This window comes from Thiomicrospira pelophila DSM 1534, from assembly GCF_000711195.1.
Lineage (GTDB): Bacteria > Pseudomonadota > Gammaproteobacteria > Thiomicrospirales > Thiomicrospiraceae > Thiomicrospira > Thiomicrospira pelophila.
In genome coordinates this window covers 57,672-115,342 of the sequence record NZ_JOMR01000001.1, presented here as the reverse complement: position 1 = coordinate 115,342, position 57,671 = coordinate 57,672, and the positions used below count along the sequence as shown (strand labels likewise).

General features: G+C 45.0%; 53 protein-coding genes. 36 read left to right on the top strand and 17 right to left on the bottom strand.

Features of this window, described 5'->3' with window-relative positions:
* Positions 1-52: 52 nt before the first annotated feature.
* From N746_RS0100560 to N746_RS0100535, 6 genes are all read right to left on the bottom strand, one after another.
* Positions 53-409 (bottom strand): hypothetical protein, encoded by a 357-nt coding sequence (locus N746_RS0100560; RefSeq protein WP_051678421.1) that lies wholly within the window; start codon positions 407-409, stop codon positions 53-55.
* 132 nt (positions 410-541) lie between these two features.
* Positions 542-1,060 carry an adenine phosphoribosyltransferase gene (locus N746_RS0100555; RefSeq protein WP_029933413.1) on the bottom strand — a complete coding sequence of 173 codons (519 nt, stop codon included), beginning with the start codon at positions 1,058-1,060 and terminating at the stop codon, positions 542-544.
* Positions 1,061-1,082: 22 nt separating this feature from the next.
* Complete coding sequence (locus tag N746_RS10525; RefSeq protein ID WP_051678420.1) at positions 1,083-3,827, bottom strand: EAL domain-containing protein; 2,745 nt, start codon at positions 3,825-3,827, stop codon at positions 1,083-1,085.
* Positions 3,824-4,810 (bottom strand): ABC transporter substrate-binding protein, encoded by a 987-nt coding sequence (locus N746_RS0100545; protein ID WP_038125795.1) that lies wholly within the window; start codon positions 4,808-4,810, stop codon positions 3,824-3,826. Before N746_RS0100545 ends, N746_RS10525 begins: the two co-directional genes overlap by 4 nt.
* Positions 4,811-4,884: 74 nt before the next feature.
* Positions 4,885-7,470 (bottom strand): putative bifunctional diguanylate cyclase/phosphodiesterase, encoded by a 2,586-nt coding sequence (locus tag N746_RS0100540; RefSeq protein ID WP_038125794.1) that lies wholly within the window; start codon positions 7,468-7,470, stop codon positions 4,885-4,887.
* A gap of 297 nt (positions 7,471-7,767) precedes the next feature.
* The gene (locus N746_RS0100535; protein WP_029933409.1) at positions 7,768-9,360 is read right to left on the bottom strand and encodes an ABC-F family ATPase; all 1,593 of its coding nucleotides are present in this window, start codon (positions 9,358-9,360) and stop codon (positions 7,768-7,770) included.
* A gap of 154 nt (positions 9,361-9,514) precedes the next feature.
* On the opposite strand from N746_RS0100535, the gene N746_RS0100530 reads away from it, so the two are divergent.
* On the top strand, positions 9,515-11,551 hold the full coding sequence (locus N746_RS0100530) for a M3 family metallopeptidase (RefSeq protein ID WP_029933408.1): 2,037 nt from the start codon (positions 9,515-9,517) through the stop codon (positions 11,549-11,551).
* A 119-nt stretch (positions 11,552-11,670) separates the two neighbouring features.
* Here N746_RS0100530 and traF read toward each other — a convergent pair whose 3' ends face one another.
* Entirely contained in the window at positions 11,671-12,972 is a 1,302-nt protein-coding gene (traF, locus tag N746_RS0100525) for a conjugal transfer protein TraF (protein ID WP_029933407.1), read from the bottom strand.
* A 248-nt stretch (positions 12,973-13,220) separates the two neighbouring features.
* On the opposite strand from traF, the gene greB reads away from it, so the two are divergent.
* The 5 genes from greB to N746_RS0100500 all read left to right on the top strand — a co-directional run bounded on the left by greB (position 13,221) and on the right by N746_RS0100500 (position 19,442).
* Complete coding sequence (greB, locus tag N746_RS0100520) at positions 13,221-13,724, top strand: transcription elongation factor GreB (protein WP_029933406.1); 504 nt, start codon at positions 13,221-13,223, stop codon at positions 13,722-13,724.
* 27 nt (positions 13,725-13,751) lie between these two features.
* Complete coding sequence (locus N746_RS0100515) at positions 13,752-15,026, top strand: MFS transporter (RefSeq protein WP_029933405.1); 1,275 nt, start codon at positions 13,752-13,754, stop codon at positions 15,024-15,026.
* 42 nt (positions 15,027-15,068) lie between these two features.
* Entirely contained in the window at positions 15,069-17,216 is a 2,148-nt protein-coding gene (locus N746_RS0100510; protein WP_029933404.1) for an AMP-binding protein, read from the top strand.
* A 66-nt stretch (positions 17,217-17,282) separates the two neighbouring features.
* Positions 17,283-19,079 (top strand): Na/Pi cotransporter family protein, encoded by a 1,797-nt coding sequence (locus tag N746_RS0100505; RefSeq protein ID WP_029933403.1) that lies wholly within the window; start codon positions 17,283-17,285, stop codon positions 19,077-19,079.
* A gap of 78 nt (positions 19,080-19,157) precedes the next feature.
* Entirely contained in the window at positions 19,158-19,442 is a 285-nt protein-coding gene (locus N746_RS0100500; protein ID WP_051678419.1) for a hypothetical protein, read from the top strand.
* A gap of 9 nt (positions 19,443-19,451) precedes the next feature.
* Here the strand turns inward: N746_RS0100500 and N746_RS0100495 are convergent, their stop codons facing one another.
* Entirely contained in the window at positions 19,452-21,134 is a 1,683-nt protein-coding gene (locus N746_RS0100495; RefSeq protein WP_051678418.1) for a BCCT family transporter, read from the bottom strand.
* A 205-nt stretch (positions 21,135-21,339) separates the two neighbouring features.
* Here N746_RS0100495 and N746_RS10520 point away from each other — a divergent pair, with 205 nt between their 5' ends.
* Both N746_RS10520 and N746_RS0100485 read left to right on the top strand, forming a co-directional pair.
* A complete protein-coding gene (locus N746_RS10520) occupies positions 21,340-24,045 on the top strand; it encodes a bifunctional diguanylate cyclase/phosphodiesterase (protein ID WP_051678417.1) in 2,706 nt (901 codons plus the stop codon).
* Positions 24,046-24,222: 177 nt separating this feature from the next.
* Positions 24,223-25,245 carry a porin gene (locus N746_RS0100485; protein WP_029933399.1) on the top strand — a complete coding sequence of 341 codons (1,023 nt, stop codon included), beginning with the start codon at positions 24,223-24,225 and terminating at the stop codon, positions 25,243-25,245.
* 234 nt (positions 25,246-25,479) lie between these two features.
* Here N746_RS0100485 and argH read toward each other — a convergent pair whose 3' ends face one another.
* Together argH and N746_RS0100475 are read right to left on the bottom strand one after the other, a co-directional pair.
* Positions 25,480-26,871: an argininosuccinate lyase gene (argH, locus tag N746_RS0100480; protein WP_029933398.1), complete on the bottom strand. Its 1,392-nt coding sequence runs from the start codon at positions 26,869-26,871 to the stop codon at positions 25,480-25,482.
* 18 nt (positions 26,872-26,889) lie between these two features.
* Positions 26,890-27,432, bottom strand: a complete 543-nt coding sequence (locus N746_RS0100475; RefSeq protein WP_029933397.1) for a thioredoxin family protein — start codon at positions 27,430-27,432, stop codon at positions 26,890-26,892.
* A 96-nt stretch (positions 27,433-27,528) separates the two neighbouring features.
* Between N746_RS0100475 and hemC the strand changes: the two genes are divergently transcribed.
* The 9 genes from hemC (at position 27,529) to N746_RS0100430 (ending at position 35,806) form a co-directional block, all read left to right on the top strand.
* Complete coding sequence (gene hemC / locus N746_RS0100470; RefSeq protein ID WP_029933396.1) at positions 27,529-28,461, top strand: hydroxymethylbilane synthase; 933 nt, start codon at positions 27,529-27,531, stop codon at positions 28,459-28,461.
* A 45-nt stretch (positions 28,462-28,506) separates the two neighbouring features.
* On the top strand, positions 28,507-29,271 hold the full coding sequence (locus N746_RS10515; RefSeq protein ID WP_051678416.1) for a uroporphyrinogen-III synthase: 765 nt from the start codon (positions 28,507-28,509) through the stop codon (positions 29,269-29,271).
* Positions 29,264-30,166 (top strand): hypothetical protein, encoded by a 903-nt coding sequence (locus N746_RS10290; RefSeq protein ID WP_038125789.1) that lies wholly within the window; start codon positions 29,264-29,266, stop codon positions 30,164-30,166. Before N746_RS10515 ends, N746_RS10290 begins: the two co-directional genes overlap by 8 nt.
* Positions 30,163-31,344: a heme biosynthesis HemY N-terminal domain-containing protein gene (locus N746_RS0100455; protein WP_029933394.1), complete on the top strand. Its 1,182-nt coding sequence runs from the start codon at positions 30,163-30,165 to the stop codon at positions 31,342-31,344. Before N746_RS10290 ends, N746_RS0100455 begins: the two co-directional genes overlap by 4 nt.
* Positions 31,345-31,581: 237 nt before the next feature.
* Complete coding sequence (hemP, locus tag N746_RS10750) at positions 31,582-31,755, top strand: hemin uptake protein HemP (RefSeq protein ID WP_081835949.1); 174 nt, start codon at positions 31,582-31,584, stop codon at positions 31,753-31,755.
* 6 nt (positions 31,756-31,761) lie between these two features.
* Positions 31,762-32,031 (top strand): hypothetical protein, encoded by a 270-nt coding sequence (locus N746_RS0100445; protein WP_038125787.1) that lies wholly within the window; start codon positions 31,762-31,764, stop codon positions 32,029-32,031.
* Positions 32,032-32,110: 79 nt separating this feature from the next.
* The gene (locus N746_RS0100440; protein ID WP_029933392.1) at positions 32,111-34,141 is read left to right on the top strand and encodes a TonB-dependent receptor family protein; all 2,031 of its coding nucleotides are present in this window, start codon (positions 32,111-32,113) and stop codon (positions 34,139-34,141) included.
* Between the two features lie 114 nt (positions 34,142-34,255).
* Positions 34,256-34,768: a ferritin gene (locus tag N746_RS0100435; RefSeq protein WP_029933391.1), complete on the top strand. Its 513-nt coding sequence runs from the start codon at positions 34,256-34,258 to the stop codon at positions 34,766-34,768.
* A gap of 177 nt (positions 34,769-34,945) precedes the next feature.
* Complete coding sequence (locus N746_RS0100430) at positions 34,946-35,806, top strand: hypothetical protein (RefSeq protein ID WP_029933390.1); 861 nt, start codon at positions 34,946-34,948, stop codon at positions 35,804-35,806.
* A gap of 7 nt (positions 35,807-35,813) precedes the next feature.
* Here N746_RS0100430 and N746_RS0100425 read toward each other — a convergent pair whose 3' ends face one another.
* Positions 35,814-36,026 carry a hypothetical protein gene (locus N746_RS0100425; protein ID WP_245603306.1) on the bottom strand — a complete coding sequence of 71 codons (213 nt, stop codon included), beginning with the start codon at positions 36,024-36,026 and terminating at the stop codon, positions 35,814-35,816.
* A gap of 103 nt (positions 36,027-36,129) precedes the next feature.
* Between N746_RS0100425 and queF the strand changes: the two genes are divergently transcribed.
* A complete protein-coding gene (gene queF / locus N746_RS0100420; protein WP_029933388.1) occupies positions 36,130-36,954 on the top strand; it encodes an NADPH-dependent 7-cyano-7-deazaguanine reductase QueF in 825 nt (274 codons plus the stop codon).
* A gap of 168 nt (positions 36,955-37,122) precedes the next feature.
* On the opposite strand, the gene N746_RS0100415 is transcribed toward queF, so the two are convergent.
* The gene (locus N746_RS0100415) at positions 37,123-37,614 is read right to left on the bottom strand and encodes an outer membrane beta-barrel protein (RefSeq protein WP_029933387.1); all 492 of its coding nucleotides are present in this window, start codon (positions 37,612-37,614) and stop codon (positions 37,123-37,125) included.
* Positions 37,615-37,921: 307 nt separating this feature from the next.
* Here N746_RS0100415 and hrpB point away from each other — a divergent pair, with 307 nt between their 5' ends.
* Positions 37,922-40,444, top strand: a complete 2,523-nt coding sequence (gene hrpB, locus N746_RS0100410; protein ID WP_029933386.1) for an ATP-dependent helicase HrpB — start codon at positions 37,922-37,924, stop codon at positions 40,442-40,444.
* A gap of 12 nt (positions 40,445-40,456) precedes the next feature.
* Here the strand turns inward: hrpB and N746_RS0100405 are convergent, their stop codons facing one another.
* Positions 40,457-40,891, bottom strand: a complete 435-nt coding sequence (locus tag N746_RS0100405; RefSeq protein ID WP_029933385.1) for a DUF3010 family protein — start codon at positions 40,889-40,891, stop codon at positions 40,457-40,459.
* Between the two features lie 61 nt (positions 40,892-40,952).
* Complete coding sequence (locus N746_RS0100400) at positions 40,953-41,525, bottom strand: hypothetical protein (RefSeq protein ID WP_029933384.1); 573 nt, start codon at positions 41,523-41,525, stop codon at positions 40,953-40,955.
* A gap of 114 nt (positions 41,526-41,639) precedes the next feature.
* Here N746_RS0100400 and mnmG point away from each other — a divergent pair, with 114 nt between their 5' ends.
* The 17 genes from mnmG (at position 41,640) to ubiA (ending at position 55,887) form a co-directional block, all read left to right on the top strand.
* On the top strand, positions 41,640-43,547 hold the full coding sequence (mnmG, locus tag N746_RS0100395; protein ID WP_029933383.1) for a tRNA uridine-5-carboxymethylaminomethyl(34) synthesis enzyme MnmG: 1,908 nt from the start codon (positions 41,640-41,642) through the stop codon (positions 43,545-43,547).
* Positions 43,544-44,188, top strand: coding sequence for a 16S rRNA (guanine(527)-N(7))-methyltransferase RsmG (rsmG, locus tag N746_RS0100390; RefSeq protein ID WP_029933382.1), 645 nt, complete (start codon positions 43,544-43,546; stop codon positions 44,186-44,188). The genes mnmG and rsmG overlap by 4 nt, the downstream gene beginning before the upstream one ends.
* Positions 44,181-44,948: a ParA family protein gene (locus N746_RS0100385; RefSeq protein ID WP_029933381.1), complete on the top strand. Its 768-nt coding sequence runs from the start codon at positions 44,181-44,183 to the stop codon at positions 44,946-44,948. Before rsmG ends, N746_RS0100385 begins: the two co-directional genes overlap by 8 nt.
* Positions 44,949-44,960: 12 nt before the next feature.
* Positions 44,961-45,830 (top strand): ParB/RepB/Spo0J family partition protein, encoded by an 870-nt coding sequence (locus N746_RS0100380; RefSeq protein ID WP_029933380.1) that lies wholly within the window; start codon positions 44,961-44,963, stop codon positions 45,828-45,830.
* A gap of 200 nt (positions 45,831-46,030) precedes the next feature.
* A complete protein-coding gene (locus N746_RS0100375) occupies positions 46,031-46,339 on the top strand; it encodes an AtpZ/AtpI family protein (protein ID WP_245603304.1) in 309 nt (102 codons plus the stop codon).
* Positions 46,329-46,691, top strand: coding sequence for an ATP synthase subunit I (locus tag N746_RS0100370; protein ID WP_029933378.1), 363 nt, complete (start codon positions 46,329-46,331; stop codon positions 46,689-46,691). Before N746_RS0100375 ends, N746_RS0100370 begins: the two co-directional genes overlap by 11 nt.
* A gap of 11 nt (positions 46,692-46,702) precedes the next feature.
* Positions 46,703-47,518: a F0F1 ATP synthase subunit A gene (gene atpB, locus N746_RS0100365; RefSeq protein WP_029933377.1), complete on the top strand. Its 816-nt coding sequence runs from the start codon at positions 46,703-46,705 to the stop codon at positions 47,516-47,518.
* Between the two features lie 120 nt (positions 47,519-47,638).
* Entirely contained in the window at positions 47,639-47,929 is a 291-nt protein-coding gene (gene atpE / locus N746_RS0100360) for a F0F1 ATP synthase subunit C (RefSeq protein ID WP_029933376.1), read from the top strand.
* Between the two features lie 50 nt (positions 47,930-47,979).
* Positions 47,980-48,450, top strand: coding sequence for a F0F1 ATP synthase subunit B (locus N746_RS0100355; protein WP_029933375.1), 471 nt, complete (start codon positions 47,980-47,982; stop codon positions 48,448-48,450).
* Positions 48,451-48,460: 10 nt separating this feature from the next.
* Positions 48,461-48,997 (top strand): F0F1 ATP synthase subunit delta, encoded by a 537-nt coding sequence (locus N746_RS0100350; protein ID WP_029933374.1) that lies wholly within the window; start codon positions 48,461-48,463, stop codon positions 48,995-48,997.
* Between the two features lie 15 nt (positions 48,998-49,012).
* Positions 49,013-50,554, top strand: coding sequence for a F0F1 ATP synthase subunit alpha (gene atpA / locus N746_RS0100345; protein ID WP_029933373.1), 1,542 nt, complete (start codon positions 49,013-49,015; stop codon positions 50,552-50,554).
* 12 nt (positions 50,555-50,566) lie between these two features.
* Positions 50,567-51,430 carry a F0F1 ATP synthase subunit gamma gene (atpG, locus tag N746_RS0100340; RefSeq protein WP_029933372.1) on the top strand — a complete coding sequence of 288 codons (864 nt, stop codon included), beginning with the start codon at positions 50,567-50,569 and terminating at the stop codon, positions 51,428-51,430.
* Positions 51,431-51,457: 27 nt separating this feature from the next.
* Positions 51,458-52,840, top strand: a complete 1,383-nt coding sequence (gene atpD, locus N746_RS0100335; RefSeq protein WP_211245128.1) for a F0F1 ATP synthase subunit beta — start codon at positions 51,458-51,460, stop codon at positions 52,838-52,840.
* 6 nt (positions 52,841-52,846) lie between these two features.
* On the top strand, positions 52,847-53,281 hold the full coding sequence (locus tag N746_RS0100330; protein ID WP_029933370.1) for a F0F1 ATP synthase subunit epsilon: 435 nt from the start codon (positions 52,847-52,849) through the stop codon (positions 53,279-53,281).
* A gap of 137 nt (positions 53,282-53,418) precedes the next feature.
* Complete coding sequence (glmU, locus tag N746_RS0100325; protein ID WP_029933369.1) at positions 53,419-54,783, top strand: bifunctional UDP-N-acetylglucosamine diphosphorylase/glucosamine-1-phosphate N-acetyltransferase GlmU; 1,365 nt, start codon at positions 53,419-53,421, stop codon at positions 54,781-54,783.
* Positions 54,784-54,785: 2 nt separating this feature from the next.
* Positions 54,786-55,037, top strand: a complete 252-nt coding sequence (locus tag N746_RS0100320; RefSeq protein ID WP_245603302.1) for a hypothetical protein — start codon at positions 54,786-54,788, stop codon at positions 55,035-55,037.
* The gene (gene ubiA / locus N746_RS0100315) at positions 55,021-55,887 is read left to right on the top strand and encodes a 4-hydroxybenzoate octaprenyltransferase (RefSeq protein WP_029933367.1); all 867 of its coding nucleotides are present in this window, start codon (positions 55,021-55,023) and stop codon (positions 55,885-55,887) included. Before N746_RS0100320 ends, ubiA begins: the two co-directional genes overlap by 17 nt.
* Here ubiA and N746_RS0100310 read toward each other — a convergent pair.
* The 3 genes from N746_RS0100310 to N746_RS0100300 form a co-directional block, all read right to left on the bottom strand.
* Entirely contained in the window at positions 55,879-56,367 is a 489-nt protein-coding gene (locus N746_RS0100310; protein WP_156018221.1) for a hypothetical protein, read from the bottom strand. The two genes, ubiA and N746_RS0100310, sit on opposite strands and share 9 nt — an antisense overlap.
* A 107-nt stretch (positions 56,368-56,474) precedes the next feature.
* Positions 56,475-57,056 carry a YceI family protein gene (locus N746_RS0100305; protein WP_029933365.1) on the bottom strand — a complete coding sequence of 194 codons (582 nt, stop codon included), beginning with the start codon at positions 57,054-57,056 and terminating at the stop codon, positions 56,475-56,477.
* A gap of 26 nt (positions 57,057-57,082) precedes the next feature.
* Complete coding sequence (locus tag N746_RS0100300; RefSeq protein ID WP_029933364.1) at positions 57,083-57,622, bottom strand: cytochrome b; 540 nt, start codon at positions 57,620-57,622, stop codon at positions 57,083-57,085.
* Positions 57,623-57,671: the final 49 nt, after the last annotated feature.

The window sequence follows — 57,671 nt, the reverse complement described above, 5'->3', positions numbered from 1 at the left end:
ATAGTTAGGAGGAAAGCTCAACACGGAAAACCGTGTTGAGTTAGCGGCTAGATTAAGCTTGGTCTCTTGGCGCTTCAGCCGAATCCGCTTGGCTTAATTGCTGCGCATTATAATTAGCCTGTGCTTGCAAGGTAGAAGCGTAGGTTAAACCGTTGCTGGTATCATTAGCATTGGTATTTTGGTCCTGAACCGGATTGTTCTGATTCACAGTTTGGCTAGCGGCCAAATCCATATAATCATTTCCCGCCGCTTGACCCTGGCTAGACAAGGTAACGGTTGTATTACCACCGCTGCTAATTTCACTACTCGCTCGATCAGACACTCGATTTTCAGCTTGTTGTGTTGAGTTCTGCTGAGGCATCACACTCATGGCAACGGATTGCATAGCTGGGTTAATTGTATTACTCATCATCAACTCCTTATTTTGGTTGTGATAACGACTTTATTATCACACTCTCAAATAGTGAATTGCAAGCTTAACTGTGCATATAGTATGAATTAAGTGGTTGATTTATATAGTTGCCTACTCAGCTAAAGGGCATTAATCATCATATTGAATTACTGAGCGTACTTTCATTCCCGCATACTCAAAGCTGTTTAATGCCGCTAAGTCCACTAAACAAGCCAAGCCGACCACTTGATAACCTACCTTGTCACAAAGTTCGCAAGCCGCTTGCATAGAACCACCGGTGGCAATTAAATCATCCAGCAAAACAATGCGCGAACCATCGCCCTGTTGCATTTCAAGCTTATCGCGTCCGTATTCTAAACCGTATTCGATGGAGGCGTGTACATTAGGTAGCTTGCCGGGCTTGCGTACTTTAATAAAGCCTTTGTTATGTTTGTAGGCCAGAGCCGAGGCAAAAATAAATCCGCGCGATTCAATGCCAGCAACATGGTCTATGTTGGCCCATTCTTGCTCGCTGAATAACTCACTCATGGCATCAATGGTGGCGTGCAAATGGTTTTTGAGCAAAGGAGAAATATCGCGAAACAAAATACCTGGCTTGGGAAAGTCCGGTACATTCGACATATATTGGCTTAAAGGATGTGGATTCATTCAATTACCTTAACAAATGGGTTTATTTAAAAGTTTTAAGTTCATCTGAAACAAACTCGGCAGAAGGGCGGCCATATAAATAACCTTGCAAGAGATCACAGCCTAAATCATGTAAGATTCGCGCTTGTGCAGCTTCTTCAACGCCTTCCGCCACAACTGACAACTGTAATTCTTTGGCTAGTGTAATAATGGTTTTAACAATCGCAGCATCATTCTCGTCCACCAACATATCACGCACAAAAGATTGATCGACTTTTAAAGAACCTAACGGCAATGTTTTTAAGTAATTCAAAGACGAATAACCGGTGCCAAAGTCGTCTAATGCAAAATTAATACCGAGCGCTTTCAAGGCTTGCATTTTATCTGCAGTATCCTGGATATCATTCATCAACATGCTTTCAGTAATCTCAAGCTCAAGCTTACTGGCATCAATTTTATAATGGATTAAGGCTGCTTGGATATCATCAACAAATTCCGCTTGATGGAATTGGCGTGGGCTAATATTGATCGCTAGGCCTAGATGTTTTTTATCATCTTGGTCTTGCCAGGCCTGCAAAGTTTGGCAAGCCTGGTTAAGAATCCATCCCCCCATCGGAATAATCAAACCGGTTTCTTCGGCCACGCCAATAAACTCAAACGGTGGCACCAAGCCTTTTTGTGGGTGCTGCCAGCGAATTAAGGCTTCATAACCATGTAATTGCCCAGAAAAACAATATTTTGGTTGGTAGTAGAGTACAAACTCCTTTTCTTCTATTGCACGCCTCAGCTCAGTTTCAATTTCGCTACGCTTAGAAGCCGCTTCCTGCATAGATGGGTCAAAGAAACAAATCGCATTTCGCCCCTGAGCTTTAGCTTGATACATGGCCAAGTCCGAACGTTTCATAATTTCATCGGCATTTTCGTAATGGTCAATAAACAAGTTAATTCCAATGCTCGCCGTTAAAACATATTGGCTTTCTGATAATTGATAGGGCTCATTAAAGCGCGAGAGGATCTTTTCGGCTACTAGCTTCGCATTATTTGCCGCCTCTTCCTGCTTATAGCCAATATCTTGCAATAAAATAATAAACTCATCACCACCAGGTCGGGCAACGGTATCGCCTTCACGTACACAAGATTTTAGACGTTCGGCGACCTGTTTTAAAAGCTCATCTCCTAGCTTGTGGCCAAGTGTATCGTTAAGATTTTTAAAATGGTCTAGATCGATAAAAAGCAGAGCGCAATAATGTAAGTTTCGTGAACTGGCAGACATGGCTTGAGCAATATGGTCCTCTAGTAAGCGTCTATTGGCCAAACCAGTAAGAGGGTCATAAAATGCTAAATTGTGGATGCGTTCTTCATTGAGTTTACGAAGGGTGATGTCACTAAAGGTCGATAAGTAGTGTGTGACTTGTCCTTTAGCATTTTTGATGGCGGTAATCACTTGGTGTTCAGGATAAATTTCGCCATCTTTACGACGGTTCCATATTTCACCCCGCCAGCCGCCCGTTTCGATAATGTCGCCCCACATTTCTTGATAGAACTCAGTGTCATGCACGCCGGACTTAAGAATGCGCGGAGTTTGGCCAATTGCCTCTTTGGCGCTGAAGCCAGTTATATCAGTAAAGGCTTTATTGACACGGATAATGGTTTGATCCGCATCGGTAATTAAAATCGCTTCTTGGGTTTCAAATGCTACCGATGAGATGCGCAGGGTTTCTTCGTTACGTTTGACCTGAATTAAGCTATTCGATAAACGTTTGTTATAAATGATTAATAAAAAGCCTAATAACAAGATGATTGCCAGTGCTATCCAAGCGGTCATCACTTCGATTTTACGTGCTTGCCAAATATCACGCCAACTAATCTCGGGCAACACGTTATAAGGTCGTATTTTTAAGCTACGCATCAGCTCTCGAATGGGTTCGTAGTCGGCCGGGATACTAAAACCGTAAATATTGGCTTCTCGCAACAACGTACTTTTATAAGGCAGTGCTAAAAATGCGCCAGTTAACTGCCCAGCATGCTCCATTTTGACATGTGGCATAGCCGCCAGCGGCCATTCTGGATAAATTTGAGTAGAAATAAGGAATGGGAACCCAGCTAAGCTTTGTGAGTTAAGTACACGAAGGTCGGACAATTTAATTAACCCCCGATCATGCATGTCTTCTAACACACCAGTGCGAACAAATGCGGCATCCGCCGAACCATCAAGTACGGCGTTAACTGCTCGATCATGCGGCATTTCAGTTTCAAATATTTGGTAACTCTCAGGTTCAACGCCCGCTTTTTTGATTTCAAAAGCTTGCATCATGTAGCCACCAAAAGACCCTTTTTTTGGTGAGGCGATGCGCTGTCCTTTCAAATCAATTATATCCAAAATATCGGTGCGACTATTTTTTACCACAATGACTCCGCCAAAGCCGCGTAAAGGGGTGTCATCGTGCAGCTTCATTAAACTAACTAGAGGACTCGATAGGCCTTGTGAATGCGCGAGCTCAATATAATAGGCAGAATTGGTGAATACAAAATCCAGCTCACGTCGGGCGACGGCAAGATTTAATTCGTTGTAATTTAACGGCCTAATCAGCAGCTCAATATCCGTTAGATTTTGATTAAGGTGATCAATGATCGGTTGCCAGCGTGCCTCAACCTGTGGCTTGGGTTGAAACGCAAGAATGCCCAGCACAAAGGTCTCTTTGGCTTTAAGTGTGGAAGTGTAAAATACAAGCATCAACCCAAGCAAATACAGCCAGCCAATGGGCTGATTAGAGCGTCGGGCGATCATAAACGTTCCTTGGGAATAAATTCGTTGGTAAAGATGGTGCGCAAGTCGCAATCGTCGACAATAATGCCGGCATCGTGCATTACTTTAACCAGATGAGAGGCCGCTTGAATCATACGCAAATCTTGATTGGATAGATAAGCATAGTTGGCTAAGGCATCAGGGATTAAAAGGCCACGGTAAACCTGTCTCAAGTCTTCCGTGGATATGTCCATGCGTTTAGCAATGCGATGGGCCGAGTCCATAGGGTTGGTGCGGAAGTGATGGAGCGCTTTGAAATGAATGTCGATTATGTCGTGTAACACCACTTTATGGCGTTGAGCGGCATCGGCTGTCACCACTAATAAATCAAAGATTTTGTCAGGAATTTGTTTGCTGTCAAACAAACGCTGTCCACCGGATTTAAGTAACTTGGTAGCATTGGGTTCATAAGTGATCAGTGCATCCACTTCACCATTTAACCAGGCCTGGTTGTGCTGATCATGTGGTAAATCAATCAAGTTTACCTCACTGCGATCCAAAATGCTGTGGCTAAGAAACTCGTGCAACATCAAAGCCCCTAATGCAGAGGCTTCATAGCCAATCGTTTTGCCGACTAAATCTTGAGCATGGTTGATGCCCGGTTTAGTAATGACCACATCGGCACCCACTGAAATATCAAAAATCATCGCCACGCGTAAATCAAAACCTTCACTGCATAAGCGGATCATTTCATCCAGGGTAAGCATCGCCGCTTGCGCACGCCCATCACGAATAGCTTGCATACTTTCGGAGGCATTCGCGTTATCCAAGCATTGCATACCTTGGATGGGGAGCCAGCCTAAATCACGTGCCATAAAAAAGATTTCGTAACCAGGCCAAGGGTGTCCAGCGACAACCAATGGTTCTTTTGGCCCACACCCCTGTAGAAGCGGTGCCAGCAAGGAAGCGCCGGAGAGTTGCAGCAGTTGACGCCGACTCAAAGATGGGAGGTGTTGCGAAATCATGGTTAGCCCCAGCCAAATCAAAAAGGTTTAAACTGATTTTATACGTTTTTGTAATTATCGTGTCGGTTTTTCGACTATTTTACATGCTCAGGAACCTGTTGCATAAACTCAGCAGCTGGGAAGCCGACAAAATAACCTTGTGCATAATGAATGCCGAGCTTTTTAACCGCATCCAGTGTTTCACGATCTTCCACAAATTCGGCCACGGTTTCAATCCCAATTGACTGGGCAAGGGCGACCGCACTTTCAACAAACGCGTGGTCAATCCGATCGTGCAGCATATTGCTAATAAATTCGCCTTCAATTTTTAAATAATCGATTGGGAAATGTTTTAAATAATGGAAAGATGAAAAGCCGGAACCAAAATCATCAATCGCAAAACGGAAACCTTCAAACTTGAGATCGCGCACAAACTTTTCTAGCAAGCTTATATTGCGCACCGTTTCGCGTTCGGTCAGCTCAAACACAATGCAATCTGGCGAAATATTAAATTCCTGTGCCAGGGTTTTAACCTGATTAATAAACTCATTTAAGATCATCGCCTTGGGCGATAAATTAATAAACAACAGACCTTTATAGTTGGCGTCACGCATTTTCTTAAAGGCTTGTTTAATTAAAATATAATCGAGTTTATGCACAATGCCCATGTTTTCAGCCACATCAATAAACTCATTCGCGGTGACTAAGCGGCCTTTGTGTCGAATGCGCATCAGCAGTTCATGCACGCCCACTTTTGGCTGCTCGTTCGCGATGCTTAAAATCGGCTGGAAGTGGGCTTCGATTGAGGATTCATTTTCTAATACGTCCAACAAAAACGAGGTTTTTTCGGTATTGCGGTGATACAAATCGTGCAATTCATCATCGGTTGGTATCGAAATTTGATCTTTACCCGTTTGTTTACTTTTGTACATCATATTGTCGGCTACTACAAACAGCTCTTTGGTGGAGTCGGCGTGTTCCGGGTAACTCGCCAACCCGATTGAGCAGGCCATATGCACGCGTTGGTTGTTATACGCGGTTTCTTCTATTTTATGCACCTGATCCAATACGCGTTGCGCCACATCATAGGCTTGGTTTAAATTGGTTTCAGGTAATAACACCACAAATTCATCGCCACCATAGCGTCCAAACACATCGCCAGGGCGCAAAATATCGTGCACCTGGGTCGCAAAGCTTTGTAACATTAAATCGCCAAACGCATGCCCAAATCGATCATTGATGTTTTTAAAGTTATCAAAGTCCAACACCAATAAAGAAAAATCATAATTTTTACGATCTGCGCGTCCTTGTTCGTATTCAAGCATCTCATTAAACACGCGCTGGTTAAAGAGGTTAGTTAATGGATCGCGGGTGGCGTAATATTCCAAATCGTGGGTGTATTTGTTAATCGCTTTAATCGAACCGACCACGTTAATTAGTGTGGTCAAAATACTTTCAATCACCATCGCACGCGTCAAGTCTTGGCCAACCAACGATTGCACACCAATCCCCACCACACCACCAATCTTGGGCGTGTCGAGCATTAAGCTTTTGGTTTGCAGTTCGATGTCGAGCGCATTTTCTCGTAATGAGCGACTTTCATCGGCAATCGAATGATGAATATCGATGGTTGGGTCATGACGCAGTATGGGATGATTTTTAATTTGTTCACAAGCCGAGTCTTCAAACATCTGTTTCATTGAATCGGTTGGCACGCCTGCCCAAAAAATTTCCATTGCAAAGCGTTCTTCATCATCGGTGCGGAAAACCACAAACAAGGCATACATCGGCAGAATTTTGGTCATCTCAATAATCAGATGATTGATATGTTCTTTCCAATCTTTGACCACTTCGGAGGTGATAATAAATTTATCCAACAGTTGAATTTCAAACTCCAAAATATCGCGGTCTACCGCCACGGTTTGAAGTTTTTCAGCCAGGCCTTGGAACTGCTCGCCCAGTTGTTGAAACTCGCTGTATTCGGAAAAGAGGGCATTTGGTTCAATGTCTTTCAGGTCGCGGACCTTTTGAATACTTTGCACTTGATTGTGAAGGGTAGAGATGGCTTTGTTTAATACCGAAGTAAGCTTCAAACCAATGAAATAAGCCATCAATAAAGGCAAGGGCAACAGCATCAAGAAAAACCAGAAAAACTGGGTTTTAGCCTCTTTTATCTCCGAGCCTAAATCTTGTGAGATATGCATAATCCCCAATACTTCACCTTCTTGAGCATTCGCGTGGCAGCTCAAACAGCGCGCCTCAGCTTTTAATGGCAACAAACTTAAACGCACATCGCCTTTGGCGTGCACGGCCGCTTCACCATTTCGAAACACTGGGCTAATCCATTGCTTAACGTCTTTGTTCATGTCTTGTTTGAGTTCGCCGTATAAGCTCGAAACTAATTCACTGCGGTAAATATCGATTTCAATATCCGAGCGTTGATAAGCTTGCTGAGTTTCTTCTAAAAACTGGTTGAGTTGGTCGCGGCTCCAGCCTTGGCTCATCACTTCATACATCTTGTCGAAAGTGAGCTGTGATAGCGTTACCGCGCCTTTTTGAGCGTTTTGAGTCAGTACGCGTTCAAATATGTTTGAGGCGACTAAATAGGACAAGCCAAACAGCGCAATCGAGGCGACAAAAGCGCCCATTAAAATCAATTTTTTGATGCTAGTGGGTTTCATTAGATGCGTTTCAAATTCGAATAAGACGTGCAGTATAGTGAAGCCTAGCCAGGCCTGCTAATAAAAAACCGTTATAACCCAATACAGTTGTATAAAAAATTGATGTCAAATAATTTTAGACCACCAGGCCTGGTGATGAATAAGTTCAGCGCTTTCAATGGCTTGACAAAATAATCGCTTAAAATTGGGAGATTATTTCTTATAAGATGGGCTATAAATATGACTAAAACTATCGAAAAAAATATTTGAATTATTTGCTTAGAAGGCCGGGTGCGAGTGCCCCGACCTAAAATTTAGCTACACAAATCCTTTGTGGGTTAAGTAAGCATCATAGTTATCGTTAAAGTCCTCAATGTCTTCTGGTGACATCACCCACAAGCGTTGCGCGAGTGAAGATACGAATTCACGGTCGTGGCTAACAAACACCACGGTTCCTGGATAATCCACCAAGGCTTGGTTTAAGGATTCAATCGATTCCATATCCATATGGTTCGTGGGTTCGTCCATTAACAGTACGTTTGGTTTTTCCAGCATTAGCTTGCCAAACATCATGCGACCTTTTTCACCGCCCGATAACACCTTGACCGATTTATCTATGTCTTTTTGTGTAAACAATAAACGACCCAAAATGGCGCGAATCGCTTGTTCGTCATCGGTAGGTTGTTTCCATTGACTCATCCAGTCGAATAAGGTCATATCAATTGCAAATTCGTGCGCGTGATCCTGCGCGTAATAGCCAATACTGGCGTTTTCAGCCCATTTAACTTTGCCGGAATCTAACTCGATATCACCTACTAATGCGCGTAACAACGTGGTTTTACCAATGCCGTTCGGGCCGATGATCGCCACTTTTTCACCGGCTTCGACCATGCTGCTAAAACGGTTTAACACTGGCGTGGTGTCAAAGGTTTTGCTGACGTTGTCGCATTCAACCGCCAAACGGAACAGTTTTTTGTCCTGCTCAAAACGAATAAATGGGTTCATGCGGCTAGAAGGTTTGACTTCCGCTAGTTCAATTTTGTCGATCTGCTTAGCGCGTGAGGTCGCTTGTTTCGCTTTCGACGCGTTGGCCGAAAAACGGCTCACAAACGTTTTTAACTCGGCAATTTGAGCTTTTTTCTTCGCATTGTCAGACAATAATTGTTCGCGCACTTGAGTAGAGGCCATCATATAGTCGTCATAATTACCCGGATACACACGCAATTCGCCATAATCCAAATCGGCCATGTGGGTACAGACACTGTTTAAAAAGTGGCGATCGTGCGAAATGATAACCATGGTGCTGTTGCGCGAGTTTAAAATAGTTTCCAACCAACGAATCGTGTTGATATCCAAGTTGTTGGTCGGCTCGTCAAGCAACAAAATATCTGGGTCAGAAAACAACGCCTGCGCCAATAACACACGCAGTTTCCAGCCGGGGGCGACTTCTGACATTGGGCCATAATGCATTTCAACTGGAATCTCTAGCCCCAATAACAATTCGCCAGCGCGAGCATCCGCGGTATAACCGTCCATTTCGCCAAACTCCACTTCCAATTCGGCGACTTTTAAACCGTCTTCTTCCGACATTTCGGCCAGGCCATAAATGCGGTCACGTTCCTTTTTTACTTCCCACAGTTCGCTGTGGCCCATAATTACGGTATCGATTACGCTAAAGCTTTCGTACGCAAACTGATCCTGACGTAATTTACCCAAACGTTCGTTCGGGTCGAGCATCACCTGGCCAGCGGTCGATTCTAAATCGCCCCCTAAAATTTTCATAAAGGTGGACTTGCCGCAGCCATTTGCGCCAATTAAACCATAGCGGTTACCGCCGCCAAATTTAATCGAGATGTTTTCAAATAGCGGCTTTTCGCCGAATTGCATGGTGATATTCGCGGTAGAGATCAAAGCATTATTTCCTGTTAAATCAAAGGTGAGCGCGCATTCTACTCGTTTTAACACAATATAGCGAATGGGCAACCCGATTAACCAAGCACCAGGCCTGGTGGTTAGTGAGACTTGCGTTATAATCTATCCACATTTTTAATAGTGAGAAAACGCAATGCAAACATCAAGCTTAATTGAATTACTGCCTGATTTTAATGCCCTGCAAGCCGATCAAATCGAAGCGAAAGTAGATCAGTTGCTGGCCGACAGCCGTCAAAAACTCGCGCAAATTGTCGCCTGTGACGAACCACCGAGCTGGCAAAATCTGGTCGAACCGATGGAGCAAATCGAGCATGGTTTTGAATCCATTTGGGAGCCGATCGGGCATTTAGATGCGGTGCGTAACGCGGATGATTGGCACGCGGCCTACGACGCGTGTTTGCAAAAAGTTACCGAATACCATACCGAAGTTGGCCAAAACCAAGCGCTGTTTGCGCGTTTTGAAGCGCTGGCGAAAAGTTCCGCTTATGCAACCTTAAATATTGCGCAGAAAAAAGTGGTGGATAATGCGTTGCGTGATTTCCGTTTATCCGGCATCGCGCTTGCACCAGCGCAACAAGCGGAATATAAGCAAATCAGCCAGCGTTTATCGCAGCTTTCTAGCCAGTTTGGCAATCAGGTTTTAAAAGCTACCCAGGCCTGGTCAAAACATATTACGGATGCAGCCGAGTTAGCCGGATTGCCCGAATCCGCGATGGGTTTATTGCAACAATACGCCCAGCAGAAACAGTTGGATGGCTGGCGCGTCACCTTAGACTTTCCCAGCTATTTAGCCGTCATGACGCACGCCGACAATCGCGCTTTGCGTGAAGAAGTTTATCGTGCTTTTTCAACACGCGCTTCCGACCAAGCGGATAATCCAGAGCTAGATAACAGCGCCAATATTGACGAGATTCGTCAACTGCGTCACCAGCTGGCCTTATTGCTTGGGTTTAACAACTATGCCGAGCGTTCGCTCGCCACCAAAATGGTGGAGTCGACCGATCAAGTAATTGGATTCTTGCGCGATTTAGCACGCCAAGCCAAACCGCAAGCGCAACAAGACCTAAAAAATCTGCGTGAGTTTGCCCAAACGCAACTGGGTTTAAATGACTTACAGCCTTGGGATATCACCTACGTCAGCGATAAACTCAAACAACAACGTCTTAGTTTGTCGCAAGAAATATTAAAGCCCTATTTCCCCGTTGAACAAACCTTAAGCGGCTTGTTTACAATTGTCGAACGTCTGTTTGGTGTGCAAGCCGTGCAAGTCAGTGGCGTGTCGGTTTGGCATGACGATGTACGGTTTTACGAACTAAGAGATGAACAAAACCAATTAGTGGCCGGGTTTTATTTAGATTTATACGCGCGCGAAAACAAACGCGGCGGCGCGTGGATGGATACGGTGCAAACTCGTTGGCGTCACCCGAATGGCGACGTGCAAGTGCCGGTCGCACACTTAATTTGTAACTTCACACCGCCAATTGGTTCAAAGCCAGCGTGTTTAACGCACGACGAAGTCACCACTTTATTCCATGAATTTGGTCACGGCTTACATCACATGTTGACTGAAATGGAACACATGGATATTTCCGGTATTAACGGCGTACCTTGGGATGCGGTCGAGTTGCCATCGCAGTTTATGGAAAACTTTTGTTGGGAGCGCGAAGGGCTGGATTTAATCTCCGGCCATGTCGATAGTGGCGAACCTTTACCGGATGATTTATTTGAATCGCTCAAACAAAGTCGGCATTTCCAATCCGCGATGATGATGGTGCGCCAGTTGGAGTTTTCCTTATTCGACTTTTTACTGCATGCCGAATACAACCCGCAAGCCGTTGAGCCGGTGCAAGCAGTGATTCAGCGAGTGCGTGATGAAGTCGCCGTGATTCAACCACCGAGTTACAACCGGTTTGCGAATAGTTTTAGCCATATTTTTGCCGGTGGTTATGCGGCGGGTTACTTTAGCTACAAATGGGCGGAAGTCTTATCAGCGGATGCGTTTAGCTTGTTTGAAGAACAAGGCATTTTAGATGTGGATACCGGGCGCAAATTTAAAAACACCATTTTAGCCGCCGGTGGTTCGGTTGATCCGATGGTGTTATTTAAAGCCTTCCGCGGTCGCGAACCGGATATTGCCGCCTTGTTAAGACATTCGGGCATTGCGGCTTAAAACGTTGGACATGCTTTTAATTCCTTACCACCAGTCCTGGTGATGAAGCATTGATTGATTTTCAGGCACAAAAAACCCCGCGATAGCGGGGTTTTTTGTTTGTAGCTTTGCTCTTAGCTTTAGAATTTGAATTCTACGGCTACGTTAGCGGCAATAGAGTTGTCTTCAAACTCCTCAAAGTTTGTAGAGTTTAGAGCAAGGTCTAAGCTGATTGGCCCAACCGTTAAGCCACCGTGAATACGAGACATTGCGTTGCCTGCGCTTTCATTGGTGTAACCAACACGTAAATCGGGTGCAAACCAAATATTAGAAGCGTAAGAAGCTGATACGCCAGCTTTTTGAGTTTCTAAACCTGAAATTGCCATGGTTTTGTTTAAGTCATAAAAACCAGCCAAGGTCCAGCGACGGTTTTGAGAGAAATACGCACCTTCTACACGGCCTTTTGCATCAAGGGTAATGTCTTTGGCTAGATAACCAGAGTCCATTAAGGTTTGCGCTGCGTTATTGGTGCCAACAGCTGTATAGTCAAAACTTGGCGAATTGATGTTTTCCAGTGTGACACCTAACATATAGTTTTTAGCATTGTATTGTAGGCCTAGGTCAACCGCCATCGCTGAGCTCGTGTTGTCAAACGTCATCGAATCTTCAATACCGTCAGACAAATCATCGCCAAAATCCGCCTGTGAGTCATTGATAATGCCGTCTAATTCAAACGCATAGTGGTTAAAACCGGCGGTAAGCATTTTAAAACGAACACCAGCATTCATGCTGCCATTACCAATTTTAAAGTAGCGATCTAAATCCATGCCGTAGCCTAGGGTTAGTTCGGTCATTTGGTAACCCGTTACGGTAAAGCCAGCATTAGTTGTGGCCGTTGCTTGTTCTGAGCCTGGAGTTGAAGTGTCAACTGTTACAGAAGCCGGTGCGACTTGAACAAAGCCTGTTGACGAACCAGAAGTAACCGAGGCAGCTAGCATAAAGCCACCCCAGTTAGTGGTTTGAACCACTAAAGGTACGGATACACCAGCTTGAACATTCATGCCTAGAGCACGGAATTGATCGAGATAATTATCTACTGATTGGCCAAGCGCGGCTTCAGCTTCAGCTTGATCAGCATAAACATTATTAAAAAAATCAATTGCGACATTATCAAAATCATTTTGTAGGCTTTCAGTATCCCCATCAATGCCCGCCATGCCAGTGTATTCAATTTCAATACTACCACTGGCCCCTAAACCCCATAGACGTTTAGACGTATCGCCGCCCAGAGAAGCTGGGTTTTGGAAATTGTTAAACAGCGTGTGGGTGTTGCCGGCATCGCCATAACCCAAGATTGAACCTGCGTTGTGAAAGGTTGATGCCATCGCGCTGCTGGATAAAGCGCCGGTAACGGCGACGGCTAAAAGTTTGCGTTTGATCATTATGAATATCCTTATTTAGTGAATCTTTTGTGGCTTAACCACCAGGCCTGGTGTCGGTGTTGGCAAGTGAAACTAGCCAGCCTGGTTTTAAACCCCTTGGGTAAATTAAATCATAAATTACACAAACTTTGCTTATTTTTTAACACCTTTTGTAAGGTCTTTGACGCCTAGCGATGCTAATACGGCTTCCTTTCTTAGCTCGGCTTTACTAGACTAAGCGCAGAGTAAACGCATGCAAAAGGATGCCCATGAGTTATATCACGCCAGAAGGTTATCAACGTTTAAGTTCGGAAATGGTGTTCTTGTGGAAAAAGAAACGCCCTGAAATCGTGCGCGCGTTAGCCGATGCCGCCGCCGAAGGCGATCGGTCGGAAAACGCCGAGTATATTTATCGTAAAAAAGAACTGCGCGAAACCGATCGGCGTTTGCGCTATTTGGAGCGCCATTTAAAAGACATTAAAGTGGTGCGCGATCGTCCCGCGAATGAGTCCAAAATTTATTTTGGGGCCTGGGTGACGCTAGAAGATCTGGATGGCGAGTTGCATACGTATCGGATTGTCGGTGGGCTCGAGGCCGGTTATACGCCGGGTGATATTTCGCTTTTTTCGCCAGTCGCGAAAGCCTTGTTGGGTAAGTCGGTTGAGGATGAAGTCACGGTGGATTTGCCGGAGAATAAACGCGCCGTGTATTATGTGGTATCGATTCAATATGATTCGCCCGAAACGAGTACCAGCCAGCCAATGGCTCAATAAGCCAACTCAGCTAAAAAGGAATCGCCCATGATCAGCGCCGCTAATTTAATTCGTCAGCCTCAGTTTTTTGCCTTATTTGTGGTGCAATTTTTGGGGGCGTTTAACGATAACTTGTTTAAAAACGCCTTGGTGATTTTGATTACCTATCGTTTATTGCACGATTCCAATTCGGCGCTCACGATTACGCTGGCGGCGGGGTTATTTATTTTGCCGTTTTTTTTGTTTTCGCCCTGGGGTGGTCAGTTGGCCGATCGTTGGGATAAGGTTTGGCTGATGCGCAAAATCAAGCTCGCCGAAATTTTAATTATGTTGCTGGGTTCGTTGGCGTTTTTTAGTGGCGATATTGGTTTTATGTTGGCGGTGTTGTTTTTATTGGGGGTGCAGTCGGCGTTTTTTGGGCCGATTAAATATTCGATTTTGCCCGAACAGGTGGATGCTGAACGCTTAATGCAAGCGAACGCTTGGTTTAGCGGCTCGACTTTTGCGGCGATTTTATTGGGCACTTTATTAGGCGGCTTTTTAATATTGGGCGATCAAGGCTTGCTTTGGGTCAGCGCCATCATGATTAGTTTTGCCTTGATCGGTTATGCCGCCAGTCGCCAAGTCGATTCAGCTCCGCATCCAGAGGCCGTGACATTAAACCAGGCCTGGTGGTCGCCTTATCGGGAGGTATTTAAAGGTTTTGGAGATGGGCGCGGTTTTATTGTGGTGTCGATTTCGTTTTTTTGGTTTATTGGCGCCTCGTTACTCAGCCAGTTTCCGGTTTGGGTAAAGGACTATTTATACGCGGACGAACAGGTCGCGGTCTTGTTTATGGCGTTATTTGCGCTTGGGTTCGGTTTGGGCGCGTGGTTAATTAACTGGCATTTAGCCGGTCGCACGCGTTTGCGTTATCAACCGTATTTGTTGGCTTTAATGGCCTTGGCCTTGGCGGATGCATTATGGGCGACCAGCGCGGTGAATGTGCCTGAGCAGTTACTAAACTGGCGCGAATACTTAAGTCAATGGCCGGGCAACCGGGTGGTGTTTGATTTATTATGGCTGGCGATTTTAGGCGGCGCTTATTGTGTGCCTTTGTATACCCAGCTACAGCGTCAAGTACCGGAAACGCAACGCGCACGCGCGTTTGCGTTAAATAATGTGATGAACGCCTTGTTTATGGTGTTGTCCGCCTTGGCGATTATGGCAGGGTATATGTTGGGCGGCGATTGGTTACAGCTGGGTGCGGGCTTGATTTTGATTATGTTAGCTTTTGCCTTTTGGGAAAAGCGTTGGCGCGGGCGCGTGAACTTATTGGGCTGATAATAGGCAGAAAGGCTGATTGAACAAAGCAAAAGGTGAATTATGAAATGGGTGTTTAAGTGGCTGTTTAAAATTCTATATCGCATTGAGGTGCGTGGATTAGAACATTATGAGGCGGTTGATCAGTCGACTCAGCCTTTGCTGATTGTGGCGAATCACCAGTCTCTCATAGATGGTCCTTTAATCGATTTGTTTATTCCCGGGCGCACCCACTTTATGATTCACGCCAGCCACACCGGCGGTTGGAAACGCTGGATTTTGAAAATGGCGTCGTTTATCGAAGTCGATATGCACAGTCCGTTGGCGGCCAAACATATGATTCAGGCGCTTAAAGCCGGCAAGCAAGGCATGATTTTCCCCGAAGGGCGTATCACCACCACTGGCGGTTTAATGAAGGTTTACGAAGGCACCGCTTTGGTCGCCAGTAAAACCAATGCGGCGATTTTGCCAGTACAGATTGATGGCGCCCAATTTAGCAAGTTGTCTTATTTAGATGGTCGTGTGCGCTGGACTTGGCGGCGCTGGTTTCCCAAAATCCGGATCACGGTGTTACCTGCACAAAGCCTGGCAGTTCCGGCTGATCTTAAAGCGCACGAACGTCATGCTTTATTAAAACATGCGCTTTATAAAATCATGCGTGACTCGCAGTTTTATGCGCGTTATCAGCCTAAGAGCTTATGGCAAGCCTTACTGGAGGCACAAAAAACCTATCCTCAAACTCAGTATTCGGTGGCGGATGCGCAGGGCACGGAATTGAGTTTGAGCAAGTTAGTTCTGGCCGGGCGGGTGCTGGGTTTGGCTTTATCGGAACGTTGCGCGTCACAAACCCATATTGGTGTGTTATTGCCGAATGTCGCGGGCATGGCGGCGACCTTTTTTGCTTTGCAGGCTTATGGCAAAGTGCCGGCGTTATTAAACTTTACCGCTGGAGAACGCGCGATTAAATCCGCTTGCCAGACGGCTCAACTGCAAACGGTTTTAACCTCGCGCAAGTTTATTGAGTTAGCGGGTTTAGAGGAGCTGGCCGAGTCTTTAGCAGAACAAGTTGAGCTGGTGTATTTAGAAGATATTCGCGAACAGATCGGTTTGGGCACCAAATTACGCGCGTTAATGCGTTCAAAACACCGACTACCAGGCCTGGTGGCGGCCGATAAAGCCGCAGTGATTTTGTTTACCTCGGGTTCGGAAGGCGCACCCAAAGCGGTGGTGTTATCCCACCAAAATTTAATCAGCAATGTGGAGCAAATTAGCGCCATGTTTGCATTATTACCCAACGATGGTGTGTTTAATGCCTTGCCGACTTTTCACAGTTTTGGCCTGACAGCAGGTTTGTTGTGGCCATTACTAAATGGCGCGCGGGTTGAGTTGCATCCGACACCTTTGCATTACCATGTGATTCCAGAGCGCATTTACCAGACGAATGCGCGCTTGTTTTTTGCGACCGATACGTTTTATAACGGTTACGCGCGCCAAGCTGATGCGTATGACTTTTACAGTATTGATGCCCTGGTAGCGGGGGCGGAAAAACTCAGATCCGACACGCGACGTTTATATGCGGATAAATTCCATAAACCTATTTTTGAAGGTTACGGGGTTACCGAAACCGCGCCGGTGTTGGCGGTGAATATTCCACAAATGTGTCAGCACGGTAGTGTGGGTCAGTTTGTGCCGGGTGTGGAGTACCGCTTAGAGTCGATACCAGGCCTGGAGGAAGGCCAGCGTTTGTGGGTAAAAGGCCCAAATATTATGTTGGGTTACTTTATGGCGGATGAGCCCGGTGTGCTGGTGCCGCCACCCGATGGCTGGCACGATACCGGTGATATCGTAGAGATTGACGAGTTTGGTTTTGTGACGATTTTAGGGCGCGCCAAACGCTTTGCCAAAATTGGCGGCGAAATGGTGTCGCTGGCGGCGATTGAAAGCGCGATAGCTTCCTATTGTCAGCAAGGTCAAGCGGTGGCGGTGCGTTTGCCCGACCCACATAAAGGCGAACGCATTGCTTTGGTGACGGATGATTCAAGCTTGAGCAAACAACAGGTGGTACAAGCGTTGCGAGAAGCGGGCTTAACCGAATTGGCAACGCCGAAAACCATTTTAGTGGTGGATCAGATTCCATTATTAGGCACCGGTAAAATTGATTATCCGGCCGTGGATCGCTTAGTTCAGCCTGCCACCAAATTAGCAGAATAAAGTGGGCGACCTGGCTTTCAGGACAGCCTTTTGGGCATTCATTAACGCTTTTATTGAGAACACATCATGCTAAAACGCTTTTTATTTCCGGTAATTTTAGTTTTGTTGGCTTATGGCTTTTGGATTAGTCCGGATTTTAAAGAAATCGCCGCCGGCATTGCGTTGTTTTTATTCGGCATGGTTTGTTTAGAAGAAGGTTTTAAGGCGTTTACCGGTGGTACGCTAGAAAGTTTGTTACGCGTATCGACCAGTCGATCTTGGAAAAGTGTCACCTTTGGCATGACCGCCACCACCTTAATGCAGTCCAGTTCGCTAGTCTCCTTAATTACCCTATCGTTTGTCAGCGCCGAAATGATTACCTTGGCGGCGGGTATCGGCATTATTATGGGGGCCAATATTGGCACGACTACGGGCGCTTGGCTGATTGCCGGTTTTGGTCTAAAAGTGGATATTGGTGCTTATGCCATGCCCGCGATTGTGTTTGGTGTGATCTTGTTTATGCAAAAAAGCAAAACACTGAAAGGCTTGGGTTATGTGTTGCTGGGGATTGGCTTTTTGTTCCTGGGTATTCACTACATGAAATCTGGTTTTGAGGTGTTTCAGTCGGGCGTGAACTTGGCGCAATACGCGCTACCAGGCCTGGTGGGTGTGTTGCTGTTTACCTTAATCGGCATGGTGGTGACGGTGATCATGCAGTCGAGTCATGCGACTTTATTGGTGATTATTGCGGCCCTAGCAACCGGGCAGGTGAGTTACGAAAATGCCTTGGCGCTCGCAATTGGTGCCAATTTAGGCACGACGATCACTACAGTAATGGGCGGTTTGGCGGCGAATTTAAGCGGCAAGCGTTTAGCGGTCGCGCATGTGGTGTTTAATGTGATCACGGCGGTGGTCGCGATTAGTTTTATCAATCAATTTATCTGGTTGGTTGATCATATGGCGGCTTGGATGGGCATTAATGACGATAACTATTTATTAAAACTCGCGTTATTTCATACCTTATTTAACTTGCTCGGCGTGCTGTTATTGTGGCCGTTTCTATACAAGTTAGAGGCCGCGTTGATTCGCTATATTAATTTTGTGCCAGCCGGTTCAGAGCAACCCTTGTACTTGTATCCAGATGCACTTGAGACTCCGTCAACTTCAGTCGGCGCGGTGCGTAAAGAAGTGCAACACCTGTTTGATAATGCCTATGGTTTATTGGCGCACGGCATCAGTTTGCGCCGCGCGGTGATTGATTCAGATGAGTCGTTGGCTGATGCGGTTAAGTACACGCGTCGTATTATGCCGCTGGACTTGGATGATGCCTATGAAAACAAAATCAAAAGTTTGCACAGCGCAATCGTGGCCTTTATTGGCGAGGCGCAAACAAGAGAGTTGACGCGTGAAGCAACCGAAGAGCTTTATGTGTTGCGCCAAGCCAGTCGAAGTATTGTTGAAGCCACCAAAGCCATGAAACACATGCATAAAAACTTGTCGCGTTATGGCGTGTCGAGTCAGTTAGCGGTGCGTGAGCAATATGATACGATGCGTTTGCAAATTGCTAAGTTATTGCGCGAATTACGCGATATTTTGAAACATCCTGAAAATGTCACCTCGTTATCATTGGATGCGCTTACACTGGCTCAAGAAAAATCCAGTCAGCAACTTATGGATAGTTTGGACGAATTGATTCGCAGCCGTCATATTCAAGCTCAGGTTGCCACCTCGGTCATGAACGACGAGAGTTATGTCATGGAGTTAGCTAAGCATTTAATTAAAGCGGCGCGTGCTTTATTGATCGATCCCGATATGCGCAGTTCACAAACCCTCGCGCTCGACAGTCAAGAAATTGAAAGTTTGGCAAAAGCACAAAATGGTTAGGCTGAGGTTTGTATTCGAGGTTACCGGTTGTTGAATTAAATACCCTGTTCAATTCGCGCCAAACCCAAGGAGACGGTGATGAAACTTAAGAAAATGCTCAAAAAGTTGATGGATTTTTTTAATGCTGATCTGAAACAACAGCGCCAAGACTTGAAATCACTACGAAAAATCTTAAAACAATTGAAGCAGAAAGAACAAGAGTTGATTGCGCAACTAGAGGTCACCGATGTCGCTGAGGCACGTGAAAATCTGCAAAACAAACTGGATGTTGTGCGGGCACAACGTGCCAAAGGCAAACAACATTTGCTTGTACTGCGCGCTGGGCGCGAAACCAGTTCAAATGACGGTTCTACATCAGATTAAAGGTCTGGTTTAAGATTTTTTATCTTCTTCTGGCCCAGTTTCATCAGATTCAGTGCGAGTGCCTAAACGCTCATGTGCGGCTTTAACTTTTTCAAATACACGAGCCTCATCGTCGGTGATTTCGCTGATAGCCCATGGTTCGGCCGGCGATATACTGCGACCACCCGTGCGTGCAGCGAATTTCTCTTGTTTCAGCGCTTGTAATAGGCTGGCAATCATCGCCAATACGATCAACGAAAATGGCATGGCGGCCGCGATGACGGCGGATTGTAAAATCGATAATCCACCAGCGACAAGCAACACGGCCGTTAATAACGCTAAAAATACCCCCCACATAAAACGATGCAAAACCGGCGGATTGATATCCCCGCCCGATAAAATGGTGTTAATCACTAGAGTGCCAGCATTGGCCGAGGTGATTAAATAGGTACCAATTAATAAGAGCAATAGGCCTGATACCCAAGGCGCAATGGCGCCGAGCTGCATGCCATTAATCATCACGAATAAGGCGGTCGATACATCTTGTTCGACCGCGGCAATCACGCCACCCATGCCAAATAATTCCTGGTATAAGGCCGTACCGCCAAATAAGCCAATCCAAATAATCGTGATCCCGGTGGGTACAAGTAAGACACCCGCGACGAATTCACGAAAGGTTCGGCCGCGAGAAATACGTGCGATAAACATGCCCACAAAGGGCGACCAAGCTAGCCACCAACCCCAAAAAAACACGGTCCAATCAGCCTGCCAGCTGCTGCCATAGGTGACGTTCGTGTGGAATGTCATGCGGATAATGTTTTGAATATAATCGCCGGTGGCTTCGAGTGTTAAGCCGATTAAGTATTGGGTCGGGCCCCACAACAACATAAAACTTACGGCCAATAAGCTCAGCCAGAAGTTCAGTTCAGACAATAAGCGCACACCGCGATTAACGCCGGATAAAACCGAGAAGGTCGCAATCCCCATAACCACAGCGATAACAGTGAGTTGAAGTTGTAAGGAGTCGGTTAAACCAAATACTTGGTTCAGGCCGGCATTCATTTGTTGGATACCTAAGCCCAAGGTGGTGGCAATCCCAAACACTGTGGCAAATACAGCTAGCAAATCGACCATATCACCAATTGGTCCACGTACACGTTCGCCTAGCAACGGATAAAGAGTGGAGCGAACCGTTAGGGGTAAGTTGTGCCGAAATGCAAAATAGGCCATTACCAAGGCAACAAACGAAAAAATGGCCCAGCCATTTATGCCCCAATGGAAGAATGATAAGCGCATCGCGATCACGGCGGCTTCGGGCGTCATACCATGATCCATAAAGGGATTGGTTTGAAATTGCATAATCGGTTGCGCGACCGACCAGAACAAAATGCCGATACCGGTTCCGGCCGCAAATAACATGCTAATCCAAGAGAAAAAGCTAAATTCAGGTTGTTCGTCGTCATTGCCTAAACGTACATTTTTAAAACGACCCACGCCCAGCCAAATCATAAAGAACAACATAAACGCCACCAGCGCGACGTAATACCATTCTAAAAACGGATTTAAAAAATCGCGCAAGCCATAAATCACGTCCGCACTTTGCTGGGTGTAAAATCCGACAAATACTAATGCCAAGCCAATCATCACAAAGGATGAAACGGTTAAAAGAGGGTTCATGCCCTTCAGCACACCGGTTCTGGCTTGGTTATACATAAACTTGCCTTTAAATAAGAATAGAGAGGGTTTTTTATAGTAAGGCTTATATAAGTGAAAGGTCAAATATAGGGTTTAATTCAGCCTGCTATAATCCTTTTTCATACAATGTTAGATTGTATAATTGGTTAACAGATTGACTCATAAGAAGAATTTAAGTCTTAATTATCGATAGGGGCGGCTATTTTGGTGAATTGGAGTAAGTGTGTCGACTAAACGTTTGGCCATCTTAATTGGCCTATTGCTGATCACGGTTTGGAGCTTAGGTGTCTATTACTTTACTTATCGGGTGGATGTAGAGCAGCACAACTATACCCAGCGCCAAATTGCTGATCTAAACGTGACCTGGTCAGCTGTTCAGCAGTTGCAGCAACGCGGCAAAGATGCGTATTTTCAAACCTATATTATGCAGCCGGCTATTCTCGACCTTTTGAAAAAAGCGCAAATCCCGTCCAAACGAGATCAAGCACGCTCGGCTTTGTTTGAGCAACTAAAACCGATTTACGATCAACTTTCGCAGCAAGGCGTGCATCAGTTTCAGTTTACGCTGCCGAATAATGTCAGCTTATTGCGCATGCACTCGCCGCTAGAATATGGGGATGATTTAACCAGTTTGCGTGAATCGTTTCGTTTGTCCAATACCCATTTAAATCCAACATCGGGTTTTGAGCTGGGGCGAGTTTTACCGGGTTTTCGCAGTATTTATCCGATTATTCATAATGGTCAGCATTTAGGTTCGGTCGAGTTTAGTAATGCGTTTGAAACCTTACGCAAAGACATTGCATTGTTGGATAGTTCTCGCGAATACGCGCTGGTACTGAACTGGCGTGTACAGGCGGCGGTGTTTGAAGCTTATAAATCCTATTATGTGCCTAGCTTCTTCAACCAGGCCTGGTTGCAAGAAAATCCAAAGCAAAAGTTGCCGAATGCCTCGACCGATTTAACCGATTATGCGCATCAAGCTGGCAAAAAGTTACAAACTAATACCTATGTATTGCGCAATATGGAGCTCGGGCAAAGTTTTGCTTTGCCTTTCCGGTTAAACGGTCAATATCAAGTCGCAAGTTTTTTGGCAATCAACGATATTGAAGGACATAACGCCGCCTATTTAGTTGCCTTGTCGCCCGCGCCCTTATTGGACGGGCTGAATCAAGATTTGGTGAATAATGTCTCGGTCACCACCATTTTAATTGTTCTACTTGGTTGGACGTTGTTTTCGGTATTACGTAACCGTGAAGAATTGCGCATTGCCGCGACCGCGTTTGATGTGCAAGAGGGCATTACCATCACCAGCCCGGAAGGCAAGATTCTAAAGGTTAATAAAGCCTTTACCCGTCTAACTGGTTACGAACCTGAAGAAGTGATAGGTCAAACACCAGCTATCTTAAGTTCCGGTCGTCAATCCAAAGAGTTTTACCAAAAGATGTGGCAAAGCCTTAAAACCAACGGCAGTTGGAAAGGTGAAATTTGGAACCGCCGCAAAGATGGAGAACTCTATGCTGAATGGTTGACGATTACTGCGGTATACGATCAGAAAGGCAGTGTGACACATTATGTGGGTGCATTTTTGGATATCACCCAGCGTAAAGAAGACGAAGAGCAAATACGTAAACTGGCGTTTTATGATCCGCTTACCGAGTTACCCAATCGCCGATTACTGGTGGAAAGAATAGAGCACGCACAAGCGATCAGCGCACGCACACGTCACTACGGCGCCTTGCTGTTTATTGATTTGGATAACTTTAAAACCCTCAACGATACTAAAGGCCACGATGTTGGCGATATGCTGTTATTGGAAGTAGCGGCACGCTTGAGTACACAGGCTCGTGAATCTGATACGGTTGCGCGTTTAGGGGGGGATGAATTCGTGATTCTGTATGAAGAATTAAGTCGAGATGAGCAAAAAGCTTCGCTTGAAATGGAGCATTTAGCGGAAGGAATTCGCGATTGTTTAAATAAGCCCTATTACTTGAAAGATTATGAACATTTCAGCAGCCCGAGCATTGGAGTGGCGTTGTTCCGCGGTCATCAAATTAGCTTGGATGAATTGTTAAAAAATGCTGACAGCGCCATGTATCAAGCTAAACATGCGGGTCGTAATACGATTCGTTTATTTGATCCTGAGATGCAAGAAGCGTTAGAGCACCGTCTGGGGTTAGAAGAAGATTTGCGTTATGCGATTGAGCATAAACAGCTTGAACTGTATTATCAGCCCCAGCTGAACGATCAAAACCAAATCAGTGGTGCGGAAGTCTTGATACGCTGGCGTCATCCTCAACAAGGGCTTATTTCTCCGGCGCAATTTATTCCTATCGCTGAAGACAGTGGCTTAATTATTGAGATAGGTGATTGGGTGCTGGAGCAAGCTTGTCGTCGTTTAAGTGAGTGGAAAAATCAACCTTCTCTTACTCATTTAACCTTGTCGGCGAATATCAGCGTACGTCAGTTGCGCCAAGCCGATTTTGTTAAGAAGGTCAGCTATTGGCTGGATCACTTCCAACTTCAGCCTGGTCAGTTAAAGTTGGAAATTACTGAAAGTATGGTAATGGACGACTTGGAAGACACGATTGCAAAAATGCAGCAGCTTAAAACGCGCGGCGTCCTGTTTTCGATGGATGACTTTGGTACCGGGTATTCTTCGCTATCAAGCATTAAACGATTACCGCTAGATCAACTCAAAATCGATCAAAGTTTTGTGCATGATATTGGACAGGAAGCCAGCAGCTTAGTGCTAACCGACACCATTATCGCAATGGGTAAAGCCTTAGGTTTGCATGTGTTAGCAGAAGGTGTTGAAACTGAAGAACAGCGACAGACTCTTATTTCGCAAGGTTGTTATGATTTTCAGGGTTATTACTTTGCGCGCCCCTTGCCTTATCACGACTTTATTATTTATCTAAACAGTCAGTAAACTTTTTTAGCGTCCTAACCTCTCAGCATAAGCACCAGGCCTGGTGCTTATGCGTAGCTTTTCAAAAAACCGTCACCTTAGTTCACAAAACCTTAACAAGCGACCTTGTTGCAATGCGTAAAGTTATCGCGTGTTTCAAATTAACGCGTTTAATTTTTATTGAATAAGGAAAAACTCATGAAGAAAAATATTCTTGCTCTAGCGATCACCTCTGTTATCACGGCACCTGTTGTTATGGCTGAAGAAGCTAAATCGGGTCCAGACGTATACGGTCAAATCAACGCCGCCATTAACAGCACCACGGATAAAGGCATGAAAACAACTGATCGTGATTCACGTATTGGTGTTAAGGGTTCACACGACCTAGGTAACGGCCTTAAGGGTATCTACAAAATGGAATTCGGCGTCGATGTGGCCGAAGGTTTTTCAGGGTTGTCTGGTCGTAATGCTTATGTTGGTTTAGCCGGTGATTTCGGTACAGTATTGGTTGGCCGTCACGATACGCCATTCAAAAAGTCACAGCCAAAAGATTTATTTGGGGATGCGACTTATGGTGACATGGGTAAAAAGTCTATGGCGGGCGGTTTAGGTAAAAAAGCTGGCGAAATGCGTTCAGATAACGTATTGATGTATACCTCACCAGAAATGAGTGGTGTTAAATTGATGATTGCGGGTATGAGTGATCTTGCAGTTGATGATACAACGACCCTTGCAGAAAATGAGTCAGAAACAGAATCATCGTTAACAAATGCTTTGTCTACCGCCGTAACTTATGGTTCAACCAAAAAAGGCATTTATGCTGCTTTGGCTTATAACACTTGGGGTGCCGAAACCCAAACTAACAACGAAGCTTACACAGAAATGCGTTTGTCAGCTCAGTATGCAGAATCAGGTATGATTGCGAACGTTGTTTACCAAACATTTGATGATGGCGCAGATGCTGATGCGGCCACTGAAGGTTCAAACATGCAGTTTGGCGTGGCTTATAAAATGGGCAAATTTATGCCTAAAGCCAAGTATTCAATGGTGGCATTTGCAGACAGCACAAAAGACGACGGCACATCTATGGCGTTCGGTGTTGATTACAAACTAGCTAAAGCAACAACGGCATACGTTGAATATGTGTCTGCAGACAAAAACATGATGAGTTCAACGGATGATTTAACCGACATCGCAGTTGGTATCAAGCATAAGTTCTAATTGAGCTTTGTGTTTTCCTAGTTAGTTTTGTTTGTGTGCCTATGATTGGCACAGAGACCCCGCCTTGGCGGGGTTTTTTTGTTTTAGGAGCAAACAACTCAGTACTACCAGGCCTGGTATAAGCCTAACAAACATACGTCTTCTGGTTTGCGGATTGAGTTGGGTGATGAGGATATTGAGGATGACAAAGCGCAACCTTTAGTTCGCGCTTTGTTCAGAGTGAAGCGGTTAAGGCTAAGCCAAATCCTTTTTGGCTTTTTTAACTTGGGCTTTGACCTGTTTGGGGGCGGTGCCACCTAGGTGGTTGCGTGCCGCGACCGAACCTTCTAGGGTTAAAACTTCAAACACATCTTCGCTAATTTTGTCGCTGAATCCTTGTAGGGTTGCCAACGGCATGTCAGATAAATCCAGTTGATTTTTCACGCCATAAGCAACGGCCAAGCCTACAATTTCATGCGCATCACGGAAAGCTAGGCCTTTGCGTACCAAATAGTCGGCCAAATCGGTGGCAGTTGAGAATCCACGTTTGGCGGCTTCATAAGTCATCTCGCGTTTCACTTGCATAGCCGGAATCATGTCGGCAAAAGCGCGCAAACAACCACGAACGGTGTCGATTGTGTCAAAAATAGGTTCTTTATCTTCTTGGTTGTCTTTGTTGTATGCCAGTGGTTGTGACTTCATTAAAGTTAGCAAGCTGATTAAGTGTCCATATACACGACCCGATTTGCCACGCACCAACTCTGGCACGTCTGGGTTTTTCTTTTGCGGCATAATTGAGGAGCCGGTGCAAAAACGATCCGGTAAATCAATAAACTGAAATTGCGCCGAAGACCACAGAATCAACTCTTCCGAGAAGCGCGACATATGCATTAATAAGGTCGCCGCCCAAGCCGTGAGCTCTATCGCAAAATCTCGATCCGATACGCCATCCAATGAGTTTTGGCTAATGCGCTCAAAGCCCAATAGTTTGGCGGTGTATTCGCGATCAATCGGGTAGGTGGTGCCGGCTAGGGCGGCAGAACCGAGCGGAAGAGTATTTACGCGTTTGCGGCAGTCTTGTAGACGTTCAACATCGCGTACGATCATTTCGTACCAAGCCAACATATGATGGCCAAAGGTAACGGGTTGCGCGCTTTGTAAATGAGTGAAGCCGGGCATAATCGTATCGGCTTCACGCTCCGCGACACTTAAAATGCCTTGTTGCAGACGTTTCAGCTCCGTCAAAATAAAGTCAATTTCATCACGCACATATAAACGAATGTCGGTCGCGACCTGATCATTACGCGAACGACCGGTATGGAGTTTTTTACCGGTGGTGCCAATCATTTGGGTTAAACGCGATTCGATATTCATATGAATATCTTCTTGTTTAATTGACCAAATCATTTCACCGTCTTCAATTTCCTTTTGAACCAGCTCCAAGCCTTTAATAATGTCGTCTTCTTCTTTCGCATTCAAAATCCCGACTTTATAAAGCATGCGGGCGTGGGCAATTGAGCCTTGAATATCCTGGCGATACATGCGGTGATCAAATTGAATCGAAGCGGTAAACTCTTCAACAAACGCATCGGTTGATTCACTAAAACGGCCACTTGAAAGTTTTTCTTGGTTGATATTTTGTGTCATAACACACCTTTAAATTAATTATTTTTCTGGGAAGCCGGGTAACGGGCGACGCATCTGTTCAGGAGAAGCGGGTAATTCCATGGGGTTGCCCATTTTTTCGTAAGCCTGATTGATTGAGCGATGAATCATTGCGGCAAATAATTGTGTATCGGATACCCCAACAATACGGTCACCTACCGGCAAGCCTCTTGAGTCGACAAAAATAAGTGTGGGCGTAATATCAGCATTATAAAGCTTAGCAAAGTCTTGTTTAGCTATGGTTTCCGTGTCTGAAAATTTAAGCGGTGCGCTCGAGTCCACACTCACCTGGCGCATAATCACCGCATAATCTTCATAAAGGCCGCCCAGCAACATCGGGTTCAATACCTCGCGTTTCAGTTGATGACAAAAATCACACCATTCAGCGGTAAACATAATCATAATCGGAATGTTTTTTTCGCGTGCTTGTTGAGCGGTCCAAGCAAAATCGTCCATTTCTTTTAGATTATTGGCCTGAGCTTCACGATCACAACCGGCTAATATCAGGCTGGATAATACTAGGGTAAAAATAAGTTTTAGCATAATATCTTGCCTTTCGTTTAATAATGAAACCATTTTAGCGAAAATCCTTGTGGCATTTGAGTAAAATGTGTGGCTTAAACATAAATGGAACAGACTATGAAGACGACCTTACGTATCGCAACTCGTAAAAGCCCACTCGCGATGTGGCAAGCCGAATTTGTTAAAGAACTGCTTGAAAAAGCGCACCCAGGTCTGGTGGTGGAATTGATTCCGATGAGCACCAAAGGGGACAAGATATTGGATGTACCGCTTGCGAAAATTGGTGGTAAAGGTCTGTTCACTAAAGAATTAGAAGATCAAATGTTATCCGGTCAGGCTGATTTAGCCGTGCATTCGATGAAAGATGTACCAATGGAGTTGCCAGAAGGATTTGTTTTAAGTGCGATCATGGAGCGCCATGATCCGACCGATGCGTTTGTTTCAAATAAATATGAAAACTTGGATGCCTTGCCACAAGGCGCGATATTGGGCACCTCCAGTTTACGTCGCCAAGCGCAGTTCCAGTTTATCCGTCCAGATTTAGAAGTGCGCTTTTTACGCGGCAACGTGGGCACGCGTTTAGGCAAATTGGATGCGGGTGAATATGATGCAATTGTATTGGCGACATCCGGTTTAGAGCGTTTGGAATTACACGATCGTATTCGTGATCGCATGGCACCGGAGTTGTGTTTACCGGCCGTGGCACAAGGCGCACTGGGGATTGAAACCCTAGCCGATGATATTGATACTCAGAAGTTGGTGGCGGTATTAAACCATTCTGATACCGAAACCGTCGTGCGCGCCGAACGCGCGATGAATCATACGCTGGACGGCGGCTGTCAGGTACCGATTGGTGGTTATGCTTTACTGCAAGGTGGCGAAGTTTGGTTGCGCGGTTTGGTTGCAGAAACCGACGGTTCGCATATTGTGCGTAAAGAAGGCCGCGCACCGGCCGCCCAAGCGGAAGAGTTAGGGCGTGATATTGGTAAACAGTTGCTGGAAGATGGCGCGCGTGAAATCCTGCAAAAACTTTATAGCGAGCAGGCTTAAGCGCGATCAATTCGTGTGGTACAACCCAACTAGGCAGATAAAGCTATGATGCCGACTTTACTCAACACGCGCCCTAAGCACCAGGCCTGGTGCTTGAATCAAGCCCTGCTTGAGGCGGGTTTTGTGAGTTTGGATTGCCCGAGTTTGCAGATTCAAGCTCAAACTTTAAGCCATCAACCCGCATGGGATGATTACGATGTATGGGTGTTTGTCAGTCGTAATGCAGTTGAATATTTTGCTCAGCAATCGCTTAACTTATCCGCTGAATGTAATGCAATTTTGGTCGCGGTGGGCGACGCGACCGCGCAAGCCATCCAACAACAAGGCTGGCCAAATTTAGCACCTTTGCCAGCCACATTTGATTCCGAAGGCATGTTGAGTTTGGCGGTGTTTGCGAAACCCAATGATTTGCGTGTGGCGATTGTGCGAGGTGATGGCGGGCGTGAGCATCTGGCGCAAAGCCTGGTCGAGCAGGGCGCGTTGGTGGATTTTTTTGAAGTTTACCAGCGCCAATCCGCGCCTTTTTGTCAACCCGTTTGGGATGTGTTTAAGCAAGCCGAAATGCCAGTGATGTTATTTACCAGCGTGAGCAGCTTGGAGGCGTTTTGTCAGTCGTTGGCGGTGCAAAATCCGACCGACCAGGCCTGGTGCTTTCGTCAAAGTCTGATAGTATTTAGTGAGCGCATTCAAAACGCCGCACGCAAGTTAGGGTTTAGTGGCCCCATTCTGGTCACGTCCACCTCAAGCGATGCGGCGATTGTGGACACGTTGCAACGTCACGCTACGTCTTTAGGAGAAAGCCATGAGTGAACCCATTACCCCCAAAGCCGAACATCATGTGGTGGAAGGTGAGTTTGTGGAGGCGGAATCCAAATCATCCAATCCATCCGAGTCTGACCAAGCTGAAAAATCGAATAAAGCCGAACGTGTAAAAGCTTCGCGTTTCACTAGCCCAAGCTGGGCTTCGAATCTTTTAATTTGGATTATATTATTGGTGTCGGGCATTGCGTTTGCCTTGGCGCTGGCGTCTTGGTTATATATACAACAATCCCTTACTCAGACGGACTTGACTCAGCAACTAAAAGCCTATCAAACCGAGCTAGTAGGACTGTCCGACAAATTGCAAAGCCAACAACAGCAAATGACGGATTTCGGTCAAACCCAAGAGGCTTGGAAAGTTGCGCTAGACGAGCTTGAGCAAAGCCAACAAACCACCCAATTGCAGTTAGAAGAAATGCAGTTGCGCTTAACCGAAGCCAGTGAGGCGATGTTTGGCTTTTCGGAATCGGACGATAAGGTGATTAAGATTGATGATCCGAAGTTACGCGAAGACTTAGAACAAGCTAAGCAAGATTTGCAGGCTGGGTTACAGGCCCTACGCGAAGATTTAGCCCAGTTGAACCAGCGCAGCCAACAAGAATTGTCAGAAATTGAAGGCTATGTCGAGTCAGAAGAGTGGCAGCAAGACAAGCAACGCCTGCAATCCGAAATACAAAGCTTGAGCGACGAGTTGGCGAATCTCGCTCAAACCCAAGCGGATTGGATGGCGCGTATGGCACCTAAGGTGCAAGAAGCCGTGGACGAAATTACACCGCAACTCGAAGGTATTTTTTCGCGCTTTAATGAACTATTCAGCATTAAAAAACATCCAGCGGATGAATCCATCGAGCCTAATCCAGAACCCACGAATGAGGGGGCGCAATGAAAAAACTAATCGGTTGGGGATTGCTTTTAATCTTTGCGGTCAGTTTAACCAGCTTGGCCTTATTAAACTTGGGCGAAGTCACGCTTAAATGGGATGTATGGGAAATTAATACCAGCGTTAGCTTTGTTTTGGCGGCTCTGATTGTATTGTTGATCGTGTTTTATGCGTTGATACGCGTTTGGTTATGGTTAAAAGGGTTACCCGAGGCTTGGCGAAAACGCCGCCAAGTAAAACGTTATCGCCAAGCGCAAATGAGCTTGTCAAAAGGCCTCATTGCACAAGAAGAATCGGATTGGGCGCAAGCTGAAAAGCAGCTGATCAAGTCCGCCAAACTCAGCGAAAACGGCTTGGTGCATTATTTAACCGCCGCTAAAATGGCGGATATGCAACAAGCCAGTGCACGACGCGATAAGTATTTAGCCCAGGCGCGTGAACTCTACCCAGAAGATGCCCTCACGATTGGTTTGGTGGAAGCTCGTTTAATTAAAGAGCAAGACGCCGGTACGGCGGCGGTGATTTTAAGTGAACTGCATCGCTTACAACCTAATCATCGTGCGGTGTTAAGTGAATACGTCGCACTTTTGCGTCGACAAAAACAGGCCGAAACCCTAATGAAATTAATGCCCGCGATTAAAAAGCACGCTGGGCTGAATCGGGATGAGTTGGACGGTTTGGAAACCGAGGTGGTTGCGATGCGTTTGGCTAAATCGGCCAACCATACCGATTTAGAATCTCAGTGGCAAGGTTTAAGCACCAAGCAAAAATTGAATCCTTTAGTAATGGCGGAATATGTCCAGTTTTGTCTACAGGTGAAACAGTTCAACGGCTTGGCCGAGTGGCTAGAAAAAGCGATTAAAACTCAATGGGATGAGCGTTTGGTGTATTTGTATGGCCAAATCCAATTCGGGCCGGCGTTTGATCGGCTTAAAAAGGCGCAGGCCTGGTTAAAAGACCATCCCGATGACCCCGTGTTGTTGCTCAGCTTGGGGCGGTTGGCTTGCCAAAGTCAGCTATGGGGGCAAGCGCACGGTTATTTGCGTGAAAGTTTGCGTTTGCGCCCAGAATTGGAAACCTTTCATGTATTGGCGCAATGTTATGAGTCCGAAGGCCAGGATTCGCAAGCCGCCTTAGTATACAAACAAGCCATGCTACAGCTTGATCCACCGAGCAAAACTTAACTAAAGCCAACATAACGCCGCGTTATGTTGGCAAGCTTATTAACACGCAAATATCACTAATCTTTCTAAATAAGCGGTTGCATAAAACCCGCTAGTCCACTGAATCACAATCACCGTTCGAAAATTTTTAGAATAATATTCATTATCATTTGACACAGATTATTATGTTGATTATTATGCACCAACGCAATTGATGTTAATTCTCATTTATATTAAGTTTTACGAATTGGAGACCCCATGTCGTCAGGTAAATCTGCTCATGATTCAGCAAAATCGAACGCATCCAGCTGTGCTAGAACGCTGGATAGCCAAAGTATTTTGGCGGGTAAAAAGCAGGTGATGATCCAACATGGTGATATGCAATATCGTTTATGTGTCACCAAAGAAAACAAACTGATTTTGACCAAGTAGGCGGCCATGAATAAACAGGATATGGATAGACAAGCAAGCTTAATTAATCTGTCACTCTCCGAACAAAAATTAGCTGAGTTGTTTCGTCTAGGGGTGTTATGTGCCGCCGATCTAAATTGTTCGGATACGCACAGCCGTGATGCGATTGCACGTTTGTGTTTGCAAACCTGCGTGGAAGGTTTGTGTGCCCAGTGTCCACACCAAGATCAGTGTCAAAAGTCGCGCCATACGATCAATTTTATGGCAACGAATTTAATTTCGATTGCGCACCACTAAATTTTTTATTTGTTAAAAGACACATTAGCCAGCTTTTAAATCGCCAGCCAAGTGTTGAGAAATTTGCTTAAGGAACGTTATGTCAACTCAAAAACTCGTACTTAAAACCTTGTTTGTCAGCATGGCGGCGATTATGGCCGCACCAACTTATGCCGAAAATAAATTGCCTCGTATTGATGTGGTCGGTGAAGGCGTCGAAGATGCCACCAAGCAACCTGGAGCGGTGTCCATTGTGACCAAAGAAGATCTAGAGCTTATGCAGCCTATGTCGACTGAAGATGCATTGAGAGAAGTACCAGGCCTGGTGATTAAACCGGAAGAAGAAAGTGCGGTAGTTGTGAATATCGGCATGCGAGGTTTGAGCGCGGCCGATTCTAAAACCCTTGTATTAGAAGACGGTGTACCGGTTGCGCCGGGCTTGTTTGTCGGTAATGCGCGTTATTACAATCCGCGTATTCAACGCATGGAAAGCATTGAAGTATTAAAAGGCGCGGCCTCATTGCGTTATGGGCCTAGCACCATTGGTGGGGTGATTAACTATAAAACCAAAACACCTGAAGATGGCGTAGCGATTTCCGGTCGAGTGGGCAGTGACAACTACAAAGAAACTACGATTGAAGCCGGTGGCAGTGCACCATCAGGTGAAGCCTTTGGTGGCCTAGTTTACACCAAAGCCGAAAGTGATGGCTTCCAAGATAAAGACTTCAAAATGAACGACTTGATGGTAAAAGGCGGTATGGCATTGGGCGATAATCAGTGGGTGAGCGCGAAATTTACGCATTATGATAATGACGCTAATATTTCATATCGCGGGTTATTTCTAGAGGAGTTTGAAAATGAGGTTAGCTACAATCCCGCCCCGGATGATTATTTTTTAACCGAACGTGATTCATTCGACATTAACCATGAATTGAAAATAAGCCCTAATATTAAATTAAATACCTTGGTTTACTGGAGTCAGGTATATCGGGATTACTGGCGTTATGGCGTGGATACAGCGGCATCCACTGCAGCAAACAGTTGGGTTTATACGGATGATGTGGCGGGTAATAACCGTTCATTTGAACGTCAGGGGGTTGATTCGCGTTTAAACATCCAGCATCAGTTATTGGGTTTAAATAACCAAACTGAATTAGGTGTGCGTTTTGATACCGAAATGATGAAAGACACAAAAATTTTGGCGACTCGCGCACAACCGCGCTCAGGAACCCTCAGTAAGGATGTCGAACAGTCAGCCACTAGCATGGCATTTTATGGTCAAAACCGGTTTGAAATTAATGATAAGTTAGCGGTAACACCGGGCTTACGTATCGAAAGCTATGTACAAAGAACGGATGACTTGCAAGACAATACCAATGATGGAAAAACCACCAACACTGAGTTAATGCCAGGTGTGGGTGCGACTTTCCAAGCGGCACCTATGGCACAGGTGTTTGGTGGTGTTTATAAAGCCTTTGCACCGGCGCAAAACGCGGATGCAATTGACGGTGGAACCGATCAGAAACTGGAAGCCGAACGTTCAACCAATATCGAAATTGGTGTGCGCGGGGCGAACCAAGATTTAAGTTACGAGCTAGCCGCTTTCCGTATGGATTTCCAAAACCAAGTGATTCCGTCTAATAGCGGCGGTTTTGTCAATGCAAATGGCGGTAAAACCCTGCATCAAGGGATTGAGGGTGCCGTTGGCTTTGATTTAGGTGCCGGTTTAAGCTTCGATGCGAACGCCACTTACGTGCCAGATGCCAAGTTTGTGGATGGTGACAATGATGGTAATCGTGTGACCTATGCCCCTGAATTAGTAGCGCATATTAAGTTAGGTTATAAAACCGGTGGTTTACAAACCGCTTTGTCAGCTAACTACATTAGTGAACAATATACCGATGCAGCGAATACTGAAGCCTTGCAAGAAAATACCTCGGGCTTCTTTAAAGGCAAGTTGGATTCTTATACCACGGTTGATTTGAACGCACACTATGCCGTGAATAAGCAACTGAGTGTATTTGGTGCGGTGAAAAACTTAACGGACGAGCATTACATCGCCAGCCTTCGTCAAGGTATTTATGCTGGTCCAGAGCGTTCTTTTGAGTTGGGTGCCAAGTATAAGTTCTAATCCTCCGACGGGCTTAGGTTGCTTGTGCTTCCTAAGCCCTTTTTTTATTGAGTCGACTATGACTATAATGAAATTGATGAATTTATATTTAAGCCTTAACGAAGGAGAAAAACCATGTTAAAGCCGGAAATGATTAAAAAACTGAATGAACAAGTGACCGCAGAAATGTACGCGTCAAACTTGTATTTGCAGATGTCGGCCTGGTGTGAAGATCAGGGTTTGTCAGGTGCGGCGGCGTTTTTTCGTCAACATGTACCGGAAGAACTGGCGCACCGCGATAAAATTATCGATTATTTGATTGAGTGTGATGCGCCTGTGACGGTCGGCGCAGTGGATGCACCACCAACCGAGTTTAAGAGTTTGGTTGAGGTAATCAACAAAGCGTTTGAACATGAATTAAAAGTGACGGCGATGATTCATGATTTAGCCGAAATGGCATTGGACTCAAAAGATTTCAATACCTTTAATATGTTGCAATTCTTTATTGCTGAACAGCGCGAAGAAGAAGTGTTATTCCGTGGAATTCTAGATCAGGTCAAACTGATTGCGTTTAAAGGTGAAACGGGCGAGGCGATGTATCTGATCAATCAGTTTTTACAGCGTTCAGCTCAGGCGCACCCTCATTAGAAGTTGATTGTGTATCTTCTATAGGGCATATTTTTTATGCCTCCTCTTTTTCATCCTTACGTTTACCGGTTTAAGCTTAGCTTAAACCGGTTTTTTCATTTTTACAGCGTGTCTATTTTTTATCTCGAGCTGGTTATTGTTTTATATAATCGTGGATAGAGTTTTTTGGAGCCTTTTATGCGTTTAATTGCCGTGAGTGGATTGATTTGTCTATTACCAGGCCTGGTGCTTGCCAGCGGTCGTCCCAGTTTTAAACCCAAAGTTGAAATAGAGCACCGCTACTTGAACTCGACCTCTTTGCGTAATGAGGGCGGTGAGTTTGCGTTCGGCGCCGATAGGCTCGAAGTGTCCAATGCGTTGGCAAGTGTGTCATACGAGCGCTGGCGTTTAAACTGGAAAGAGCTAGACCAATTGCCATTTGGAGACGGGCAAAATGCGCCCATTGATCACATGCATTCGGTGCGTTTAGGCGCGCGTTATATGTATAAGTGGAGCGAAAACATTCGTTGGTTAAGCTCGCTGGGCGTGGGCATGACTTATGAGGATCAAACCCACGACTCGCTAAGCTTGAGCTTATTTACCATGTGGATTCGCCAGTTAGAAGATGGCTGGGCGCTGAGTTATGGTGCGGCAATGAGTTATCATCCGGTACGTTCGCGCTTTTTACCCGTGGCTGGTTTTAGTTATCGAATGCGCGAACCTCTGGGTTGGAGCGGCTTATTAGGTTATCCACGTAGTTATATTGGTTACGGCTTTACACCTCAATGGCAGCTTAGCGCCGGCCTGGTGAATAATGCCATTATGGCGAAGTTAGCCGAAGACAGCCAAATTGCGGCGGATGGTTATGGGGAAATTGATGCATGGCAGGCCGATGTCGCCTTGAAATACCAACCTGCCGAGCATTGGAGTGTGACCAGCAGTCTACGTTTTTCACCCCTCTATGAATTTACGGTATTTGATGCCGATGGTAATAAACAAGATACCTATACCATGTTGCCAACTTGGGGCGCGGCGCTGAGGTTAAGTTATCAGTTTTAAGTGTTTATTAGTTGAGCATAAAATAAATCGTCAAGCCAAAACCGCAAACATAGATCAGCAAAGTCATTTGTAGCATACGTTTATTGGCTTCACGGCTATTAAACTTTTCAAATCCCGGGCGTTTGCGCAGTTGGCTAAAGCCTAACCATAAGCCGCCCAATAAACCAAACGTGATAACAATTCCTAAAAATAACGCACTTAGCATGTGTGATCTCCGCACAAAATATAAATCCTAAATTAAATTGTACGTGATCGGTTTTTGTCTTGAGTGATAGAATTATGATAAATCACTATTCAGCTCCGATAAGAGGCGAGAGAAAACTATGTCCGATCCTATACAAAATAGCCCACTAGGCAAACACTCCGGTTATTGCCAAGATTATGATCCCAGCCTATTGTTTCCGATTGCACGTCAGCTAAAACGAGAAGAATTAGGTTTAACTGGAAAAGTGATGCCATTTCACGGCGCGGATGTTTGGACGGCGTATGAATTGTCTTGGTTAAACAACAAAGGCAAGCCCATGGTAGCGATTGGTGAGTTTGCATTTCCGTCTGACACACCGAATATTATCGAATCGAAGTCGTTTAAACTTTACCTTAATTCGTTTAACGGCACTAAGTTTGGCACACAAGTGGATGTTAAATATCGTTTGGAACAGGATTTGTCCAAAGCAAGTGGTGGCAAAGTGAAGGTCATTATTCACCCCATCGAGCAAACCCAAACCCTGGTGTCTGATCTGGAGGATGGCATTTGTCTAGACGATCAGGATATTGAAATTGCCGATTATGAGGTCAATCCGCAATTACTGACTACGATGGATCAGCAGGTCGATGAATGTTTATACAGCCATTTGCTTAAATCTAATTGTTTGGTTACAGGTCAGCCCGACTGGGCGACAGTCGTGATCCGTTATCGCGGTAAACGCATCGAACGTGCGGCGTTGTTGCGCTACATTGTGTCGTTCCGTAATCATAATGAGTTCCACGAACAGTGCGTTGAGCGTATCTTTACCGACATCGAAAAAATGTGCGATCCCGATGTGTTAACGGTATATGCTCGTTATGTTCGCCGCGGTGGCCTAGATATTAACCCCTACCGTTCCAACTTCCAATCCCACTACGCCATGCCACGTTTTGTGCGCCAGTGATGGTTTAAAACGTGCGATATATGAAGCTATAGAGGGTTGAGGATAGTATTTGATTCAGTAATTACTTGACTAGAACAGTAAGCAAGATTATCCGATCAGGTATATAAGTTGAGAGGTTAAAAAATTGTCATAAACAAAGCGGCTTAATAACCACTTTGTTTATGGCTTTTAAAAAAGGAACGAAACCCCTGCACTGGCAGCCGAGCCACCGTCTTGTTCAAGTCCCGACAACCCATTTTCCGGACGATTTAAGTAACGTGCGTTGACGGCTACATTGTCTGTTAATTTAAGGGTAGCACCGATTTGGTAGGTCAAGCCTGAGTTGGTTTCATCAGACTTATAGTTAGATGAAGTGTGTTGAGCAAATCCAATACCCACGCCAGCAAACATATCGAGATTATTAACTACTGAAACATTATAGTTTGCACCGATGCCATATGAGACGTAGTCAGCTTTTTCTGAGTTTAATGTATAAATGTCGGACTTTTCTTTATTGTAGTAAAAATTAAAAAATGGCTGGTTTTCACCATGAATCCGATTTGAAATATCAAGTAAAAAACCGCCACCGACATTTAAACTTAAATCGGCCGCTAGGTTTGCAGGGCTTGTTGTAATTAAGCCAGTAACAATAAGAGCCGCTAAAGACTGTTTTAATTTCATGTTTACAACTTGTATTAGTATTAATTTCACCCATATGAGTGAATTTGGAAGTTTATTATGCAAGATTACATTTTTCAATAAAAATTCTGCGTATTTTTGTAAATGATGCTCAGGTTTTATGTGACCTTAATTTTTCTAAAAAAAGTTCGGTCTGCTACTCTTAAATCAAGAATTAAAGTTTGAGTATATTGATGATTTGATGTAGCGAAAATACATAGGTCATGTTAGTTACCATTTCGATGAAAATATAAATTAGCTGGATATTTAATTGTTTGAACAGAGTTTTGTGGTGAATAAGAATACTATTATGACTTTACCCATTTCGCCTTTATTACCACAGATTGTGTCGACTTTAGCGCAAGCACCAGGCCTGGTGCTTGAAGCTGAACCGGGGGCGGGGAAGTCGACGGCGGTGCCTTTGGCGTTATTAAAAGCCGATTGGCTGGCGGGTAAAAAAATTGTCATGCTGGAACCGCGTCGTTTGGCGGTGCGTTCGATTGCGAATTATTTGGCGCATCAGTTGGGCGAAAAGGTTGGCCAGACCGTGGGTTATCAAATTCGTAATGAGCGTAAAGTCTCGCCTCAAACCCGGTTGGAAATTGTTACCGAGGGCATTTTAACCCGCCGCTTACAGTCTGATCCTGAGCTAAACGATGTCGCGCTTGTGATATTTGATGAGTTTCACGAACGCTCGATCCATGCTGACTTGGCGTTAACGCTGTGTTTAGAAGTGCAATCGGCTTTACGTGATGATTTAAAGTTATTGGTGATGTCGGCCACGATTGATACTCAAGCGGTGAGTCAGTTTTTAAATAACGCGCCGGTGTTAAGCTCTCAGGGGCGCAGTTTTCCGGTCGAAACCCATTACTTACCCCAATCTTTAACATCCACCCACCCGAACGATTGGTTGGCCTTATTAAAACAACTCATCACTCAGGCGCTTAAAAACAGCCAGCAAGATGTATTGGTGTTTTTGCCGGGGCAGGCTGAAATCAAACGCACGCAAAATCTTTTGCAAGAAACCATATCACCAGGCCTGGTGGTGTGTGCCTTATACGGTCAATTGTCCGCCGATCAGCAAGAAATCGCACTCGTGCCCGATCCACAAGGCCGGCGAAAAATTGTGTTGGCCACCAATATTGCCGAAACCAGTTTAACCATCGAAGGCATTGATGCGGTAGTGGATTCCGGTTGGGCGCGTAAAGCGATATATGACGTGTCCAGCGGTATGACACGGCTCGTTACCCAGCGCATTTCGCAAGCGGCGGCTGAACAACGTAAAGGTCGCGCTGGACGTTTGATGGCGGGGGTGTGTTTTCGGCTTTGGTCGGAAAGCCAGCAAAATCAAATGGCGGCGTTTGACCAGGAAGAAATCACGCAAACTGACTTATCCGATTTATGTTTGGAATTGGCTCAGTGGGGTGTGAGTTCGCCGGATGAATTACGCTGGCTGACTCCACCGCCTTTGGCACATTATGCGGCAGCGAAAAACTTGTTAGTGCATCTGGAACTCTTAAATCCAAATGGCGGCTTGACCGAAACAGGCAAGGCGGCGCAGGGTTTAGGGCTGAATGCGCGTTTGGCGCGCATGTTATTAAGTGTGCAAAACCAAGCGCCAGAACAGCAAAGCTTGGCATTGGATATCGCGGCCTTATTGGCGGAAGCGGATATTTTACCCAGCGCACAGAATGCCGATTTGGTGAAACGGTTAATGGTATTGCAGGCTTATCGTCAAGATCGTCAGCAAACCAAACGCGAATATAACATTCATATTCCGGCGATCGAGCAGGCGTTAAAGAATGTCGAAGACTGGCGTAATAAATTAAACTTTTCAAAGCCAATTGCCCACAGTTTGGCACAAATGGAAGCACATAGCGGCACGTTAGTCGCTTTGGCTTTCCCGGACCGGATTGCGCAACGTCGCAAGGGCGACGAGCCGCGTTATCTGATGCGTAATGGTAAAGGCACAACCCTAAAACCGGATGATCCTTTGCGCCACCAGGCCTGGTTGTCGATTGCAAATCTAGACGGCCAACGTCAAGAAGGTCGCATTTATTTAGCTGCACCGCTTGATTTAGCACAGTTGGAATCGACCTTTGCGGCTCAGATCAAAACCCATGTGGGATTAAAGTTTGACCCTAAAAAACGTGAATTGGTGGCAAGTGAACAACGTGGTTTGGGCAAACTGATTTTAAGTGAAAAATCCGCCGACTCGATTAGCGCTGAAGAATTTGAAGTCGCCCTACTGGCGTTATTGGCGGAGCATTTGGATTTATTGCCTTGGACAGAAAAGGCCGAACATTGGTTAAGTCGCTTACGCTGGTTAGCCAGCTTTAATGTGGATTGGCCAAGTTACGACCAGGCCTGGTTGTCGATTAATATCGAACGCTGGCTTTCGCCTTATTTATTGGGTATTCGATCGGTTAAAGCTTTACAGAAATTAAATATGCTAGAGATTGTTAAGGCTCTGTTGGATTACGAACAGCAGCAAGTTTTAGAGCGCGAAGCGCCGGCGTTTTATAGTGCACCATCTCAAAAGTCGGTGCCGATTATGTACAGCGCCAGTTACGATCCGAAAGTATCAATTCAGTTGCAAGAAGTGTTTGGCGAACTCAGCTCGCCTTTATTAGCTTGGGCCCAAAAACCTTTAACGTTTGAGTTGCTCTCGCCCGCCCGCCGCCCGATTCAAACCACCGCTGACTTAGCCCACTTCTGGCGCAATTCCTATTTTGAGGTGATTAAAGACATGAAAGGCCGCTATCCAAAACACCGTTGGCCAGATAAACCGCTTGAAGAAGCGCCGGGGCGCTCGATTAAGCCACGGCGTTAATTAATATCGTGATTACCATTCATATTGACCAGCAATATAGCCAAAAGCCGCCATAAACGCGGGTTCTTGAAACTTTTTAAGCCCAGTTTCGTTGAATGAAATCGGTAAGCCGTAATTTTTAAGGTTTAACTTTTGTTCACTAGAGGTCATTAAACTCACGTTTAAATTGGGTGTCACTTGCAATACCCCTTCAAGCTTAAAACCATTCGCGCCACCGGCAAACTTGCCTTTTTTTAGTCGGGCACGAATCACTACCTGATCGACCTTGTAGTCTTCGGCTAGTTTGGCAAAGGTTTTTTGGAAGTGTTTTAAATCGTCAGACTTGTCTGGGTCAGCGCATTGAATGCGTGTCGTGCGACAATCGGGCATGTGAAATATGCCGTTTTCAAATTTTAATAAGCAAACGATAGCTTCGTTGCTGCTTAGGTCTACACCACAAACAATCATGTTAGTTCCTTAGGTTTTACGGATAAAATTCGTTGGTACTCGCCAGCACCAGGCCTGGTGGTTATTCAAAATAACCGATCTCGCCCAAAATTCGTTTAATTTGTTCAGCACCAGGTCGTTGACTGTCTGGAAAGTCAGCGGGGTGCCCGTCACTTAATGCGCTGGCGCAAACCAAGCGCATGACATCAGGCTGGCGATCTGATGTTAATTGAAATTCAATCAACTCCATCATCTCGGGTGGGCCATCATCATTAAACGACACGGGGATGCCGATATTGATGCCAATCCCAAACCGGACATTTGATGCCAACATAACCGACGACTCGTTGCGCGCGATAGGTTCGGAATCAAATCGAACGCGGGTCACTTCGAATCGGTCCGGTTGGATGGTTTGCACGCTTTCTTTTAAGGTGCGCACTTCAATTCGACAGTGTTGCGATCGGCGTTCGAATTTTGCGCGTGTTGTCAGCTCGCCATTCTGAATAAAGCGACGTGTATGATCGGGTAAAATGTCAATTGGCTGTTTCAGCACAAAAAATTGGCCAGGCTGAATGTCAGCATCTTTCGCGGTTTCAAATTGGCTACAACCGCTTAAGATTGCGCTAGCCAAAAGCAAACTGAGTATTTTAAACATGATTGAACCCTCCTTGCTAACTTCACTAACCTATCGTTCTATTATCTTACACTTGGGCGCGTTTCGCTTTGTGGTAAAATTCCGTTTTCTTGTAAATATTGAATTTTGAGTGATATGGATACAACCTTAACCCATTTTGATGTGATTGTTGTTGGTGGCGGTCATGCGGGCACGGAAGCCGCTCTGGCTTCGGCGCGCATGGGCGTTAACACACTGTTGCTGACGCATAATATCGATACCTTGGGCGCCATGTCCTGTAACCCAGCGATAGGTGGCATCGGTAAAGGTCATTTGGTTAAAGAGGTGGATGCCTTGGGTGGCGCGATGGCATTGGCCACCGATGAAGCTGGTATTCAATTCCGTATCCTCAATGCCTCTAAAGGCCCAGCGGTTCGTGCGACCCGCGCTCAAGCTGACCGTGTTTTGTATCGCCAAGCCATTCGTATGCGTTTGGAGAGTCAGGAAAACTTAACTATTTTCCAGCAGCCGGTTGAGGATTTGTTGATTGAAGGCGATCAGGTGGTTGGGGTCGCGACTAAGATGCATCTTAATTTTTATGCGCGCCAAGTCGTCTTAACCGCCGGCACCTTTTTAGCTGGGCGTATTCATATTGGTCTGGAAAATTACGAAGGTGGGCGAGCTGGGGATGAGCCCGCCAATCGTTTAGCGGCTAAATTGCGTGAGTTGGCGTTACCCGTCGGGCGTTTAAAAACCGGCACGCCACCGCGTATTGATGCGCGCACGGTCGATTTTTCTAAAATGCAGATGCAGCCGGGCGATGACCCTGCGCCAGTATTTTCCTACATGGGATCGCGCAGCATGCATCCTAAACAATTGCCTTGTTATATCACCCACACTAACGAGCAAACGCACGAGGCGATTCGCGGATCGCTCGATCAATCGCCTATGTTTACCGGGGTGATTGAAGGCGTAGGGCCACGTTATTGTCCGTCGATTGAAGACAAGGTAATGCGTTTTGCGGATAAAACTTCGCATCAGGTGTTTATTGAGCCGGAAGGTTTGACCACCAACGAACTTTATCCGAATGGCATTTCGACCAGTTTGCCGTTTGAAACCCAGGTCAAAATTGTGCAGTCGATGGCGGGATTAGAAAATGCACGCATTATGCGGCCAGGTTATGCGATTGAGTATGATTATTTTGATCCACGCGGTTTACAACCTAGTTTGCAAACCCAAGCCATCAAAGGCTTATTTTTTGCCGGTCAAATCAACGGCACAACCGGTTACGAAGAAGCCGCAGCACAGGGCTTATTGGCTGGTTTAAATGCCGCGCGCCGTGCGCAAGAGTTGGATCTTTGGTATCCGCGCCGCGATGAAGCTTATATCGGCGTGTTGGTCGACGATTTAATTACTTTGGGTACGCAAGAACCTTATCGTATGTTTACCTCGCGTGCCGAATACCGTTTGTTGTTGCGCGAAGATAACGCCGATCAGCGTTTGACTGAAATTGGCCGTTCGATGGGCTTAATTGATGATACGCGTTGGGCGGCTTATGAAACCAAGCTTGAAAGCTTAGAGCAAGAAGTGCAACGCTTAAAAGATGTGTGGATTTATCCAGCGCATAAAGAGGCTAAGAAAGCCGAAGAGCTAATGCAGTTGCCATTAAGTAAAGAGCAAACCTTATTTGATTTATTGCGCCGCCCGAACGTCAATTATCGTGCCTTGGCGGCGTTGGAGGTGTTTGGCGAGTCGGTGCAAGATCCGGCCGTCATCGAACAAATCGAAATCGATGCTAAATACGCGGGTTACATTGATCGCCAGTTGATCGAAATTGAAAAGTCCAAACGTGAAGAAACCACACCAATCCCGGATGACTTGGATTTGGATATCATCTCCGGTTTATCTAACGAAGTGAAACAAAAACTGCGTACCCATAAACCCGCGACCTTAGGTATGGCGGCGCGTATTTCGGGTATTACGCCGGCCGCCGTGTCGCTGTTAGCGATTTTTATGAAAAAACATCGCGCGGCCAAAGCCAAGCTAAACGCTGAGCAAGCATGAGCTTAGAGGCCGAGTTAACAGCAGGTGCTAGTCAAATGGGCGTGAGCTTAGACCACCAGGCCTGCACGCAGTTATTGGCCTACTTAACCCTATTGCAAAAGTGGAATAAGGTCTATAACCTAAGTGCGATTCGTGATCCGCAAGAAATGCTGGTCAAGCATATTTTGGATAGCTTAGCGGTGGTACCTTATATAGAATCCGCCGCGCCACAAACCTTAATAGATGTCGGTACGGGTGGAGGATTGCCAGGTATTCCATTGGCAATTTTGTTCCCACAGATGTCGGTGAGTTTGTTGGATAGCAACCAGAAAAAAACACGCTTTTTGGTGCAGGTTAAAGCTCAGTTAGGGCTCGATAATGTGCAGGTTTTACATACTCGCGTCGAAGACCATCAAGACCAATATCAAGCGGTGATATCGCGTGCGTTCACAGCGTTAGATAATTTCGTGAATTTAACACGCACGTTATTGGCCGTTAATGGCCGCTGGTGGGCAATGAAGTCGCAAAGTTTGCCGGAAGAAATGAAATCCCTGCCTGAGTGGGTCGAGGTAAAGAGTGTCTATGAGCTGAGCGTACCAGGCCTAGTGGCTGAGCGTCGGTTAGTCGAAATGCAACAACGAGGAGATGAACTGAATGGGTAGAGTGATGGCGATCGCTAATCAAAAAGGGGGCGTGGGTAAAACCACCAGCAGTGTCAATCTAGCCGCCTGTTTAGCCCGTTTAGGTAAAAACGTATTGTTGATTGATTTAGATCCGCAGGGTAATACCACGGTGGGCTTGGGCATCGATAAAGATCAGGTTGCCCAATCAGCTTATGACCTATTAATGGATGAAGCTCCGGCGCAGGACGTGGTGATCAGAGCCGAGCAAGCAGGGGTTGATTTAATTGCCGCTAACGGTGACTTAACCGCCGCTGAAGTTCAGTTGCTAGAGGATGATGAGGGATCAAAAAGCCTCCGTCATGCCTTGCAAAGCATTCGCCAAGATTATGATTTTGTGATTATTGATTGCCCGCCAACTTTGAACATGCTGACATTAAATGCCCTAGTTGCATCCGATGGTGTTTTGGTGCCTGTGCAATGTGAATATTTTGCTCTAGAAGGCTTGTCGGCTTTGATGGACACCTTACAAACCGTGCAAAAAGAACTTAATCCCGATTTACACATTGATGGTTTATTACGCACCATGCATGACCGTCGAAATAATTTGGCAAACGATGTGTCTAACGAATTGGTCGCGCATTTTGGTATGAAAGTACTACAAACCATCATTCCGCGAAATATTCGTTTGGCCGAAGCGCCTAGTCATGGTGAATCGATTTTGGACTATGATCCTGCGTCGGCTGGAGCCGTGGCCTATTTGGCCTTGGCAAACGAATTGATCCGCAAGACGCGCATTTAAGAGGAAAGCTCAGTGGCAAAAAAACGACATTCTGGACTAGGTAAACGCGGTGTTAATGTTCTGATTAGCAGTAAGCAAAAATCTGACGCGCATGTAAATGAATGGCGGGTTGAAAAGTTACCGATTGACCAAGTTGTATCAGGTCAATATCAACCGCGCCAACACTTTGATGAGCAAGCGTTGCAGGAATTAGCGGATTCGATTAAAGCGCAAGGATTAGTGCAGCCAATTATTGTGAAATGGTTGGATAATCAAAGCTACGAACTGATTGCCGGTGAGCGCCGCTGGCGTGCGGCCAAAATGGCCGGTTTAGAAACGTTGCCAGCGATTGTGCGCGAAGTCGATGACAAACAAACCTTGGCCATGGCGTTAATCGAAAATATTCAGCGAGAAGATCTTAACCCGCTTGAAGAAGCACGTTCGTTACAACGCTTAATGCAAGAGTTTGATTTAACCCAGCAAGAAGTCGCTGAAGCCGTTGGGCGATCTAGAACAGCGGTGACTAATTTATTGCGATTATTAAAGTTACCTGAGTTAATTCAAGAATGGTTGAATGAAGATAGTTTAAGCATGGGGCATGTGCGTGCTTTATTAAGCTTAAATGAAAGCGAACAAGTGAAACTGGCTCAAAAAGCAATCGACCAGGCCTGGTCGGTACGTCAAATGGAACAAGCCGTTCAGGTGAAGCTGTCATCTGCAACTTCCCAAGCTAAAAAATCTATGCCAGTTGACCCCAATATTGAGGCTTTACAAAACCGATTGGCGGAGAAGTTGGGAGCTAAGGTGATGATTAATCATGGTACGAAAGGCCGCGGTAAACTCGAAATACGTTATTCAAACTTAGATGAACTAGATCAGATTTTGCAGCGAATTGAACATTAAGTTGAATTGAGCGTAAATCAGCAAACAAAAATTTTTAAACACTTTGTATAAAATTTTTGAATAGCGCGATCACAAAATATAGTGGTTATATGAAAATCATAACTATATGTTGAAGTTGGCAGTTTAAAACTAATAAATCTAAGCACAAACGACGCTAGCAATTCAGCTTGTAACAGGATAATATGTGCAGGCTTTGTCGCATGGCAAGCTGGCAACCCATAAAGTTAGGTTTAATAATGCAACAAGACGACAATAAAAGTAAACCCAAAGTCGGCATGAATTTTTTGCATATAGGCTCGGGGCAAATGTTCACCTCCATGGTGATCGCGGGTTTTATTGTGGGTTATGGCATTGATTACCTATTAGATACCACGCCTTTTTTTATGATTGCGTGTGGTGTATTGGGTTTGATCGGTGGTAGTCAGAAAGTGCACCGTTTATTACAGCATATGGACAAAACGCAAAACAAACAAAATAAAGAACAAATCAAGGACGTAGATGCAAACTAATATCCTACGGCCTTTCGTGATACAAGGATTCATTGGCGTGATCGCATTGAGCGTGTTTGCCTATTATGGGCATCCGCTCTCATCTTTGTATGGCGTAATAATTGGTTTGGCTAACGTGGCAATGCTTGCATTCACGTTTGAACGTGCCAACAAAAAAGCCGCCCTAGATCCAAAGGGCGGCATACTAGTTTTATATATGAGTGCAGTTATACGCTTCGTGCTATTGGCTGTGTTATTTGTTATTGGGCTGGCGCTCTTGAAATTAGAACCAATGCCAATGGTCGTTACTTTTGTGTTAATGACTATTGGGCAGATGTTTAATCTTCAGGGTAAGCGTCGTTTGACTGACTAAGGAGAAGGCTCTTGAGTGCGGAAAAAATGGGTACTGTTGAATATATTCAACATCACTTGACAAACAACTCGGTCGGTAGTGGTTTCTGGACATTCCATCTAGATACTATTATTGTGAGTGCGTTATTAGGTATGCTAATTATTGGCGTGGCAATGGTTGTTGGCCGTCAGTTGGAAACTGGTGTCCCAGGTGGTTTTCAAAACTTTATCGAATCGATTTTAGATTTCGTATCTACTAACGTTAAAGATGCCTTCCCAGGTCACAATCCTGTCATTGCGCCTTTGGCTTTAACTGTATTCTTATGGGTATGGTTGATGAACTTTATGGATTTGATTCCGGTTGATTTATTCCCTTATTTATTTCAGTTAATAGTAGGTGATTCTCACGCTTACTTGAAAATCGTACCAACCACTGATTTGAATACAACTTTGGCAATGGCCTTAGTTATTTTTGCTTTAGTTGTATATTACAGCATCAAAGTAAAAGGCTTTGGTGGGTACATCAAAATGTTCCTATTCCACCCTTTCGGTAAATTTTTAGTACCTGTTAACATCGTGATGACTATCATCGAAGAGATCGCTAAGCCTATCTCTTTAGCCTTGCGTCTATTCGGTAACATGTTTGCAGGTGAACTTGTATTCCTACTAATCGCATTGATTGGTGGAACCTTAGCAGTGGGTGCCGCTGCTCTATTCTGGGCACCTTTACAAGCCATATTGGATCTTGGTTGGGCGATCTTCCATATTTTGATCATCACCCTGCAAGCCTTTATCTTTATGGTGCTCACGATTGTTTACTTAGCCATGGCGCATGACGAAGGCCATTAATAAGTAACAAGCAAGAACTGGCACTTTAGCCAAGGCTAAAGTGCTAAAAGGGTTTAAGCGCACCTACCACTGGGTAAAAAGCTTTTTTAACTTTAACTTTAAAAACTTAGGAGAAAGTCAATGGAAGTAACTGCTACTATGATTGCTGATATTTACGCTGCAACTGCGATTGGTGTAGGTGTAATTTTGGCAGCTGCAGGTCTTGGTTCTGCAATTGGTTGGGGTCTTATCTGTTCTAAAACTTTAGAAGGGATTGCTCGTCAACCAGAAATGCGTCCAGCATTAATGACAAACATGTTCATCTTCGCTGGTCTTATGGAATCATTCCCATTCATTATTTTGGCATTCGCAATGTGGTTCTTGTTCGCTAACCCATTCGTAGGTGCATTGCAAGCAGCATTGGGCGCTTAATTAAAAGCCCATGATTGTAATTTTAACCAACGAATGACGAGGTAACCACTGTGAGTATTAATGCAACCCTAATCATCCAGATGATCGCATTTGTGCTATTAATCTGGTTCGTGAATAAGGTGCTGTGGGGGCCAATGTCTAAGCTAATGGAAGACCGTCAAAAGCGTATTGCTGATGGTCTTTCTGCAGCCGAAAAAGGCAAGCATGAACTTGAAATGGCTGAAAAACGTGCGAAAGACGTTTTAAAAGATGCCAAACTTCAAGCTCAGAATGTGTTGAGCCAAGCTGAAAAACGTGGCACTGAAATCGTAGAAGATGCGAAAGTAAAAGCAGCGGAAGAGGCTGAACGCATTAAAGCGGCCGCCCAAGCAGATATTGAGCAAGAAATTAGCCGTGCTAGAGAGCACCTTCGTAAAGAAGTCGCCACTTTGGTTGTCTCAGGCGCTGAAAAGATCCTGAGCAAAGAAGTCGATGCTAAGGCTCATAATGAGATGCTTGAAACCTTAGTAAAACAAATCTAAGGAAAATGCTATGGCAGAATTAATCACAACCGCTCGACCTTATGCAGAAGCAGCTTTTAGTTTTGCTACTGAAAATAAGCAATTAGCTGAATGGTCTGATGCATTGAACAACTTGGCCGTTATTGCTCAAGATGCTCAAATGGAAAAGTTTATTGGTAGCCCGCGCCATTCAGACGCTGAAAAACTCAGCGTTTTTGAATCGGTTATGGGTTCAAAACTATCAGACTCAGTTAAAAACCTATTAGTCGCTCTTGCTGATAATGGGCGTTTAAATGCGTTACCTGAGGTTGCAAAATTGTTTGATCAATTAAAAGCAACAGCAGAGAAGCGTATTAAAGCGACAATAACGTCAGCAAGAAAGCCTACGGCTGAGCAACAACGTAAATTAAGTGCTGCTTTAAACACCAAGTTTGATGCCGAAGTAGATATTGACTATGTCGTCGATGATTCTTTAATTTCCGGTATTCGTATTAAAGTGGGCGACTGGGTTGTAGACAACTCAGCGGTCACCCAATTACAAAAACTTGGCGCAGCAATAGCCTATTAATTGAGAGGAAGACACATGCAATTGAATCCCTCTGAAATCAGTGACTTAATCAAAGACCGCATCGCCGGTTTTAAAGTGACTGCAGAGTCTGGCAGTGAAGGCACAGTCGTTAGTATCGCTGACGGTATTGCGCTAATTCACGGCGTGTCAGATGTGATGTATGGTGAGATGGTTCAGTTCGATGAACAAACCTTTGGTATGGCGCTTAACCTTGAGCGCGATTCTGTTGGTGTGGTTGTTCTAGGTGAATATGAGCATATCTCGGAAGGTGACAAAGTAACTTGTACTGGTCGTATTTTAGAAGTACCGGTTGGTCCAGAAATGCTAGGTCGTGTTGTAGACGCATTAGGCCGTCCAATCGACGGTAAAGGCCCAATCAATACGAAAGCAACATCACCAATTGAGCGTATTGCTCCTGGTGTTATCGATCGTAAATCAGTTGATCAGCCTATGATGACTGGTATCAAGTCTATTGACTCTATGATCCCAGTTGGTCGTGGTCAGCGTGAGTTGATCATCGGTGACCGTCAGGTCGGTAAAACAGCGATCGCTATTGATGCGGTAATCAGCCAAAAAGACACTGGTATTAAATGTGTATACGTAGCAATGGGCCAGAAGGCTTCTACGGTAAACAACATCGTACGCAAGTTAGAAGAGTATGGCGCAATGGACAACACGATTGTTGTTGCAGCTAATGCTTCTGATCCAGCGGCCCTACAATTCCTAGCGGCTTACGCAGGTTGTTCTATGGGTGAGTACTTCCGTGACCGTGGTGAAGATGCGTTGATCATTTATGATGACTTGACCAAGCAAGCGCAAGCTTACCGTCAGATCTCATTATTGCTACGTCGTCCACCTGGACGTGAAGCTTTCCCTGGTGACGTATTCTATCTACACTCTCGTCTTCTTGAGCGTGCCGCTCGTGTAAGCGAAGATTATGTAGAGAAGTTCACGAACGGTGAAGTTAAAGGTAAAACCGGTTCATTAACGGCCTTACCAATTATCGAAACCCAAGCGGGTGACGTTTCTGCATTCGTTCCGACTAACGTAATTTCGATTACAGATGGTCAGATCTTCTTAGAAACTGGTTTATTTGCTCAAGGTATCCGTCCTGCAATTAACGCTGGTTTGTCTGTATCACGTGTTGGTGGTTCAGCTCAGACTAAAGCGATTAAGAAGCTTGGTGGTGGTATCCGTCTTGACTTGGCTCAGTATCGTGAATTGGCGGCTTTCGCACAGTTTGCATCTGACCTTGACTCGGCAACTAAAGCTCAGTTAGAGCGTGGTAAGCGTGTAACCGAGTTGATGAAGCAAAAGCAATACTCTCCTTTGACTATTGCTGAAATGGCGACGTCTCTATACGCGGCTAACGAAGGCTACTTAGACGACGTTGAAGTCGATAAAATCGGTGATTTTGAAGCCGCTCTACACGCCTATATCAATTCTTCTCACTCAGATTTAGTTGCAAAACTAAATGAAAAAGGTGATTGGAATGATGAGATTATTTCTGGCGTAAAAGCAGCGATTGAGTCTTTCAAATCAACCGGCGTTTACTAAGGGGATTTGGCCATGGCAGGCGGTAGTAAAGAAATACGTTCGCAAATAGCGTCCGTTAAAAATACCCAAAAGATCACCAAGGCCATGGAAATGGTGGCGGCGTCGAAAATGCGTAAAGCGCAAGCACGCATGACGGCGACCCGTCCCTATGTAGAGAAGGTGAAGCGTGTAATTGATCATGTTTCTGGTGCGCATCATGAGTATAAGCATCCTTATACGATTGAACGTCCAGTTAAACGTGTTGGTTTAATCGTGATTTCATCTGATCGTGGTTTATGTGGTGGTTTAAATACCAACCTTTTCCGTAAAACCTTGAAAAAGCTAAATGCTTGGCAGAGTGAAAATGTAGAGGTTGAGCTGGCTGTAATTGGCAAGAAAGCGCAAACTTTCTTTAAACATTATGGCGGAAATGTAGTCGCGTCAAAATCCGATATCGGTGATAAACCGCATATTATTGATTTAGTTGGCACGATTAAGGTTATGTTGGATCATTTTGATCAAGGCAAAGTGGATGCTGTTTATGTTGCCTCGAACCAATTTGAATCGGCTATGACTCAAGTGCCTACTATTGAACAACTTATTCCTTTGCAGTCATCGGAAGCGGATAAGGAAGCGAAATATTGGGATTATCTCTATGAACCTGATGCAAAAGAAGCATTAGATACCTTAATGGTACGTTTCGTAGAGAGCACCGTATTTGGTGCCGTCGTGGAAAACGTAGCTTGTGAACAATCTGCGCGTATGGTTGCAATGAAAAGTGCTTCTGATAACGCAGGTAATATGATTAAAGATCTTAAATTATCATATAACAAAGCGCGTCAAGCAGCGATTACCCAAGAGCTATCGGAAATTGTCGCAGGTGCTTCTGCGGTTTAGGTTCGTATTTGCAAAAAAAGGTTTAATATCATGAGTGGAAAAATAGTACAAATTATCGGCCCGGTTATCGACGTCGAGTTTAGTGGTGCTGAGTTACCTAAAGTTCATGATGCGTTGATCGTAGATGACGTTGCGCTTACTCTAGAAGTACAGCAGCAAGTTGGTGATGGAGTTGTTCGTGCCATCGCAATGGGTTCATCAGATGGTTTAAAGCGTGGTATGCAAGTAACTAATACTGGTGCAGCGATTTCTGTACCAGTTGGTAAAGCCACACTTGGACGTATCTTCGACGTATTAGGGAATACAATTGACAACGCGGGTCCAGTTGATACTGAAGAACGCGCTGTTATTCACCGTAAAGCGCCTAAGTTTGAAGAATTAGCCGCATCTCAAGAACTTCTTGAAACCGGTGTTAAGGTTATCGACTTAATTTGCCCCTTCGCGAAAGGTGGTAAAGTTGGTCTATTCGGTGGTGCCGGTGTTGGTAAAACCGTAAACATGATGGAGTTAATTCGTAACATCGCGATGGAACACTCAGGCTTCTCAGTATTTGCTGGTGTAGGTGAGCGTACTCGTGAAGGTAATGACTTCTATCACGAAATGGCTGAATCTGGTGTATTAGACAAGGTTGCTCTTGTTTATGGTCAGATGAACGAGCCACCCGGAAACCGTCTACGTGTAGCCCTAACAGGTCTTACAATGGCGGAATACTTCCGTGATGAAGGTCGTGACGTATTGTTCTTCGTTGATAACATTTACCGTTATACCCTTGCGGGTACCGAGGTATCGGCTCTATTAGGTCGTATGCCTTCTGCGGTAGGTTATCAGCCAACCTTGGCCCAAGAAATGGGTGAAGTTCAAGAGCGTATTACCTCTACTAAAACCGGTTCTATCACGTCTATCCAGGCCGTTTACGTTCCTGCGGATGACTTGACTGACCCATCACCAGCTACAACCTTTGCTCACTTAGACGCAACTGTTGTATTGAACCGTTCGATCGCTGAAACAGGTATTTACCCTGCCATCGATCCGCTTGATTCAACTTCTCGTCAGCTAGATCCTCTAGTTGTTGGTGTTGAGCACTATCAAGTTGCTAACGGTGTACAGCAGACGTTACAGCGTTACAAAGAGTTGAAAGATATTATTGCTATCCTAGGTATGGATGAGCTTTCAGAAGAAGACCGTTCTTTAGTAGCACGTGCTCGTAAGATGCAGCGTTTCTTCTCTCAGCCTTACTTCGTTGCGAAAGTGTTTACAGGTGAAGATGGCCGTTATGTACCATTAGCTGAAACTATCCGTGGTTTCAAAATGATTCTTAGCGGTGAAATGGATGATGTTCCTGAGCAAGCATTCATGTACTGTGGCGCGATCGATGAAGTTATCGAGAAAGCACAGAAATATAAGGGGTAATAAGTTATGGCAGTCTCTATGCAAGTAGATATAGTAAGTGCGGAAGGTGAGATTTTCTCTGGAAAAGCCGACATGCTTTTCGCACAGGCTGCCAATGGAGAGGTAGGTATTTTGCCTTTCCATACCCAGTTTTTAAGTCAGTTAAGACCTGGCGAAGTACGTGTGAAAAGTGGTGATGAAGAAGATGCTTTTTTCGTCAACAGTGGCACAATCGAAGTTCAGCCGCATGTGGTGACCATTTTGGCCGACACATGTGTGCGTTCTAAAGACTTAGATGAAGCTCAAGCACTTGAAGCAAAACAGCGTGCTGAAGAAGCAATGGATAACGCAAAAACTGATGTCGATATAGCGCGTGCGCAAATCGACTTGGCGGAAGCGGTAGCCCAAATTCAGACAATTACGAAACTACGTGATCGTTTGGAAAAAACTGGGATGGCTTAATTTAGTCCCCCGAAAAAAAGAAAGCGCCTTCGGGCGCTTTTTTTATAATTAACTAAAAGCCCTGAACATTTTATTGGCTGGTTTTATACTAAGTGCTCAGCCATTTAGAGTGTTGAGGATTTTTAGGAGATGTTTCAATGAATTTAAATCTTGTTATCTTGGCGGCGGGCAAAGGTACACGTATGCGTTCCAAATTGCCAAAAGTACTTCAACCTTTGGCGGCCAAACCGTTATTAGGACATGTGCTTGATAGAGCAGGTCAACTTAACCCTGCCAAAATTACTCTGGTAGTTGGACATGGATCAGACCAAGTTAAACAGGTATTTAATTCTCCAGCAATTCGTTGGGTTGAGCAAACCGAGCAACTTGGCACCGGTCATGCCGTTCAACAAGCTTTACCCTGTATAGAAGGCGACGATCGCGTATTAATTTTGTATGGGGATGTCCCTTTAACTCGGCCTGAAACGTTAGAAGATTTATTGTCTCAAATTGATGCCAAGCATCCACTCGCTTTACTCACTATTAATTTAGAAGATCCTACCGGCTATGGCCGAATTTTACGTGATAAACATCATTGTGTTACGGCTATCGTCGAACAAAAAGATGCAAATGCTGATCAGCTAAAAGTGAACGAGGTTAATACGGGTATTATGGCCGTACAAGGCCAGCAATTGCAGGCCTGGTTGTCACGCCTTCAAAACAATAATGCACAGGGAGAATATTATCTAACCGATATTATCGCGATGGCGGTGGATGATGGATTTCAAGTTCGTACGGCCTCTCCGTCTTCAGAAATGGAAGTGTTAGGTGTAAATAATAAAGCTCAGTTACAAGATTTAGAACGTCAATTTCAGCGTCAGCAAGCCCAAACCTTAATGGAGCAAGGTGTTACGTTACTTGATGCCAATCGTTTGGATATTCGTGGTGAGATAGAAGTAGGTATGGATGTCGAACTGGATGTGGGTGTCATCATCGAAGGTCAAGTTAAACTAGGTGATGGTGTTAAAGTCGGTGCCTATTGTGTTCTGAAAGATGTTGAGATTGCGTCCGGTACAATCATCAAACCTTTCAGTCATTTAGATTCGGCTAAGCTGGGCCAAAACTGTAATATCGGCCCTTATGCTCGAATTCGACCTGGTACAAATTTGTCGGATAAAGTAAATATCGGAAACTTTGTAGAGTTAAAGAATGCACAGGTTGGTGTTGGCTCGAAGGTTAACCATCTAAGTTACGTCGGTGATACCAATATGGGCTCTGACGTTAATATAGGCGCGGGCACAATCACTTGTAATTATGATGGCGTGAATAAATACAAAACCATTATTGGAAACAATGTATTTGTTGGCTCTGACAGCCAATTAATTGCTCCAGTAACAATTGAAGACGGCGCTACAATTGGAGCCGGTTCAACCATTACTAAAACGGCACCCGCGAATGAACTCACACTTAGTCGAGCTAAACAACTCACTCTAAAGGGCTGGCAAAAGCCGGTTAAAAAATAGCCATGATGACGGAACAAGACTATCAACTTATTAACACTACACTCGCCGAAGAAGGTTGGGAACGAATCAGTTTTGATGGCGGTCAGAGTCATTTAATGGGTTGGACGATTGAAAGCGTCTGGCAAAAGGACCAAGCTAAAATTACGCTCAATCACAGCGAACGTTATAGCGAAGTTAGTTACGAAATCAGCGCTAATCCGAAAGGCGTAGACTGGATTAAACAGCAGGGCTGGGCCCATGTTTTCGAAGATTAAACCCTATATTGATTTAATGCGTCTTAACAAGCCGGTGGGTATTTATTTGGTGCTCTGGCCGGCGCTTTGGGCATTATGGTTGGCGGCGGAGGGCTCTCCTCCAGGCCTGGTGCTTTTGGTTTTTGTGCTCGGCGCCATAGTTGTTCGTTCGGCAGGTTGTGTCATTAACGACTATGCAGATCGTCATTGGGATGGATCAGTAGCACGAACTTGTGAGCGTCCCTTAGCAACGGGACAGATTAAACCACGCGAAGCACTATGGTTATTTTTTGGTTTGGGCTTATTGGGTTTTAGTTTGGTTTTACTGCTCAACACTTTAACCATTGCATTGGCGGTTGGTGCGCTCTTGTTAACCGCTTTATATCCTTATACCAAACGATTTACGCATTGGCCTCAGGTTTTTTTGGGGATGGCGTTTGCCTGGGCCGTGCCGATGGGCTTTGCCGCCGTGCAAAACACGGTTCCCTACCAGGCCTGGTGGGTGTTTGCGATTACTCTGTTGTGGACTTTAATTTACGACACCATGTATGCGATGACGGATAAACCAGATGATTTAAAGGTCGGCATAAAGTCTACCGCGATTTTATTTGGTGATTATGACCGTTTGATCATAGGTTTACTACAAGTCCTTATGTTGGGTATGTTGCTGGTGATGGGGAAACTTTTTGATTTAAACACGATTTATTATGTCAGTTTGAGCTTGGTGATGGCTTTGTTTGTATACCACCAGTGGCTGATTAAGGATCGAGATCGTGCACTCTGTTTTAAAGCCTTTAAACATAACCATTGGGTAGGCCTCATTATTCTGCTGAGTTTGATATTGAATTATAGCGATGCTCAGTTACTGTAAACGGTGTGAACTCGCAAAACCAACCATCGGATCCAAATCTAATTGCCAATCGGCCTTTAAAATCGCATTCGCTAATTGACTTTGTAGTGCTCGGACAAAAGGCGGGTAAAGATTCAACATAATACCTGATCCACTTTTAGGTTCTAAAGCTAAGCGCGGCATGGGTGCGTCTTGTTTCATAAAACGTAAGCTACTCAACACGATAGGCTCTTTTCCCAAAGGGTAATGAGGATTGTCCGGCTCGTTAAATTCATCATCCAAATTATAATCATGATCTTCATGTTCAGCCTTATCAGGCATTTCGACCATGGGTTTAAGTGTTTCAGGATTCAGACCTTGTAAGGCAGGCACTAAGATTTTGACATACCGACGCGTAATCCAAGCCTTCATCACATGATGGGTCGGGGTTGCAATCGTGAGCAAAATTCGATCTTCTGTATTGTTGTAACGTAACTCAAGTTGTTTAATCGCTTGGCTCATGACGCCCTTTTGTGTGAAATGAAAACCTGACATTATAGCCGATAAACCTACAGCTATAAAAAAGCCGGGATAAACCCGGCTTAGTCGCTTTGCTCGTTCAAAACAAATTAACGACGGATACCTTCAACATGAAGATCAAGGTAGGCTTTAGCCGAAGCTGGACCTAAATCCATCTTAAAGCCAAAGTCTTTCATCGTGATTTCAGTTGTGCCCTCAAAGCCTGCGCGGTAACCACCCCAAGGATCATCACCTTCACCAATTTTGTTGGCAACAATTTCAATCTCTTTAGTGACACCGTTTAAAGTAAAGTCACCTTTAATTAACTTAGTGCCATCTTTTTGGTTTGTCACGCTGGTGCTAACAAACTTGGCTTGTGGATGTTCACCTACATTTAAAAAGTCATCGCTGCGTAAATGTTTATCACGTTCAGCATGGTTTGAGTTCACGCTGCGTGTGTCGATGGTGACTTCAACTTTCTCGTTTTTAGGGTTTTTTGCATCATGCACAAAATGACCATCAAACTTATCAAAACGACCGACTAACCAGCTGTAACCTAAGTGATTTACTTTGAAGTTAATGGAAGCATGCATGCCTTCCATATCAAAATCATAAGTAACAGGTTTAGCGTGGGCTAACGGAAAAACTAAGGCTAAAGATAAGCCAGCTAATAAATATTTCAACGCTTTCATATTACGCTCCTTGGTAGAAAAAATAGTTATGGAAGCATGCGCTTCAGGGTGTTATCGCGATCAACAAAATGGTGTTTCAATGCGCCAGCAATATGTAACAAGGCCAGGCCAATTAAGCTCCAAGCAAAAATTTCATGCAAATCGCCTGCAATGTCTTCTTGATATTCAATGCCCGTTGATATCGCCGGAATCGAGAACCAATCAAACACATGTAAGGGCTGCCCCTTAGCCGTCGTGATCATATAGCCTGAAATTGCCAGCAGCAGCATTAAGCCATACATTAAAGCATGGGTAACGTGAGCTAGTTTGCGTTCCCAGTTTTTATGAGTTGGTATCAACTCAACTTTCGGGTTCGCCAGACGCCATAACAAACGAAACACCATTAAACTTACGACAAGCACACCAATACTGCGATGCAAATCAGGTGCGGTTCGATACCAAGCACTATAGTAGGTTAAATCCACCATCCAAAGTCCAAGGCCAAACAGGCCAAATATGGTCACCGCAATTAACCAATGCAAAGCGATTTGAACCACTCCATATTGATTTGCCTGATTTGTTAACATAAAAATGCTTCCTTATTGGTACGTGACTATCCTAACTATTTCTCATATG

Bases quoted from the DNA above. Each gene is read 5' to 3' on its own strand.
- N746_RS0100560 (WP_051678421.1), bottom strand. From the start codon at position 409: ATGAGTAATACAATTAACCCAGCTATGCAATCCGTTGCCATGAGTGTG.
- N746_RS0100555 (WP_029933413.1), bottom strand. From the start codon at position 1,060: ATGAATCCACATCCTTTAAGCCAATATATGTCGAATGTACCGGACTTT.
- N746_RS10525 (WP_051678420.1), bottom strand. From the start codon at position 3,827: ATGATCGCCCGACGCTCTAATCAGCCCATTGGCTGGCTGTATTTGCTT.
- N746_RS0100545 (WP_038125795.1), bottom strand. From the start codon at position 4,810: ATGATTTCGCAACACCTCCCATCTTTGAGTCGGCGTCAACTGCTGCAA.
- N746_RS0100540 (WP_038125794.1), bottom strand. From the start codon at position 7,470: ATGAAACCCACTAGCATCAAAAAATTGATTTTAATGGGCGCTTTTGTC.
- N746_RS0100530 (WP_029933408.1), top strand. From the start codon at position 9,515: ATGCAAACATCAAGCTTAATTGAATTACTGCCTGATTTTAATGCCCTG.
- traF (WP_029933407.1), bottom strand. From the start codon at position 12,972: ATGATCAAACGCAAACTTTTAGCCGTCGCCGTTACCGGCGCTTTATCC.
- greB (WP_029933406.1), top strand. From the start codon at position 13,221: ATGAGTTATATCACGCCAGAAGGTTATCAACGTTTAAGTTCGGAAATG.
- N746_RS0100515 (WP_029933405.1), top strand. From the start codon at position 13,752: ATGATCAGCGCCGCTAATTTAATTCGTCAGCCTCAGTTTTTTGCCTTA.
- N746_RS0100510 (WP_029933404.1), top strand. From the start codon at position 15,069: ATGAAATGGGTGTTTAAGTGGCTGTTTAAAATTCTATATCGCATTGAG.
- N746_RS0100505 (WP_029933403.1), top strand. From the start codon at position 17,283: ATGCTAAAACGCTTTTTATTTCCGGTAATTTTAGTTTTGTTGGCTTAT.
- N746_RS0100500 (WP_051678419.1), top strand. From the start codon at position 19,158: ATGAAACTTAAGAAAATGCTCAAAAAGTTGATGGATTTTTTTAATGCT.
- N746_RS0100495 (WP_051678418.1), bottom strand. From the start codon at position 21,134: ATGTATAACCAAGCCAGAACCGGTGTGCTGAAGGGCATGAACCCTCTT.
- N746_RS0100485 (WP_029933399.1), top strand. From the start codon at position 24,223: ATGAAGAAAAATATTCTTGCTCTAGCGATCACCTCTGTTATCACGGCA.
- argH (WP_029933398.1), bottom strand. From the start codon at position 26,871: ATGACACAAAATATCAACCAAGAAAAACTTTCAAGTGGCCGTTTTAGT.
- N746_RS0100475 (WP_029933397.1), bottom strand. From the start codon at position 27,432: ATGCTAAAACTTATTTTTACCCTAGTATTATCCAGCCTGATATTAGCC.
- hemC (WP_029933396.1), top strand. From the start codon at position 27,529: ATGAAGACGACCTTACGTATCGCAACTCGTAAAAGCCCACTCGCGATG.
- N746_RS10515 (WP_051678416.1), top strand. From the start codon at position 28,507: ATGATGCCGACTTTACTCAACACGCGCCCTAAGCACCAGGCCTGGTGC.
- N746_RS10290 (WP_038125789.1), top strand. From the start codon at position 29,264: ATGAGTGAACCCATTACCCCCAAAGCCGAACATCATGTGGTGGAAGGT.
- N746_RS0100455 (WP_029933394.1), top strand. From the start codon at position 30,163: ATGAAAAAACTAATCGGTTGGGGATTGCTTTTAATCTTTGCGGTCAGT.
- hemP (WP_081835949.1), top strand. From the start codon at position 31,582: ATGTCGTCAGGTAAATCTGCTCATGATTCAGCAAAATCGAACGCATCC.
- N746_RS0100445 (WP_038125787.1), top strand. From the start codon at position 31,762: ATGAATAAACAGGATATGGATAGACAAGCAAGCTTAATTAATCTGTCA.
- N746_RS0100440 (WP_029933392.1), top strand. From the start codon at position 32,111: ATGTCAACTCAAAAACTCGTACTTAAAACCTTGTTTGTCAGCATGGCG.
- N746_RS0100435 (WP_029933391.1), top strand. From the start codon at position 34,256: ATGTTAAAGCCGGAAATGATTAAAAAACTGAATGAACAAGTGACCGCA.
- N746_RS0100430 (WP_029933390.1), top strand. From the start codon at position 34,946: ATGCGTTTAATTGCCGTGAGTGGATTGATTTGTCTATTACCAGGCCTG.
- queF (WP_029933388.1), top strand. From the start codon at position 36,130: ATGTCCGATCCTATACAAAATAGCCCACTAGGCAAACACTCCGGTTAT.
- N746_RS0100415 (WP_029933387.1), bottom strand. From the start codon at position 37,614: ATGAAATTAAAACAGTCTTTAGCGGCTCTTATTGTTACTGGCTTAATT.
- hrpB (WP_029933386.1), top strand. From the start codon at position 37,922: ATGACTTTACCCATTTCGCCTTTATTACCACAGATTGTGTCGACTTTA.
- N746_RS0100405 (WP_029933385.1), bottom strand. From the start codon at position 40,891: ATGATTGTTTGTGGTGTAGACCTAAGCAGCAACGAAGCTATCGTTTGC.
- N746_RS0100400 (WP_029933384.1), bottom strand. From the start codon at position 41,525: ATGTTTAAAATACTCAGTTTGCTTTTGGCTAGCGCAATCTTAAGCGGT.
- mnmG (WP_029933383.1), top strand. From the start codon at position 41,640: ATGGATACAACCTTAACCCATTTTGATGTGATTGTTGTTGGTGGCGGT.
- rsmG (WP_029933382.1), top strand. From the start codon at position 43,544: ATGAGCTTAGAGGCCGAGTTAACAGCAGGTGCTAGTCAAATGGGCGTG.
- N746_RS0100385 (WP_029933381.1), top strand. From the start codon at position 44,181: ATGGGTAGAGTGATGGCGATCGCTAATCAAAAAGGGGGCGTGGGTAAA.
- N746_RS0100375 (WP_245603304.1), top strand. From the start codon at position 46,031: ATGGCAAGCTGGCAACCCATAAAGTTAGGTTTAATAATGCAACAAGAC.
- N746_RS0100370 (WP_029933378.1), top strand. From the start codon at position 46,329: ATGCAAACTAATATCCTACGGCCTTTCGTGATACAAGGATTCATTGGC.
- atpE (WP_029933376.1), top strand. From the start codon at position 47,639: ATGGAAGTAACTGCTACTATGATTGCTGATATTTACGCTGCAACTGCG.
- N746_RS0100350 (WP_029933374.1), top strand. From the start codon at position 48,461: ATGGCAGAATTAATCACAACCGCTCGACCTTATGCAGAAGCAGCTTTT.
- atpA (WP_029933373.1), top strand. From the start codon at position 49,013: ATGCAATTGAATCCCTCTGAAATCAGTGACTTAATCAAAGACCGCATC.
- atpG (WP_029933372.1), top strand. From the start codon at position 50,567: ATGGCAGGCGGTAGTAAAGAAATACGTTCGCAAATAGCGTCCGTTAAA.
- N746_RS0100330 (WP_029933370.1), top strand. From the start codon at position 52,847: ATGGCAGTCTCTATGCAAGTAGATATAGTAAGTGCGGAAGGTGAGATT.
- glmU (WP_029933369.1), top strand. From the start codon at position 53,419: ATGAATTTAAATCTTGTTATCTTGGCGGCGGGCAAAGGTACACGTATG.
- N746_RS0100320 (WP_245603302.1), top strand. From the start codon at position 54,786: ATGATGACGGAACAAGACTATCAACTTATTAACACTACACTCGCCGAA.
- ubiA (WP_029933367.1), top strand. From the start codon at position 55,021: ATGTTTTCGAAGATTAAACCCTATATTGATTTAATGCGTCTTAACAAG.
- N746_RS0100310 (WP_156018221.1), bottom strand. From the start codon at position 56,367: ATGAGCCAAGCGATTAAACAACTTGAGTTACGTTACAACAATACAGAA.
- N746_RS0100305 (WP_029933365.1), bottom strand. From the start codon at position 57,056: ATGAAAGCGTTGAAATATTTATTAGCTGGCTTATCTTTAGCCTTAGTT.
- N746_RS0100300 (WP_029933364.1), bottom strand. From the start codon at position 57,622: ATGTTAACAAATCAGGCAAATCAATATGGAGTGGTTCAAATCGCTTTG.